49 protein-coding genes and 1 pseudogene (2 of these 50 only partly in view) are annotated in these 57,671 nt (G+C 63.8%); 28 read left to right on the top strand and 22 right to left on the bottom strand.

Annotated features, from left to right (window positions below):
• Both ACY9XZ_RS13010 and ACY9XZ_RS13005 read right to left on the bottom strand, forming a co-directional pair.
• Positions 1-463, bottom strand: the 5' portion of a protein-coding gene (locus ACY9XZ_RS13010) for a methyl-accepting chemotaxis protein (RefSeq protein ID WP_463457443.1). The gene continues 854 nt to the left of window position 1, outside the view; 463 of the gene's 1,317 nt are visible here — the first part of the coding sequence; it begins with the start codon at positions 461-463; its stop codon lies off the left edge, out of view.
• Positions 464-546: 83 nt separating this feature from the next.
• A complete protein-coding gene (locus ACY9XZ_RS13005) occupies positions 547-1,080 on the bottom strand; it encodes a hypothetical protein (RefSeq protein WP_463457442.1) in 534 nt (177 codons plus the stop codon).
• Between the two features lie 128 nt (positions 1,081-1,208).
• Here ACY9XZ_RS13005 and ACY9XZ_RS13000 point away from each other — a divergent pair, with 128 nt between their 5' ends.
• A complete protein-coding gene (locus ACY9XZ_RS13000) occupies positions 1,209-1,607 on the top strand; it encodes a YlbF/YmcA family competence regulator (RefSeq protein WP_463457441.1) in 399 nt (132 codons plus the stop codon).
• Between the two features lie 106 nt (positions 1,608-1,713).
• On the opposite strand, the gene ACY9XZ_RS12995 is transcribed toward ACY9XZ_RS13000, so the two are convergent.
• Complete coding sequence (locus tag ACY9XZ_RS12995; RefSeq protein WP_463457440.1) at positions 1,714-2,163, bottom strand: universal stress protein; 450 nt, start codon at positions 2,161-2,163, stop codon at positions 1,714-1,716.
• Positions 2,164-2,355: 192 nt separating this feature from the next.
• On the opposite strand from ACY9XZ_RS12995, the gene ACY9XZ_RS12990 reads away from it, so the two are divergent.
• The 3 genes from ACY9XZ_RS12990 (at position 2,356) to ACY9XZ_RS12980 (ending at position 5,396) form a co-directional block, all read left to right on the top strand.
• Positions 2,356-3,189 carry an MBL fold metallo-hydrolase gene (locus ACY9XZ_RS12990; RefSeq protein ID WP_463457439.1) on the top strand — a complete coding sequence of 278 codons (834 nt, stop codon included), beginning with the start codon at positions 2,356-2,358 and terminating at the stop codon, positions 3,187-3,189.
• Between the two features lie 173 nt (positions 3,190-3,362).
• Positions 3,363-4,460: a zinc ribbon domain-containing protein gene (locus ACY9XZ_RS12985; RefSeq protein WP_463457438.1), complete on the top strand. Its 1,098-nt coding sequence runs from the start codon at positions 3,363-3,365 to the stop codon at positions 4,458-4,460.
• Positions 4,461-4,499: 39 nt separating this feature from the next.
• Positions 4,500-5,396 (top strand): hypothetical protein, encoded by an 897-nt coding sequence (locus tag ACY9XZ_RS12980; protein WP_463457437.1) that lies wholly within the window; start codon positions 4,500-4,502, stop codon positions 5,394-5,396.
• Positions 5,397-5,404: 8 nt separating this feature from the next.
• On the opposite strand, the gene ACY9XZ_RS12975 is transcribed toward ACY9XZ_RS12980, so the two are convergent.
• The 8 genes and pseudogenes from ACY9XZ_RS12975 to ACY9XZ_RS12940 all read right to left on the bottom strand — a co-directional run bounded on the left by ACY9XZ_RS12975 (position 5,405) and on the right by ACY9XZ_RS12940 (position 13,786).
• Entirely contained in the window at positions 5,405-6,349 is a 945-nt protein-coding gene (locus tag ACY9XZ_RS12975) for an ABC transporter permease (RefSeq protein ID WP_463457436.1), read from the bottom strand.
• Positions 6,346-7,329, bottom strand: a complete 984-nt coding sequence (locus tag ACY9XZ_RS12970; RefSeq protein WP_463457435.1) for an ABC transporter ATP-binding protein — start codon at positions 7,327-7,329, stop codon at positions 6,346-6,348. Before ACY9XZ_RS12970 ends, ACY9XZ_RS12975 begins: the two co-directional genes overlap by 4 nt.
• Positions 7,316-8,707, bottom strand: coding sequence for a nitrous oxide reductase family maturation protein NosD (gene nosD / locus ACY9XZ_RS12965; RefSeq protein ID WP_463457434.1), 1,392 nt, complete (start codon positions 8,705-8,707; stop codon positions 7,316-7,318). Before nosD ends, ACY9XZ_RS12970 begins: the two co-directional genes overlap by 14 nt.
• Positions 8,704-9,504 (bottom strand): hypothetical protein, encoded by an 801-nt coding sequence (locus ACY9XZ_RS12960; protein WP_463457433.1) that lies wholly within the window; start codon positions 9,502-9,504, stop codon positions 8,704-8,706. The genes nosD and ACY9XZ_RS12960 overlap by 4 nt, the downstream gene beginning before the upstream one ends.
• A 30-nt stretch (positions 9,505-9,534) precedes the next feature.
• Positions 9,535-11,517, bottom strand: a complete 1,983-nt coding sequence (gene nosZ / locus ACY9XZ_RS12955) for a TAT-dependent nitrous-oxide reductase (protein ID WP_463457432.1) — start codon at positions 11,515-11,517, stop codon at positions 9,535-9,537.
• 1 nt (position 11,518) lies between these two features.
• Positions 11,519-12,030, bottom strand: a pseudogene (locus tag ACY9XZ_RS12950) (plastocyanin/azurin family copper-binding protein).
• Between the two features lie 194 nt (positions 12,031-12,224).
• Entirely contained in the window at positions 12,225-12,914 is a 690-nt protein-coding gene (locus tag ACY9XZ_RS12945; protein ID WP_463457431.1) for a YqjF family protein, read from the bottom strand.
• Positions 12,915-13,060: 146 nt separating this feature from the next.
• Positions 13,061-13,786 carry a DUF7260 family protein gene (locus tag ACY9XZ_RS12940; protein WP_463457430.1) on the bottom strand — a complete coding sequence of 242 codons (726 nt, stop codon included), beginning with the start codon at positions 13,784-13,786 and terminating at the stop codon, positions 13,061-13,063.
• 542 nt (positions 13,787-14,328) lie between these two features.
• Between ACY9XZ_RS12940 and ACY9XZ_RS12935 the strand changes: the two genes are divergently transcribed.
• The 9 genes from ACY9XZ_RS12935 to ACY9XZ_RS12895 all read left to right on the top strand — a co-directional run bounded on the left by ACY9XZ_RS12935 (position 14,329) and on the right by ACY9XZ_RS12895 (position 23,567).
• Positions 14,329-15,135 (top strand): IclR family transcriptional regulator, encoded by an 807-nt coding sequence (locus tag ACY9XZ_RS12935; protein ID WP_463457429.1) that lies wholly within the window; start codon positions 14,329-14,331, stop codon positions 15,133-15,135.
• Between the two features lie 752 nt (positions 15,136-15,887).
• The gene (gdhB, locus tag ACY9XZ_RS12930; RefSeq protein ID WP_463457488.1) at positions 15,888-17,171 is read left to right on the top strand and encodes a glutamate dehydrogenase GdhB; all 1,284 of its coding nucleotides are present in this window, start codon (positions 15,888-15,890) and stop codon (positions 17,169-17,171) included.
• Between the two features lie 6 nt (positions 17,172-17,177).
• Positions 17,178-18,125, top strand: coding sequence for an arginase (rocF, locus tag ACY9XZ_RS12925; protein ID WP_463457428.1), 948 nt, complete (start codon positions 17,178-17,180; stop codon positions 18,123-18,125).
• Positions 18,126-18,220: 95 nt separating this feature from the next.
• Positions 18,221-19,543, top strand: a complete 1,323-nt coding sequence (locus ACY9XZ_RS12920) for an aminotransferase class III-fold pyridoxal phosphate-dependent enzyme (protein ID WP_463457427.1) — start codon at positions 18,221-18,223, stop codon at positions 19,541-19,543.
• Positions 19,544-19,602: 59 nt separating this feature from the next.
• Entirely contained in the window at positions 19,603-20,391 is a 789-nt protein-coding gene (locus ACY9XZ_RS12915) for a basic amino acid ABC transporter substrate-binding protein (protein WP_463457426.1), read from the top strand.
• Between the two features lie 4 nt (positions 20,392-20,395).
• On the top strand, positions 20,396-21,076 hold the full coding sequence (locus ACY9XZ_RS12910; protein WP_463457425.1) for an amino acid ABC transporter permease: 681 nt from the start codon (positions 20,396-20,398) through the stop codon (positions 21,074-21,076).
• A complete protein-coding gene (locus tag ACY9XZ_RS12905; protein ID WP_463457424.1) occupies positions 21,073-21,825 on the top strand; it encodes an amino acid ABC transporter ATP-binding protein in 753 nt (250 codons plus the stop codon). The genes ACY9XZ_RS12910 and ACY9XZ_RS12905 overlap by 4 nt, the downstream gene beginning before the upstream one ends.
• Positions 21,822-22,808, top strand: coding sequence for an amino acid ABC transporter permease (locus ACY9XZ_RS12900; RefSeq protein WP_463457423.1), 987 nt, complete (start codon positions 21,822-21,824; stop codon positions 22,806-22,808). The genes ACY9XZ_RS12905 and ACY9XZ_RS12900 overlap by 4 nt, the downstream gene beginning before the upstream one ends.
• A gap of 42 nt (positions 22,809-22,850) precedes the next feature.
• Entirely contained in the window at positions 22,851-23,567 is a 717-nt protein-coding gene (locus ACY9XZ_RS12895; protein WP_463457422.1) for a helix-turn-helix domain-containing protein, read from the top strand.
• Positions 23,568-23,689: 122 nt separating this feature from the next.
• Here the strand turns inward: ACY9XZ_RS12895 and ACY9XZ_RS12890 are convergent, their stop codons facing one another.
• Positions 23,690-24,727 (bottom strand): tyrosine-type recombinase/integrase, encoded by a 1,038-nt coding sequence (locus ACY9XZ_RS12890; protein ID WP_463457421.1) that lies wholly within the window; start codon positions 24,725-24,727, stop codon positions 23,690-23,692.
• A complete protein-coding gene (locus tag ACY9XZ_RS12885) occupies positions 24,724-25,137 on the bottom strand; it encodes a DUF5805 domain-containing protein (protein ID WP_463457420.1) in 414 nt (137 codons plus the stop codon). The genes ACY9XZ_RS12890 and ACY9XZ_RS12885 overlap by 4 nt, the downstream gene beginning before the upstream one ends.
• A gap of 1,251 nt (positions 25,138-26,388) precedes the next feature.
• On the opposite strand from ACY9XZ_RS12885, the gene ACY9XZ_RS12880 reads away from it, so the two are divergent.
• Positions 26,389-26,628 carry a hypothetical protein gene (locus ACY9XZ_RS12880; RefSeq protein WP_463457419.1) on the top strand — a complete coding sequence of 80 codons (240 nt, stop codon included), beginning with the start codon at positions 26,389-26,391 and terminating at the stop codon, positions 26,626-26,628.
• A gap of 362 nt (positions 26,629-26,990) precedes the next feature.
• Here the strand turns inward: ACY9XZ_RS12880 and ACY9XZ_RS12875 are convergent, their stop codons facing one another.
• From ACY9XZ_RS12875 to ACY9XZ_RS12865, 3 genes are read right to left on the bottom strand one after another with little or no spacing between them, the layout of a single operon-like run.
• On the bottom strand, positions 26,991-27,419 hold the full coding sequence (locus tag ACY9XZ_RS12875) for a hypothetical protein (protein ID WP_463457418.1): 429 nt from the start codon (positions 27,417-27,419) through the stop codon (positions 26,991-26,993).
• Positions 27,420-27,473: 54 nt separating this feature from the next.
• Complete coding sequence (locus ACY9XZ_RS12870; RefSeq protein WP_463457417.1) at positions 27,474-29,396, bottom strand: HAMP domain-containing protein; 1,923 nt, start codon at positions 29,394-29,396, stop codon at positions 27,474-27,476.
• Between the two features lie 2 nt (positions 29,397-29,398).
• Positions 29,399-30,592, bottom strand: a complete 1,194-nt coding sequence (locus tag ACY9XZ_RS12865) for an ABC transporter substrate-binding protein (RefSeq protein WP_463457416.1) — start codon at positions 30,590-30,592, stop codon at positions 29,399-29,401.
• A 350-nt stretch (positions 30,593-30,942) separates the two neighbouring features.
• Between ACY9XZ_RS12865 and kdgK1 the strand changes: the two genes are divergently transcribed.
• The 3 genes from kdgK1 to ACY9XZ_RS12850 all read left to right on the top strand — a co-directional run bounded on the left by kdgK1 (position 30,943) and on the right by ACY9XZ_RS12850 (position 34,817).
• On the top strand, positions 30,943-31,902 hold the full coding sequence (gene kdgK1, locus ACY9XZ_RS12860; protein WP_463457415.1) for a bifunctional 2-dehydro-3-deoxygluconokinase/2-dehydro-3-deoxygalactonokinase: 960 nt from the start codon (positions 30,943-30,945) through the stop codon (positions 31,900-31,902).
• A 100-nt stretch (positions 31,903-32,002) separates the two neighbouring features.
• The gene (gene pyk / locus ACY9XZ_RS12855; RefSeq protein ID WP_463457414.1) at positions 32,003-33,793 is read left to right on the top strand and encodes a pyruvate kinase; all 1,791 of its coding nucleotides are present in this window, start codon (positions 32,003-32,005) and stop codon (positions 33,791-33,793) included.
• A gap of 52 nt (positions 33,794-33,845) precedes the next feature.
• On the top strand, positions 33,846-34,817 hold the full coding sequence (locus ACY9XZ_RS12850; protein ID WP_424329448.1) for an ROK family protein: 972 nt from the start codon (positions 33,846-33,848) through the stop codon (positions 34,815-34,817).
• 30 nt (positions 34,818-34,847) lie between these two features.
• Here the strand turns inward: ACY9XZ_RS12850 and ACY9XZ_RS12845 are convergent, their stop codons facing one another.
• From ACY9XZ_RS12845 to ACY9XZ_RS12830, 4 genes are all read right to left on the bottom strand, one after another.
• On the bottom strand, positions 34,848-36,023 hold the full coding sequence (locus ACY9XZ_RS12845; protein WP_463457413.1) for a Cdc6/Cdc18 family protein: 1,176 nt from the start codon (positions 36,021-36,023) through the stop codon (positions 34,848-34,850).
• A gap of 65 nt (positions 36,024-36,088) precedes the next feature.
• Positions 36,089-37,210, bottom strand: a complete 1,122-nt coding sequence (locus ACY9XZ_RS12840; protein ID WP_463457412.1) for a hypothetical protein — start codon at positions 37,208-37,210, stop codon at positions 36,089-36,091.
• Between the two features lie 3 nt (positions 37,211-37,213).
• Complete coding sequence (glpK, locus tag ACY9XZ_RS12835; RefSeq protein WP_463457411.1) at positions 37,214-38,746, bottom strand: glycerol kinase GlpK; 1,533 nt, start codon at positions 38,744-38,746, stop codon at positions 37,214-37,216.
• 127 nt (positions 38,747-38,873) lie between these two features.
• Entirely contained in the window at positions 38,874-41,423 is a 2,550-nt protein-coding gene (locus ACY9XZ_RS12830) for an extracellular solute-binding protein (protein ID WP_463457410.1), read from the bottom strand.
• A 349-nt stretch (positions 41,424-41,772) separates the two neighbouring features.
• On the opposite strand from ACY9XZ_RS12830, the gene glpA reads away from it, so the two are divergent.
• The 3 genes from glpA to ACY9XZ_RS12815 are packed head-to-tail and all read left to right on the top strand — an operon-like array spanning position 41,773 to position 46,140.
• Entirely contained in the window at positions 41,773-43,503 is a 1,731-nt protein-coding gene (gene glpA / locus ACY9XZ_RS12825; RefSeq protein WP_463457409.1) for an anaerobic glycerol-3-phosphate dehydrogenase subunit GlpA, read from the top strand.
• On the top strand, positions 43,493-44,767 hold the full coding sequence (glpB, locus tag ACY9XZ_RS12820; protein WP_463457408.1) for a glycerol-3-phosphate dehydrogenase subunit GlpB: 1,275 nt from the start codon (positions 43,493-43,495) through the stop codon (positions 44,765-44,767). Before glpA ends, glpB begins: the two co-directional genes overlap by 11 nt.
• Complete coding sequence (locus ACY9XZ_RS12815) at positions 44,764-46,140, top strand: anaerobic glycerol-3-phosphate dehydrogenase subunit C (RefSeq protein ID WP_463457407.1); 1,377 nt, start codon at positions 44,764-44,766, stop codon at positions 46,138-46,140. The genes glpB and ACY9XZ_RS12815 overlap by 4 nt, the downstream gene beginning before the upstream one ends.
• Positions 46,141-46,165: 25 nt before the next feature.
• Here ACY9XZ_RS12815 and ACY9XZ_RS12810 read toward each other — a convergent pair whose 3' ends face one another.
• Positions 46,166-46,618, bottom strand: coding sequence for a universal stress protein (locus tag ACY9XZ_RS12810; protein WP_463457406.1), 453 nt, complete (start codon positions 46,616-46,618; stop codon positions 46,166-46,168).
• A 73-nt stretch (positions 46,619-46,691) separates the two neighbouring features.
• The gene (ppc, locus tag ACY9XZ_RS12805) at positions 46,692-49,388 is read right to left on the bottom strand and encodes a phosphoenolpyruvate carboxylase (protein WP_463457405.1); all 2,697 of its coding nucleotides are present in this window, start codon (positions 49,386-49,388) and stop codon (positions 46,692-46,694) included.
• Positions 49,389-49,541: 153 nt separating this feature from the next.
• On the opposite strand from ppc, the gene ACY9XZ_RS12800 reads away from it, so the two are divergent.
• The 8 genes from ACY9XZ_RS12800 to ACY9XZ_RS12765 all read left to right on the top strand — a co-directional run.
• Positions 49,542-50,246 carry a helix-turn-helix domain-containing protein gene (locus tag ACY9XZ_RS12800; protein WP_463457404.1) on the top strand — a complete coding sequence of 235 codons (705 nt, stop codon included), beginning with the start codon at positions 49,542-49,544 and terminating at the stop codon, positions 50,244-50,246.
• A gap of 108 nt (positions 50,247-50,354) precedes the next feature.
• Positions 50,355-51,767 (top strand): ABC transporter substrate-binding protein, encoded by a 1,413-nt coding sequence (locus ACY9XZ_RS12795; RefSeq protein WP_463457403.1) that lies wholly within the window; start codon positions 50,355-50,357, stop codon positions 51,765-51,767.
• Positions 51,768-51,769: 2 nt separating this feature from the next.
• Entirely contained in the window at positions 51,770-52,582 is an 813-nt protein-coding gene (locus ACY9XZ_RS12790) for an ABC transporter ATP-binding protein (protein WP_463457402.1), read from the top strand.
• The gene (locus ACY9XZ_RS12785; RefSeq protein WP_463457401.1) at positions 52,579-53,277 is read left to right on the top strand and encodes an ABC transporter ATP-binding protein; all 699 of its coding nucleotides are present in this window, start codon (positions 52,579-52,581) and stop codon (positions 53,275-53,277) included. The genes ACY9XZ_RS12790 and ACY9XZ_RS12785 overlap by 4 nt, the downstream gene beginning before the upstream one ends.
• Positions 53,274-54,263, top strand: a complete 990-nt coding sequence (locus ACY9XZ_RS12780) for a branched-chain amino acid ABC transporter permease (protein WP_463457400.1) — start codon at positions 53,274-53,276, stop codon at positions 54,261-54,263. Before ACY9XZ_RS12785 ends, ACY9XZ_RS12780 begins: the two co-directional genes overlap by 4 nt.
• A gap of 139 nt (positions 54,264-54,402) precedes the next feature.
• Complete coding sequence (locus tag ACY9XZ_RS12775) at positions 54,403-55,566, top strand: branched-chain amino acid ABC transporter permease (protein ID WP_463457399.1); 1,164 nt, start codon at positions 54,403-54,405, stop codon at positions 55,564-55,566.
• Between the two features lie 148 nt (positions 55,567-55,714).
• Positions 55,715-56,569, top strand: a complete 855-nt coding sequence (locus tag ACY9XZ_RS12770) for an alpha/beta fold hydrolase (protein ID WP_463457398.1) — start codon at positions 55,715-55,717, stop codon at positions 56,567-56,569.
• Positions 56,559-57,671 carry the 5' portion of an AMP-binding protein gene (locus tag ACY9XZ_RS12765; RefSeq protein ID WP_463457397.1) on the top strand. 534 nt of this gene lie beyond the right edge of the window, so only the first 1,113 of its 1,647 coding nucleotides appear in the window; the start codon lies at positions 56,559-56,561; its stop codon lies off the right edge, out of view. The genes ACY9XZ_RS12770 and ACY9XZ_RS12765 overlap by 11 nt, the downstream gene beginning before the upstream one ends.

Here is a 57,671-nt window from a genome sequence, read left to right as displayed (position 1 = left end):
CCGTCGCCATCTGTGACTGGAGGGTCTGGAGTTCCGCCCGCTGCTCGACGATATTGCTGAAATCGAGCAGCAGTTCCACCGCACCGACGGCGTCACCGCTGGGACTCATGAGCGGGATGGCCACCGCCCGCGCGTGGGCCATCGTCCCGTCTGGGCGCTCAGCCGAGCGGAACTCGCTCTCGCGGACCGGCGTCCCCGTCCTGATGACCTCCTGGGCGAGCGTCTCGTCTTCGCCTTCCGTCCCGAACACGTCGTAGGCGTTCATCCCGATTGCCTCGCGCGCCGGGAGGCCGAGCATGTCTTCGACCGTCTCGTTCCAGTGCGTGATATCCCCGTTCGCGTCGACGATGAACGCCGCCTCCGGCAGGTCCTCGATCAGCGATTCGAACGCGTGGAGCCAGAACTCCCCGGTGTTCTCTACAGAATCCGGCAGCAGTTCGCTCGCTGTAGCTCGTTGTGCCATTGTCATAGACGAACCCAGATCCGGATATATCGTTTGCGTCCGATTACAATAGTTGATAACGAAACCAGAACGGAACACCCCGGTCAAAGTTGCGTCACGATCACTGGAACGGCAGTCCCGATTGTCACGGCGACAGCTATGAACACGGTCCACTGGACCAGCACCGAGCGGCTGTCGGTCGTGTCGGTCCAGGCACTCGTCGTCCGTTGGATTCCAAACGCCAGCATCACCGCCAGCGCGACGAACGACAGCGGGATGCCAAGCAACAGCGGCACGGGACCGACGCTGGCGTGGACCATCCCCAGTTCGCGGAACGGAATGAACAGGAGCAGGAAGATGACCCCGTAGCTGACGCCGAACAGCACCGACAGAAGGAGATATCGGAGTCGGAAGGCCACGCGCCAGGGCGGCGTCCGGTCGTTGGGCACGCCCCCGGACGCGAGGAGCAGGAACCGGCGTACGTCCGGCAGGACATACAGAAGCGGAACCGAGAGCATCGACCCGGCGACGCCCATTATCACCGCGATGCCGATCAGGATGCCAAGCGACAGCACCGCCAAGATGAGAATATAGAGAAATATCGCGAGGATACCAGCAATCCCCTCAACCAGTTGCATGGCCTGTCAACTCAGTGGGGGAACTTGAAGTTCCGTACTCCGTAGCGCGCCGGTCACACCGCGCTCGCCTGCCCGGAGAACACCCTGTTTCGGCAGGCCTATACCGCCCGAGTCCATACTTCGTGATGATGAGTATCGAGACCGATACCGCCGCTGATATCGACGGTGACCACGTCGAGGCGCTCGCTACAGAGTTCGGCGAGGCAATCGCCGAACTACCGGTGTACCAGCGATTCAAGGAGACGAAAGACGCCGTCGAGAACCACGACGAGGCCCAGGAGGCCATCAAGGAGTTCGAGCAGATCCGCGAGGAGTTCATGCTCGCCCGCCAGACCGGCAACGCCTCACAGGAGGACCTCCGGAAGGTCCAGCAAAAACAGGAGGCACTCCACGACATCCCGGTGATGAGCGACTATCTGGAGGCTCAGAACGAGCTCGAACTACGCCTGCAGGAACTCAACGAGATCGTCTCCGAGGAACTGGCCGTCGACTTCGGGCAGAAGGCCGGCGGTTGCTGCGAGGACTGAGCACCGGTATTTGTCACGGTCGCGTTTTTCACCCCTCCGAATCGGCAGGTCGGGAGCACCAGTGCCGCTGACAGTCGCCAGCGACACGGGCTCTCCGACTGGGCCGTTACTCCTCGACTTCGGTTTTCACCACGACCGCCGGCCGCTCGGTCAGTCTGAGTACCTTGTCCGTGACGCTCCCCAGGAGGCTCCGGTACTCCGCCGGCCGCCGCTTCGTCCCGAGTACGAGCACGTCGGCGTCCGCCTCGTCGGCGGTTTCGATGATGGATTCGGCCGGCCGTCCGTGTTTCAGGGTCGTCGTCACGTCGACGCCGGACGCCTCCGCGTCGGCCTGTATCCGGGCCAGCGTCTCTTCGCCTTCCTCTTCGAGGCCGTGTTCCGGCCCCTCCGATTCGTCGACGTACTCGTCGCCGCTGTAGGCCGTGTACACGTCTTCGTCGACGACGTACAGTACATCGAGGGCCGCGCCGTGTTCCGCTGCGAGAGCAATCGCGTGGGACTCCGCGTTTGTCGAGGCTTCCGTCCCATCTGATGCGAGGAGGATTCGGTCGTACATACAGGTAATGCTTCACGCAGTCGGAAAATAAACCGAGGGTTCCGTTCTCAGATACCGGGAGGCGATGGCGTCCACGGGAGCCGAGCGCCCGTGGCGTCAGTACCAGACGGCCACAGCAACGCCCTACAGCACCAGTGCTGACGATCCGGTGTCTTCGAAACACCTTAGCGACCGGACGTGGCATCTCCCGGCATGACAGTGGAATCCGATTGGGATGACTGGCTCCCGCGTGCGGTTGAGTCGGCGACGCCTGACGGACTGGCGATCTGGTATCTGGGCTGTAACGGCTTCATCGTGAAATCGAGCGGTGGGACGACCGTCTTCATCGACCCGTATCTCGGCACGGGCGACCCCCCGCGGACCGTGCGGATGGTCCCGGTGCCGTTCAACCCCGAGGACATCACCGAGTGCGATGCGGTTCTGGGCACCCACGAACACACTGACCACGTCCACGGACCGTCTCAGGCCCCGATTCTCGCTGGCACGGGCGCGGACTACTACACGACTGACAGCGGTCACGAAGTCATCCGCGAGGAGGCGTGGTTGGAGAACTACAGCGTCACCGACGACCAACTCCACGAAGTCACGGAGGGTGACACGCTCGAACTCGGTGACCTGACGGTCCACGTCGAACCGGCCAACGACCCCGACGCCGAGCACCCGGTGTCGTACGTGTTCGAACACGAATCGGGCACGTTCTTCCACGGCGGCGACGCCCGCCCCGGCGAGTTCGAATCCGTCGGCGAGCGCTACGATATCGACGTCGGCGTCCTCGCGTTCGGGACGGTCGGGATGATCGACGACAAGGAGACCGGCGAGCCCACACGAACGCAATGGTACAACGACGAGAACATGATAATCGAAGCCGCGAACGAACTCGAACTGGACACGCTCGTCCCGACCCACTGGGACATGTGGAAGGGGATGACGACTGAGCCGACCGTGCTGCACAACCACGCCAACAGCTTCGCGTATCCGTCGACGCTTTCAATCGTTGAAATCGGGGACCGGTACGATCTCGACTGAGAACCGCCAGGCCAGCGCTACGGGTACGAACTGTCCATCCTTCCCGCCTCACGCCCTGTTCGTGTTACTGAGTCTATTTTCCATATATTATATTAACCAGTATCGCATAGAAAAAAGGCGTAAATGTTGGTCAGGTACGTACCTTTAATACCATTGCTGAGACCATACAGACCATGAGCAATTCGCAAGCCTACGACGAAGTCACTGTCACCTCGGACGGCGTGACAGTGACCAAACGGTTCGAGGCGGACGAATTCCCTGTGCCCGCGATTGCGTTCAATCTCACTTCGCGTCGGTCCGTTCCGGTGACGGTCAGACTGGTCGACACCGTCCCGGAAGACGTGGCCGTCGAGGACCTCGGCTTCCACCCCGAGTACGGCAGCGAGTACTGGGACATCAACGAGGACCGGATCGCCTTCGAGAAGGAACTCGAACCCGAAGCCGACTACACGACCGTCTACGGTATCCGTGCGACGGGCACCGACGACGTCGAGAAGTTCCTGACGGAGCCGGAAATCGAGACCGTCCACCCGTCCCTGGACGAGGACGAGGAGGACCTCGTCGGTGGCGGCGACGACGCTGTTCGGGACGTCATCGCCGGCGACGCCGACAGCGTTCCCGGCCTCGAAGACGAGGACGACGAGGACATCGAGACGCTGGACCTCTCGGACCCGAACAACCCGGACGCAAGCGTCGAACCCCCTGCCGAGAGCAACGCCGCACCGGCGGACTCCGAGGTGCAGTCCGGCGCTGTCGTCGCGACGATGGCACAGGAGATCCGCGAGCAGAACGTCTCCCCGGAAGACGTGAAACTCCTCAAGCGCGCACTTGACGCCGTCTCCGAGGATGACAACGATACCAGCGGCGTCAACGACGCCCGGATCCAGCGCATCCAGAGCGACATCGCGGACCTCCGTGCGTACACCGACGCGCTCGAAGAGTTCCTCGAAGAGAACGGGACCGGCGAGGACATGATCGAAGAGTTCAGCGAGCGCCTCGGTTCCTTCGAAGAGACGCTGGACGGGTTCGAAGACGAGATCCGGTCGGCGACAGAGACGGCTACCGCCGCCTCCGACCAGGTCGACGAACTTTCCGAGGAAGTCGAGAACGTGGAAGGACAGCTCGACGACCTCGAAGACGACATCGAAGCAGTCCGCGAGGAGATTGGCGAGGGCGAACTCGCCGACCGGATCGACGAAACCGAATCGGAGATAGAAGAGCTCCAAGAGTGGCGCGAACAGCTGTCGTCGGTTATCGGCGGCGGCGACTAACCGAACTCGTTTTACCGGTCCCCCGTCTGTGCCTGCATAATGACGACGACGAGAGTGGCCGTGCCGCGCAAGGGTCGGCCCCTCGAAGCAGTGCTGGAGCGACTCGCCGGGCGCACGGGGACCACCGACCTGGCCGACGAGATCATCTCGACGCTTCGCTACGAGAAAGCCGTCACCAAAGGCAAGCAGGACGCGGTCGCCGACGTGTACCATCGCATCAGCGACTACTCCTCGCTCGACGACCCGTCTAAGCCGGAGTACACGCTGCTGCGGGACGACCGTGACGGGATGCCGCGACGGATCGTCTTCGACAGCGTCACCGTCCCGACAGAACACGGCGACGTTCAGCTGGTCGGTCGCGAGGAGCCGTTCCGGGCGCTCCGGACCCACGAGTTCGCGCTCGGGTTCGACAGTGCCGACCTCGTCCTCGAAGAGGTCGTCCAGCTTCGGGACGACCCGCTGACCGCCATCCACGAGATCAACGACCGCATCGATCCGCTGGACACGGACGTTCGCGTCGTGACCGGGCTGGGCGATACGGTGTATCACACGCTGCTAGCGACGCCGGCCGTCATGGACTCACAGGACGGCCCCCTCGACCGGGCATTCGTCGCCAACTACGAGGGCGACCTCTGCATCTCACCGCGCTACGAGCGGCTCGTCGAAGCCGTCCTCGGGACGAGCGCGCTCGATGGCGTCTCGTTTACGTATCCGACGGAGGGCGGCGAAGAGGAAGCGGACATCGCGGCGACCGGCCTTGGCGTCTACCTCACCGTCACGGGGTCGACCGCGCGCGACCACGGCCTCGAACTCGGCGAACGGCTGTTCCCCAGCGAGACCGTGCTGCTCGAGAACGCCCACGAGCGCACCGAGACGACGAAACAGGTCGCCAGTCTGTTCGAGGAACCCGAAGAAACGGCGCTACAGTCGATTTAAAACGGGTTTCAGAGACGCCGCCGCTCGATAAGCTTCGCAGCGATGCCGACGGGCACGACGACCCACGCGACGAGCGCCGCGGCGACCATAGGGGTGGTCAGCCCGGCCTGCGCGAGAACGCTCCCGAAGCCGCCGGCGACCACGTCCACCTGCGAGAGCGCGAGCACGCGGAAGCAGTCCACAGGGTTGAGCAGTATCGCGGCGGCGATAGCGCCGGACCCGAGGTCGAACCCCGCGATCGCCCCCAGTGCGACCAGGTCGTGCAACAGCGCGACCCACAGCCAGATAGCCAGTGCGGCCCCGAGCGCGTGAGTTTTCGTCCGTGCGACCGTCGAGACCAGCACCGCCACGCCCAGCATCGCACAGGCGGTCAGCACAGCAGCGAGGGCGACGGTCGCGTACTGGCCGACGCTGGCGATCCCGATGTACCGGACGGTCAACAGCGCGCCGGGAACGAAGCCCAGCAACATCGCGCCGGACAGCACCGCCGCCCGACCGATGGCGGTACCCACGACGACACGCCCTTTCGTCACCGGAAGCGCGAGCAGGAGTTCCAGCGAGCCGCGTTCGTCGGCCCCGACGATGGCGTCGTAGCCGACCGCAAGCGCCGTCAGCGGCACGAGGTAGACGCCCAGTTCCGCGATGGTCGCCACGACCGCGTCGAAGCGACCCGGACCGACCGAACTCGCGCCGAACTGAACGACCGCGGCGGTAAAGAGACCGAACAACAGCGCCACGCCGAGCGCCCATCGGCTTCGGACGGCCAGCCGGTACTCCCGGCGAGCGATAGTGAGTAGGCTGCTGTCGGCAAGCCGGGCGAGCGCGGAGTCGTCGGTCGCGGCTGCGGTCGCGTTCCGCTCGGTGCCGCCGTCGTGTAACCGAGTGGCTGGAGCGTCAGCCGCGACGACCCCGCCGTCGGGGGTCGGGTCGGCCGAGGATTCGCCGTCGCTCATACCGGCTCACCTCCCGAGTCCTCGGTCGCTATCGGGCGCGTGCCATCGCCGCTGTGATCACTCCCACTCACAGCCTCATGGAACGCGGCTTCGAGGCCGGGTTCGCGGACCTCGAAGCGGTCGAGGTCGTACCCCTCACCGACGGCGGTCAGCAGGTCGTAGGCGTCGGTCGGCGTGGTCCGTGCCGTCACGTCCGCGCCGGCGCGGGCGACGCTGGCCGCTGCTTCGGAATCCTGCAACTCGGCTGCCGCATCGCTTGCATCCCCTTCGGACGCAAGCGACAGCGACACTGTTACCTCGTCGGCGGCAGCGCGGCGAAGCTCCTCGACCGGTCCGGCAGTCGCCACCTGTCCGTCGGCGATGATGACTGCCTCCGAGCAGAGCCGCTGGATCTCCCCGAGCGCGTGCGAGGAGAAGACGATAGTCACGTCGGTTTCGGCCGCCAGGGACTCCACGACCTCGTGGAACGCCCGGATGCCGTCGGGGTCCAGCCCCGCGGTCGGTTCGTCGAGTATCAGTACGGCCGGCTCGCCGACGAGCGCCGTGCCGAGCCCGAGTCGGCGGTTCATCCCGTTGGAGTAGCCGCCGACGCGGCGGTCCGCGGCGTCGGCGAGGCCGACGGTGTGGAGGATACGCTCGACGTGGTGCGCTCGCTCCGCGCTCGGTACCGAGCGCATCCGCGCGTGGAAGCGGAGTATCTCGCGGCCGGTCAGGCTCGGCGGGAAGCCGGCGTGTTCGGGCAGGTAGCGAACACGTTCGCGGACGGTGGTCCCGGCGGTCGGGTCCGCGCCGGCGACGGAGACGCTGCCCTCGTCGGGTCGGTTCAATCCGGCGAGCAGTTTGAACAGGGTCGTCTTGCCGGCACCGTTCGTGCCGAACACGCCGAGGGTCGCCCCCTGTTCGACGGACAGACTCAGTCCGTCAAGCGCCTGCACATCGCCGTAAGCTTTCGATACGTCGTCGACATCAATCACGTTCATAGTAGCTCCTCCAGTTCTCGTGGGGTGGTTCGGTGAGCGGGCGGGCATCGACCACGCCGGGCGACTGGACGACCGGCACGGACGACTCGGCCAGCCGAACGGCGTCGAAGGCCGGGCTGCTGGCGAACACCCGCGCGGCGGGCTTCTCTGCAGTGACCTGCTGAACGGTCCCGGCCGGCTGATAGCGGGTGTCGCCGATGCCGTCGTCGTCAACGTCCGTCGGGTTCGCCCGGGACCAGTAGTTCCCGACGCTCTCGTTCCAGTGGACCTGATCGCTCATCACCGCCAGCACCGGTCGGTTGTTACGGATGAAACTGTTCTCCGTCACAGTGCCGTCGGTGCTGCCCGCGGCGATGTGGACGCCCACGTCGTTGCCGACGACGAGATTGCCGACGATGCGGTTGCTGACGGAGTTGTAGACGAACAGTCCGTTTTCGTTGTCGACGAGGTGGTTGCCCCGGATATCCGTGTCGTCGATGCTCTTGACGAGGATGCCGTGGCCGGACTGCCCGCTGTTGTTGACCGCGACGTTGTCCTCGATGACGAGGTGTTTCGACACCATCAGCGCGTACCCGACGTCGTTGTCGAAGGCGGTGTTGTCCCGCAGGTGGCAGTCGTCGGAGTACATGTAGTGGACCCCGTACCGGAGGTCCCACATGGTGTTGCCGGTCGCGTTCACGTCTTTCGCCCAGTTGTAGTAGAGCCCGTCCCGGACGGTGGTGATGTCGTTGTTCCGGATGACGCTGTCTTCGGTCTTCCAGATCTGGATGCCGTTGCCGCGCTCGGTCAACTGCCGTATCTCCTCGCGGCCGGCGATGGTGTTGTTGCGGATCTCGGTGTTGTCGACGCCGTCGAGCCAGATCCCGAAGGTCATGTCGGTCACGCGGCTGTCGCGGACGGTGACGTCGCTGGCGTTGACGAATATTGCGGCGTCGTTCGTCGCCGTGCTGTAGCCGCTGTTGCGGATCCAGAGGCCCGTGACGGTAACGCCTTGCGCTTCGACGGCAAGCACGTCGCCCTCACCGTCGCCGTGCAGCAGCGCCGACCCGGGGCCGCTCCCGGCCAGCGTGACGTTCGGCGTGGTGACGACGACAGTCTCGTCGAAGCGACCGTCAAGTGTGATAGTTTCACCGGGGTCAGCGGCGTCGACCGCCGCCTGCGCGCTGTCGTACGTCTCGCCGTCGACTGTCGCGGTGCCGTCGGCCGACGGGGCGCTGAACGAGTCGGTGTCGGGCACGTCAGGGTCGAAGGCGAGATCGTCGCGGGCGTCGTCGGATTCGCCGGCACTTGCCATGCCGACGGCGACGACCGACAGCACGAGCAGGACCGCAGTACCGATGGCGAACGCGCGCTCGAAATCGTGGGACAGTGGGCTCATGGGCGGGTTCCTGTTTGGTCGGATTCGGCCGCGGTGGTCGTCGGGCGGTGCGGGGCGTCCTCCTCGTCGTCGGTGTCGCCGTCACGCCCGAGGCGGTCCCGAACAGCGTCGGGAAGCCCGGTCAGCCCCCCGCGCAGTCGGGCCGGAAGTTCGCTGAACGTCGCCGCCTGGTCGCGGTAGTAGTACGAAACCGCGAGCAGTCCGACGGCCGTGGCGGCCATGTACGCGCCGAGGCCGAACCGGGAGACGCTGGTGATGTTGGCGACCTGGTACTGGCCCCACAGCGGCGGCGTGAAGCCGTCGACGCCCATCACCGGCGCACCAGGATCGAGCGTGTGGCCGGCCTGCCAGAGTCGGTACTGGATATCGGCCAGCATCACGGTGAACACCAGCACGGTTCCGCCGAATTGGTATTTCAGGCCGCGCTTGAGCTTCTCGGTGGTCGGTGCGATTGCGACGAACACCGACAGCAGCGAGACGCCGATGAACGCGACCGGTCCCAGTGACCACTCGGGCACCTTGATAGCGTTCTCGTGGACGGGGTAGTTTGGCTCGATCAGCACCGGGTCGGGGAAGTAGAACCCGACGTAGTGGTTCAGCCGCGCCATCTCGGTGAAGTCCCCGGTCAGGTGGGGGAAGGCGTACAGGGAGACGTGGAGCGTCGTACTGGGGTACTGGACCGCATCGACGCTAATTTGCCACATCGGGAACGCGAGCGCCGCGACGAACAGCAGCGCCGCTACCACGGGGAGGCCCCGTCGAATCTCGCGGAAATCGTCGAAAGTGGGTCGTTGCATGGCTGGACACCTCCGAAATGGGTTGTGGCGTTACCCCTCCGCCGGTTCGACGATCATCCGGCTGCGCATCTCCAGGTGCAGGGCGCTACAGAAGTACGTGCAGTAGATCCAGTACACGCCGGGGTCGTCAGCCGTGAACGTGACCTCGCGGGTGTCCTGCGGGGCCACGGCGTAGTTGATGTCGTGCTCGGGGATGGCAACGCCGTGGATGATGTCCTGCACGCCCTCGATGTTGGTCGTGGAGAGTTTCACCTCGTCGCCCTCCTGGACCGTGAAGTCCGGCAGGCCGAACTCCGAGCGCTTGGTCGTCATCTTCACGTGGACGCTGTTCTCGCCCGTGCGCTCGACGCCGGAGTCCTCCTCGGTGATGTACGTCTGGTCGTAGTCGTCCTTGTCGTAGACCTTCTTGGCGTCTATCTTGTCCTTGTGGGCGAACACGCAGTCGTGTGGCTCGGGATAGGCCGGATGGTCGGCGACCAGTTCCATCTCCTCCTCACCCTGCCCGATGTGGATGAGCTGGTCGTTGTCGGGCATAATCGGGCCGACCGGGAGGAACCGGTCTTTCGAGAGTTTGTTGAGGCTGACGAGCCACTCCCCGTCGGGATCGGTCGTCATCGCCTCGAGCGCCTGAATGTGCCCGGGGTTGTAGTGGACGTCTTGCTTCTCGATGATGGGGTCTTCGGATCCCTCTTCCGCTTCGACGGCCGCCTCTATGTCCCACTTGACCGCCTGGGAGTCGATGAACAGCGACGTGTAGGCGTGCCCGTTGCCGTCGAAGGTAGTGTGCAGCGGGCCGAGTCCGACGCGCGGTCGTCCGGCGACGACATCCTCCGGGTCCGAGGAATCGGCCAGCGCGTCGAGGTCGATCATCGTCACCGTCGGCGAGAGCTTCCCCGCGACGAAGGCGTAGTCGCCGTTCGGCCCGACCTCGACGCAGTGGGGACTCTTCGGCGTCGGGATGTACTTCACGATCGGACGGTCGCCCTGGTTGAGCGAACTCCCCTGCGTGCCGTCGACGACAGGGATGCCGTTTACCTCCTCGTAGTTGCCGTTCTCGACGGCCTGCTCGATGGCCGGGATGTCGAAGGCCTTGACGTTGTCCCGGTCATCCTTCGTCATACCCTGGATGTCGGTGGCCTCCTCGCTGTTGTACGCCGAGGAGATGGCCCACCGACCCTCTTTGCCGGTGTCGACGATGTCGAGGTTGCCGTCGACCTTGACCTGCCACTGGGTCTCCATCGACTCGGGATCGACGGCGACGAACAGCGACGTGTAGTTGTCCGGGTTCTTCGCGTCGGTCCCGTCGTTGGGGAGCGGCGCGCGGAACTCACCGTTGCCCAGCACGTACTTCGTGTCCGGTGAGAGGACACAACAGCCGTGGATGGCCTGCATGTTCGGGACATCCGTGATCGCGTCCGTCTCGAAGTACGTGAGGTTCACGCGGGCGATGCGGCCGTTGGCCTTGTCGTTGACGTACAGGTACTCGCCGTCGTAGTCGCCGTCCGTCTCCGAGAGGTTCGGGTGGTGGTTGTCACCCCAGCTGTAGCCGCCGCCCTCTTCGAGCAGTTCCTTGGTACCGTCGGTGAAGCCATAGCCCGACGCACAGTCGGTGTTGAACACCGGAATACGGGTGAGCTCCCGCATCGACGGGATGCCGATGACCCGTAGTTCGCCGGAGTGGCCACCGGACCAGAAGCCGTAGTACTCGTCGTGTTCGCCCGGCTCGACCGTGTGGCTTACGCTGCTTCCGGACTCCGTCGACTGGCTGCCAGCGCTGCCGTCGCCACCGCCGGTCAGCGCCGAACAGCCGGCGACGGAGCCCATCGCACCGGCGGCCACGCCGGCCTTCATGAAGTCCCGGCGGCCGAGCGAGAGGCCGGGCAGTCCCAGCGAAAGATCGTCTTCTTCAGCCGTTTCGTCCGGGGACTCGACCTCTGCCAGCACTGAGTCGAGCGTTTCTTCGTACTCTTCGAGCACCTCGTTCGGATCGCGTGGGGTTTCGTTCTTGCTCATATCAGATCACCTTGATTGTGCCGACCATCCCGTTCATCTCGTGTGGGATGCAGTAGTACTCGTACGTGCCCGTCGTCTCCAGCGTGACCTCGTAGCTCTCGCCCTCCGGGATGTTGCCCTCCTGTCCGTTGCTGTAGCCGTCTTTCGCGGCCTGCAGGGAGTCGAACCCGCCGGACGCGAAGTATCCGCGCCGTCGGGAATCTCGTCCTCGTAGGCTGTCACCGTGTGGCCGATGCTGCCGACGTTCTCGAAGGTGACCGTCGTGCCCGCCTCGACCTGGATTTTCTTCGGCTCGTATGCCAGTTCGTCCGTCATCTCGACGGTGCTCGTCTCGGTCCACTCCGAGCCGCTTCCGCCGTCGCTTGACTCGGTGTCGCCGCCGTCTGATCCGTCACTGCCGCTACCCGAGTCACCGACACCGCTACTGTCGGACTGGCCGCTCGATGAACAGCCAGCCAGGGCGATCCCAGCCGCGACGCCCAGACCACGTATGAATGTCCTACGCGTTTCCATGGTAGCTCACGGACGTAACTCGAACACCAACCTGTATATATAGGGAACCGGACTCTCATTTCGCAGGAAGCGGGGCGAATATGTTCGGCAGTGGATAGTGGCCCGCGTATTTCCACAGTCGGAATCCGGTGACTGTCGAACTGCCAGCCCGGGTCAGTCGGTACTAGCCGGCACAGGTCGCTACGAGGGGGCGTTCACAACTGTTTGCTCCGAGATGTCACAACGTCTATGCCGGGGCTGTAGTAGTACACGGGGTCATCCTCGGGCCGGGCGAACCCGTCGGCCCGCAGCAACGTATCGGTCTCGACAGTCGCCGCTGCCGGGTACAGCGTCCACGTATCGTGGCTGACATCAGTGTACCGGAGCGACCCGTCCGGAGCCTCGGCGTAAAACCGATAGCGTTCGACCAGGAACTCGGCCAGCGAATCCGCCGTTGACGGGAACGGGTCGCCCGTCGGCCAGTACGCCGCTTTGTACGCGCCGGGACGTGCCCCAGGGTGGTGCCGCCGGCTGTCGAACTGCACACGGCCGTTATGGAACTCCAGAGAAATGCGAGCGTAGTAGTACGGAAGATGATGGAATAGCCGCGCGCCGACGACACTCGCCAGTCCCTGTGCGTCGAGGCTGAAGAAGTAGACGCTGGGGACGCCATCGCGGGTGACGTACGTCCGGACGTTGATCTCCGGGAGCCGGATACCGAGCGACCGCGGGACCCCTTTCGGACGGACGGCGACGTTGGTAAACGGGACGACAGAGAGCCACGCTGCCCCGTCGTACCGGTCGGCTTCGAGCGACGGCGGGAGATGTGAATCCATCAGTTCGGGGTCGACCGGCCAGTTCTCGAACAGCAACTGCCGCCAGCCCATCTCCAGGGGGAGGACCATACGCCCGGATTCGAGCCGTAGCGAGAAGAGTCTCCTGTTGGAGGATGTCGCACATGTGTACGCGTGCGGGGTCTACGGTTCTGAGATGGTCCAACGCGGCGTGGATTGTTCCGAGATGATCCAACGCGGCGTGGGCTTCCAGTAGCTCAGCTGTCCACAGACTCCTGTAACCGCGCGAGACTGGTCAACACCGGGTACGTCCAGAGTTGCTCTTCGTACATGTACGTACAGAACTCGTGGGTCTCGAACCGGTGAACGCTGGAATGCAGTTGCTCCTGGCGCTCTTCCAGAAGCGCTGTAACGTCGTTCTGGAACGTCTCGCGGTACCACTCCGGCACGACTGTGCTGTCGAGCGTATCGATGATTTCTTCGAGGCGGCCCTGGTACTCCTGCATCGACTCCTGTTCGATTCTGACAGCGCGGTCTAGCGAGGCCCGCTCGTCGATTGCTTGCTCGACTGCGCCGGCCAGCGAGCGCTTGAGCGGCGGCGAAAACCCGACGTTCGTCCCAGAGTGAAACAGCGCCGCGTAGTCCGGCCCGAACTCGATGGCGACGTTCTCCACCAGCGATTCGTCGTACACCGACTCGTAGTGATCGACAGCGAGAACCGTATCAGCGTAGGCGTCACGAAGCGCGTCGACGGGATCGGAAGCGGACTGTCGGCTCGGCGTGCCGACGGGGGAGGAGGGCTGTTCGGCGGGGTCGACGGCACGCAGACGCTGGAGGAAGTCCTCGAGACCGTCTCGCTCGGCCACAAGCTCTGTATGCTCCGTATCAAGCACAGTGAGAGCCGTCTCTACCGGCTCGAGGATGTGGTCTCGCCATGTATGCAGGAACCACTGCGTGCCGTCCTGCGCAGGCGTCGTTGACATGCTAGTGTATCGTCCGGTAACAACAATAAGTGTTTTAGTTACCGGACAACACCGCTGTGTTCTGGACCGTTATTTATATACTCTCGGTGCGACAGCAGTGGCGCTTCCAGGGTGTGTCGTGCGGTTTCGATCTATTGAGAGGTCCGGTGCCTGCAGATCATCGGCTGGTTCCGGGAAACGACTCTCGCATACTCCGGCTATCTATCAATGTGTACTATTTGGAATTGTACATGGTGGCTAAACACGACTTCTGGCCAAAATAGACATCTATGGCTTTATATCTCCTAATTTTGATTCTATATTGGGTTTCTATATGTATATATGGTGTGAATGAGGCTAAATAATTCGGAGGGGCGCACTTCCTTCACTCGAAGTGCATACTTAGCGACGTTTCGATTTCCAGTAATTCTGTAAGCGATCAGTCGGGGGCCTGACTGTGCTTGTCTCTTTTATCGGTCAGTCCGTCGCGACCGAGCTGCTGTTCTGGTCGCTCATGTCCCACATCCCGGTTTTTAAATAATGACGGCGATTCTACTCGGATAATGACCAAGGACGCCCACACACAAAACGCCGGCCGGCGGATACAGTCCGTCGAGAACGCTTGCGAGATCATCGACGCCGTCCAGCAGTCACACAGTGCGACGCTGCAGGAACTGAGCCAGCGAATCGAGCTCTCACAGGGAACGCTGCACACGTATCTGGCAACGCTGACCGACTGTGGCTTTCTCACGAAGGACGACGACACGTACCAGCTCGGCTTTCGGTTCGTCACGATGGGTGAACACGTCCGCAACGAGACGGAGCTTTACACTGCCGGTCAGGAGGAAGTGGACAAACTGGCCGATAAATCCGGCGAGTACGTCCATCTGGTCGTCGAAAACGACGGCCGCGAGGTGGCTATCTACGAGCGCCGGGGCGAACACGCCGTCGGGATGGACTATCACCTCCAGTTGCGGGAGGCACCACAGCACCTCCACGACAGCGCCTCGGGGAAGGCAATCCTCTCCTGTCTCCCGGCCGACCGCGTCGACGAGATTATCGACCGCGAGGGTCTGTCGCGCCAGACGCAGCACACGATCACGGACCGAGAGGCGCTCCGCGAGGAACTGGAAACCATCCAGGACCGGGGCTATGCGACGAACGACGAGGAAGAGATCCGGGGCCTCCGGGCAGTCGGTGCGCCGATCCTGGACAACGACGGGAGCGTCGTCGGCGCAGTCAGCGTGACTGCACCGACCAGCCGTCTGAAGGGCGACCGCTTCGACACCGAAATCCCCGAGATGGTGATGGAGGCCGCGAACCTCATCGAAGTCAACCTCGAAATGACCTCCTTCGACCGGGGCACGTGAGAGCAGCGTGGCGGAGGCGTCACGACGAGGCCGGCATCTGCCATCGCAACCGCCGACTACACGACCGAACCATCTACGGTCACGTGATTCGGCTACCTCAAATCGCGGCTGCGCTCCAGCGGCGATGAGCCGGGACGCTCGACCGCTGCGCCAGCCGCGATAACAGTCGTACCATCGTTAGTATCTGTCCGTGAACGCGAGCCAGACCAGCTACCCCTCCGTATGGACAGTCTACTGCGGGATGTCGCGAGGCTGTCCCCGTAGTGGGGAAAGACACCTGTAGAGGAAGTCACCGCTGTGTCGCCGCCGTTCCTTTTGAGATAATCAAAGCATTGGCGGGAGAATTCACAGCACTTCGGCCGCCGTGTTCCGTTAAAAAGCCTCACAAGGACGTATCCGACACTGCTTCGCCGGTACATCGGGGCCGCTTCTACATTGACAATATCAAATCTCCCTCACCGCTATTTGCCTATTTCGTGGGGTAACCATTGGCTTTAGCGGCGCAGAACTTGTTTTACACGCTCTTCGTTGCTTTCGCTGATTTCAAAACAGATCCGCCGCGAACACTCCCAAATATTTATTAACAACACCGCTATTGGTGCGGATACACTGTCACACCCCAGCCGTCGGATGCTGACAGTCGCTGCGGAAACAGCGTGCCGACCACTGAGCGTACTGCTCCCGGCAGCATCGCGTCCCTGTCGGGAGCGGGCGTCCGTGACGGCACCCACAGCCGGATCCACCAGCAAATCATGAGCACACAAAAGGAGCCGACAGCGCAAGTGCCAGACGAGGACGAATCGCCAATCGAGACTGCCCGCCACCAGTTAGAGCGGGCGGCCCAGCACCTCGACCTATCCGAGGGCCTGCTTGAGCAGCTCCGCCATCCTTCGAAAACCGTCGAGGTGTCCGTCCCGATCCGCCGAACCGATGGAAGCGTCGAGGTGTTCGACGGCTATCGCGTCCAGCACTTCGAGGTCAGGGGGCCGTACAAGGGCGGCATGCGCTATCATCCCAGTGTCTCCGCCCAGGAGTGTACGGCCCTGGCGATGCTGATGACGTGGAAGTGCGCGGTGATGGACCTCCCCTTCGGCGGCGCGAAGGGCGGGATCGTCGTCGACCCGTCGGAACTCAACGCACAGGAGACCGAGCAACTGACCCGTCGGTTCGCCGAGGAGCTCCGCGAGGTCGTCGGGCCGACGAAGGACATCCCCGCGCCGGATATGGGCACCGACGAACAGACCGTCGCCTGGTTCATGGACGCCTACTCGATGCAGGAAGGCGAGACGGTCCCCGGCATCGTCACCGGGAAACCGACGGCCGTCGGCGGAACACGTGGGCGCGAGGCGGCACCCGGTCGGAGCGTCGCCATCGTCGCCCGCGAAGCGCTCGACTACTACGACGCCACCATCGAGGGAGCGACCGTCGCCGTCCAGGGCTTCGGTGCCGTCGGCGCGAACGCCGCCCGCCTCCTCGACTCCTGGGGCGGCTCCGTCGTCGCTGTAAGCGACGTCGACGGCGGTATCTACGACGAATCCGGCCTCGACGTCTCGTCGATTCCCGCCGACGGTGACGACCACGGCCGGATACAGGACGTTGACGCACCACGCCGGATCTCCAACGCCGAACTGCTGGAACTCGACGTCGACGTCCTCATCCCCGCGGCGGTCGGGAACGTCCTGACTGGGGACAACGCCGCGGACGTACAGGCGAACATCGTCGTCGAAGGGGCAAACGGCCCAACTACGACAGCCGCTGACGCCGTGTTCGAGGAGCGGGGGATCCCCGTGATTCCGGATATCCTCGCCAACGCCGGCGGTGTCACCGCCAGCTACTTCGAGTGGCTCCAGCACATCAACCGCCGGAGCTGGTCCCGCGAGGAGGTCAACGAGGAACTCGAAGCCGAGATGCTCGACGCCTGGGACGCCCTCCGGGGAGAGGTCGAAGACCGCGGTGTCACGTGGCGGACGGCCGCCTACATCGTCGCGCTCTCCCGGATCGGAGACGCTATGAACGCCCGCGGGCTATGGCCGTAGCAACGGATGTCGCTGCAATCCACACACTCGCGAGACCACAGTCGTCCCGTGCCACCCGTCTCGGTGCTCGGTGTCCCGTTCGACCTCGGTGCCGACCGGTTCGGCGTCGACATGGGACCCTCGGCGATTCGCTACGGCGGCCTCGGTGATGCGCTCGATACGGCCGGCATCGATTACACCGACGTCGGTGACCTGTCGCTGCCGTCGCTCCGGACACAGCCAGCGCCCCCCGACAGCGGTGCGAAGCATCTCGACGCCATCGCGGAGATGACCGACACGCTCGCGGACCGAGTGGCGACGGAAATCGCCGACGGGAGCGTCCCACTCGTGTTAGGGGGTGACCACTCCATCGCGATGGGGACCATGCGGGGCGCGGCCCAGGGAGCCGAAATCGGCGTCGTCTGGTTCGACGCCCACGGCGACTACAACACCCCGACCAGTTCGCCCAGCGGCAACGTCCACGGCATGCCGCTTGCGGCCGCCCACGGCTACGGTGACTTCGCCGAGAAACCGTGGGCTACCGCCCCGAACGTCGCCGAGGAGAACACTGTCATCGTGGGGGCGCGCAGCCTCGACGCCGACGAGCGCGCGGTTCTGCGGGAGAGCGAGATAACCGTCTTTACGATGGCCGACATCGACAGGCGGGGTATCGGCGCTGTCACGGACGACGCACTCAGCATCGCCACCGACGGCGTCGATGGGATCCACGTCAGCCTCGACCTCGACTGGCTCGACCCGGAGGACGCACCGGGTGTCGGGACGCCGGTCCCCGGTGGCGTCACGTACCGGGAAGCACACACCGCGATGGAACGGGTCGCCGACCGCGACGCCGCCGAATCGGTGCTGCGCTCGCTCGATGTCGTCGAGGTCAATCCCATCCTCGACCGGTGCAACAAGACCGGCGAACGGGCTGCCGAACTCGCCGCGAGCGCGTTCGGCAAGCGGATTCTGTAGGCCGGGTTCGAACCGCGGCAAACGACCCGGAGGGATGACCGCCGTGCGGTCTCGGAACACAGTGATTTATTACCAATGATTACTAATATGCTAGCATGGACCGTGATACCGTAGAGCCGCGTGTCGATACCTTGCCGGGCCCACGGAGCAGCGAGTGGGTCGAGTACCACCACGAGACCGCCGCGCCGAGCACGTACGTGTACGATTTCGTCTGGGACATCACTGAAGACGCCATCGGGCCGTTCTGTACCGACGCGGACGGCAACGTCCTGCTGGATTTCACCAGCCACGTCGCCGCGTCGCCGCTCGGGTACAACAACCCGAAAGTGCTCGACCGCGCCGACGAGTTCGACATGGTCGACCCGCTGAAGATCGCTGGCCAGGACTTCTACGTCAGCACCGGCGGCTCGCCCGACGAAACGTCGCTGCCCGGGCCTGCCCATCTGATGAATAAACTGACGGAGATATCCAGTCACTACGGCTTCGACACCGTCTTCCTCTCGAACTCCGGTGCCGAGGCCGTCGAGAACGCGATGAAGATCTGCTACGACAACTGCGAGACGCCCAAGTACGGCATTACCTTCGACGGCGCGTTCCACGGTCGGACCCTCGGCGCGCTCTCGCTGAACCGCTCGAAGTCGGTCTACCGACGGAAGTTCCCCGAACTCAGCGGGATTCACGACGTCGAGTACTCCGAGGCCGGGGTCGAACGCCTCCGGGCGAAACTCGACGCGGACACCGGCCACATCCCGCCGGAGGAGGTCGCGTTCCTGATCCTGGAGCCGATACAGGGCGAAGGCGGCTATCACGTCCCGAGCCCCGAGTTCCTCTCGGCCGTCGACGACCTCTGCCGGGAGCACGACATCCCGATCATCGCCGACGAGATCCAGTCCGGGGTCGGCCGAACGGGCGAGATGTGGGCCGTCGACCACTACGACATCGAACCGGACGTCATCACCAGCGCGAAAGCGCTCCGGGTCGGGGCGACCGTCTCTCGGTCGGACATCTTCCCGTCGGAAACGTCGCGGCTCTCCTCGACGTGGGGGGCTGGCGACATCCTGGGCTCGATGCGGGGCGCGCTGACACTCGCCGCTATCGAGGACCACGACCTGCTGGACAACGCCACCGAGAAGGGGACGTACTTCCTCGACCGTCTCCGCGATATCTCGGCGGACCGCCAACTGGTCGAGGACGTGCGCGGCCTCGGCCTGATGACCGCCCTGGAGTTCGATACGGCCGACCGCCGCGACGCCGTGATGGAAACCGCGCTCCAGCACGGCCTGCTGACGCTCGGCTGTGGGCAGAAATCCCTCCGACTGCTCCCGCCGCTTGACGTCACCGAGCGCGAACTTGAACTCTGTCTCGACATCCTCGAATCGGTGTTTACCGAGGTTGCAGACCCTGTTGCGTCGGCCTGACTGTCGCGACTTCTGCGGTAACCGAAATGTTAAAATATGATTGATTCGACTGTGGGACTATGCCACGAGAGGCACACGTAGACAGACGGAGGTACCTGCAGGTAATCGGTGGGACCGTCGCGACGCTTTCGGTCGCCGGCTGTCAATCGGGCAGCGGCGATACCCAGACGCTCACTGCGGGGACAGCACCGGGGTTTCCCCCGTTCGAGATGAAGCAGGACGGCGAACTCGTCGGCTTCGACATCGAACTGCTGGAAGCCGTTATCGCGGCGACGGAGTACGATCTGAGCGGCTGGGAGGAACTGGAGTTCAAATCACTTATTCCGGCGCTGAACAACGGGAACGTCGACGTCGTCGCTGCGGGCATGACGATCAACGACGACCGGAAGGAAGCGATCGACTTCTCCGATCCGTACTACAGTTCGGACCAGGCAATCGTCGTCCGCGAGAGCGGGTCGTTCTCGCCGTCGTCGCTCGACGACCTCTCTGGCGCGACAGTCGGCGCACAGAAGGGGACGACCGGCGAATCCGTGATCAAAGACCAGCTCATCGAAGCGGGCACGATTCCGGAGTCGAACTACAACGCGTACGGCAACTACGTGCTCGCCGTCGAAGATCTGCTGAACCAGAACGTCGATGTCATCATCATCGACGTCCCCGTCGCCAACTCCTTCGTGGCGGATCGTTCGATCGAGTCCGCGTTCGTCCACGAAACCGGCGAGCAGTTCGGCTTTGGCGTCCAGTCCGGCAACGACGAACTCACGGGTGCGCTCAACAGCGGGCTCACCGCGGTCGAGGACGACGGGACGTACCGGGACCTGACCGAGAAGTGGTTCGGACAGAAGTGAGGCCATGGCAGCAACCCTACTCCAGACCGCCGACTGGCTGTTCGTCGTCGATAACCTCGGGCTGTTGGTCGGCGGAGCCGCTGTCACCATCGCACTTACAGCCGCTAGCATCCTCCTCGGGTTCGTCGTCGGGTTCCCGGCCGGTGCCATCGAGGTGTACGGCTCGGACAGTGCCCGGCGGTTGGTCGAACAGGTCGGGGTCGTCCTCCGCGGAACGCCGCTTCTGGTCATCATCATGCTCCTGTACTTCGGCCTGTCAATCTCCAGTAGCGCGTTCGTCACGGCGGTTGTCGCGCTCGGCCTTCGCAGCGCCGCCTATCAGTCTCAGATCTTCCGCGGCGCGCTCCAGAGCGTCGACGACGGACAGCTGGAAGCGGCACGCGCCGTCGCGATGTCGCGGTTCGAAGCGATCCGCCACGTCGTCGTTCCCCAGGCGCTCCGCCGGAGCGTGCCGGGGTTCCAGAACGAGTTCACCATCGTCCTCAAGGACACGAGCATCGCCATCGTCATCGGCATCGGCGAACTGCTGACGACCGGTCAGAACCTCTACGAGGGCGGACAGTCGACCGCGGCACTCGAGATATTCCTCGTCGTCAGTCTCGTTTACTTCGTGCTGACGTTCGCGACGAACCGGTCGCTCGACAGACTCAGCGACTACTACGCGGTACCGGAGGGAACGACATGACACAGCCACTACTCTCAATCGACGACCTGCACAAGTCCTACGGGAGCGAAGACGTACTGGAAGGCGTGGGCCTGGAGATGGACCAGGGCGACGTGACAGTCCTCATCGGCCCTAGCGGTTCGGGCAAATCCACGCTACTCAGGTGTGTAAATCGACTGACCGAGATCAACAGCGGCCGGATCGCCCTGGATGGGCAGGACGTGACCGGGCCGGACACTGACGTCAACGAACTGCGAAAGCAGGTCGGCATGGTGTTCCAGGACTTCAACCTCTTTGCGCATCTGACCGCGCTTGAGAACGTCACACTCGGGCCGCGAAAAGTCCTGGGCATGGACGCTGCTGACGCCGAGGCGGCCGGGCGGACCCATCTCGAACAGGTCGGATTACTGGAGCAAGCGGATTCCTACCCCGCTGAGCTCTCCGGCGGGCAGAAACAGCGCGTCGGCATCGCGCGCGCACTCGCAATGGACCCGGAACTGTTGCTGTTCGACGAACCGACCAGCGCGCTCGACCCCGAACTCGTCGGCGAGGTCGTCGAGGTGATGCGCGACCTCGCAGCGGAGGGCATCACGATGCTCGTGGTCAGTCACGAGATGGATTTCGCCCGGTCGGCCGCGTCGGATATCGTGTTCCTCGACGACGGTGAGATCGTCGAACACGGCCCGCCGGAGCAACTGTTTCAGAACCCGACTGCGGACCGGACCGAACAGTTCCTGAGCAGGCTGCACGCCCACGAGGAGACGCCATGAGCACGGCCGAGTCGACGACGTCACCGAATCCGGGGCTCCGTGACCGCGTCGAAACGGTCGTGCGTGTTCGCCCGCTCACGGTGGGCCTGGCACTGTTCTGGGCGTGGGTTCTCGCTCGCTGGATCACTGATTTCGTTCTCGCAGGGGTCCTCGGGGTTGATCGCGGTACGCCGTTTGTTCCGGCGGCCCCGTTTCTGGCAGGCGCGGACAGCGTCGCGTCGCTTGCCGCGTCGGTCGGCGTCGCCGGCGCACCGTTAGTGTGGCTCGCTGGGACGCTCCGGTTCGCCGCCGACGCGACGACGTACCTGCCGTCTCTGGCACACGGTATCTGGACGACCGTCCTCCTCACAGTGTTCAGTGTCTGTCTGGGGTTCACGCTGGCGCTCCCGCTCAGCGTCGTCCGCGTGTACGGGGGACGGTGGGCCCGCTGGCTCGCGCTGTCGTACACAGAACTCATCCGCGGGACCCCGCTGCTCGCCCAGTTGTTCGTGCTTTACTTCGCGACCTCGCTGACGGAGGTTCTCAGAGGCGTCCCGGGGGTCGGTGTCGGTTTCGTCCCGGCACAGGCGTTCTGGGTCGCCGTCATCAGTTTCACGCTGAACAGCGCCGCCTACCAGTCCGAATACCTGCGTGCGTCACTCGAATCAGTCGACGGCGGGCAGTTGACCGCTGCACGCGCTATCGGGCTCTCGAAGCTCGAAGGGATCCGGTACGTCGTCGTTCCACAGGGCCTCCGGCTCGCGCTCCCCAGTTGGACGAACGAACTCGTGTACCTCATCAAGTACTCCTCGCTGGCGAGTTTCATCACTGTGCAAGAGCTGTACGGCCGGACGAGTACCCTCGCTAACGAGACGTACCAGTACACGGCGCTTTTCGTGTTGGTGGCGATACTGTACCTGGCCCTGGTCGTGTCGGCATCGGCACTGATGGACCGTGTCGAATCACACACGGCAACTGCCGGTGTCGGACACACCAGACAATGACCGCTCTCTCACCCCCTCCGACCAACCATTCCATCATATCCCATGAGTCAGACTGACAACGCCGGCTCACGGCTCACGCTAGATCTGTGGCACCCGAACTGCTGGGCAATCGAAGCAACCGATCGCACTGACGGCGGCATCCTTGCACACACGGTCCACCAGAGTACCCAGTCGTCGACGGAATCGGTCAACGGCGTGTTTACAGCGTACGGGGACACCAGGTCGGCTGTCGAGGACTGCCTCGACGCAGTGCGTGCGTCACCCCATGCCGGGGAGATACGGGAACTCCAGGCACGTGTCGGGCACGAGCGCGACGCGCCGGGGACCGTCGTCAGGCAGTTCCTGTTAGAGTACGACCCGGACGAGTTAGTCTGCCCGATACTCCTCGAACACGGGTTCGTCCACAGCGCGCCCGTTCGCATCGAAGACGGCCGCGAACGGTGGCAAGTGAGTTTCACCCGAGCGCGGCCCGAAATCCAGTCCGCACTCGATGCCGTCGAAACTGACGCCGACGCCGACGTGTCTGTCGAGTCCATCGTCACGCCGGACAGTGATTCTGAACGGCCTGTGACGGACCTGCGAACCGACTCGCTAACGCCGGCCCAGCGGCGTGCTTTCGAAGCGGCACGCGAGGCAGGCTACTACCAGTGGCCGCGCGGGATTTCGGTTCGCGAACTCGCCTCCCAGATGGATCTCTCGAAGACCACCCTCCTTGAACATCTCCGAACGGCTGAATCGAAGCTCCTGGACCCTGAGTAGCCCTAAAAGGACAGCAAAACTGATTGCGAAAATTCCCTCAATTCTGTATAGCACTATATGATTTATTAGTTCGACTGCCACCGTTCCGGATACTGATAGATAGCCGAGAAATAGTAGTAAAATTACAGGAGTGAGTAAATTTCGGCCTCGTACACATCCCTGACTCGGGACCCCCATTCGTGGGTGTACGTATCGATGACGTCCTGTGCCACGTCGCCTCTGAGGTATTTGACGACGCCGCGGTCACCGGTTCGGTCCCGGAGGTGTGTCGTGAAGAAGTGCCGGAAGTAGTGTGGCGTGACGTTCTCTTCGGCCCCGCCACCGTCCGCGTACCAACCGAACTCGCGGGCGTGGGACTCGACGATGTGGTGTACCATGTTCGGTGTGAGACGCTCGCCCCAACTGTCACTCGTCGAGACAAATAGGGGCTCCGCCGCGGACCGCGTATCCGGGCGAATCGCGAGCCAGCGTCGCAGCACGGACGCCAGCTCCGCGTCGACCGGGATCGTCGTCTCGCGCTTTCGCTTGTTAGAGGCTGTCCGTTCTTCCCCGTTGGTGGTCTGGCCCCGGGTCGGGTCCGTAGCGACGAACAACGAATCCGGACGCCCTTCGAGCCCCGCTCGGACCTGAACGTCCGGCCTGGGGCCAGGGGTTTCGAGGTTGAGATCGCGTATATCGAGGTTACACAGCTCCCCGGCTCGCATCCCCGTCTTCAGCAAGGCCACCACGACAGCCCGTTCTAGCGGATGCGAGACGCCGTCGACGAACGCACGCATCGACTGGAGGCCTATTTCCCGGCGGGTCGGGTCGGTGTTGATAGACTCGTCCATCTCTTCCATGACCAGCGTCATCGGGTTCGATTCGAAGACCCCCACTTGCGTCATGTACGCGAAAAACCGGTGGAGATAGGAGGCATACGTCGCGACAGTGCTTTCCTCGACGCTGCCACGGAGACTGTGGACGTATGCCATGCAGTCCCGATGTGACGCCTCCCGAACGGGAACTGGCTGCCGGCCGTCAGCCAGATAGGATTCGAAGTCCCGCAGGACGCGCTCGTACGACGCACGGGTCCGGTCGCTCTTTCCGTGATACGTGATGTCATCGAGGAAGTACCCGATGGGATCCGAGTCGGCGTCCGGGGTAGCTGTATCCGCGCTCATTCGTCCCGAACGTACCCCCCGTGGCGGCCACTGTACTGCACTTCGTTGTTGGACTGCAACTCCTGCAGCGTGTCTTCGAGGCGCTCCTCGATATCGTCGGTCAGCTCCGCGAGCAGATCGTCCCACTCGTAGTAGTCCCCATCAGCCAGGATCTCCCGGACCCGGTCTTTCAGCCCGTCACCCCCAGGGGTTGTATCCGGAGAACGGGGTTCCTCGCTATTGCTCTCAGCGGCGTCCGGTTCGGCTGTTCCGGACGCTGCTGGCTCGAAGCCGCTTCGACCCGCCTGCACCATCGTCCGGACGAACTCGCTCTGGCTCATATCCAGTTCCTCGGCGTGGGCCTGCCACTGTTCTTTCTGGTAGGCCGGAACGTACGTCCGAACCGTCGCTCGCTCGCTGTCACTGGACATACTTCACCCTGGAACGCCGGGAACTTCAATGTAGTCCCATACTCAGAGATAAACACACTTATTTGGGTGTGTAGTACCCTATTTCCGCCCATTTCCCCCGCTTTCTGACAGATGAATATTATTTTAGCATGGGATAAGTACATACTCACAAATACAAAATCTCTGCTGGAATCAGGCCCTGACGCCAGTTAGCCCTGCCATCCAATGAAACCGAGGTATGCTGTGACGTGGCTTGAAAACCGCGAGTCCCAATCGGAACTTCAGTGTGGGAAGCAGCTACTGTGATAGAATCCATACTGTCCTGGACTGATTCGTTTGATGAGCAGTGACGCCGACAGCTATTCCAACCGACCGGCTGTCACCGATTCAGTTTCCCCGACACCGGTTGCCTCAACAACCCCATCACCAGTGTCCGCGATATCCCCTAGGGGAAACGCGTCAGGCCGGCAGGACGCCTGTGCCGCCGTTGTCGATCAGGGCGTTCGTAGCCCGACTGTTGACCCTCACGATCCGTTGGGCCGATACAGTACACCACTGACGCCACAGGGTGAATGTCTGCCGGGCTGTAGGCTCGGCCAACATGCTCTTCATATACGTTATCGCAATGAACAGGTCGGTAACTGAACGCTGTGTCTCTACGGGCACAGATCTATCTCTAGCGCGCAGGCGAACGGACACGCTCGGACGGTTGTACCGCCGCTTGGATTCCCGGATACGAGGCCCCCGTGTGGCGTATGTCCTTCTATATCAATCTCGTTTCCGAAATGGACGTATTCGCCGCTGAAAGCCTGTTGGCGGACGATGGAAGCTTCCGACCCGTTCGATAGGAGTTCAATAACAATCGTCTACTCCGCGTTGCCCCGAACGCCGAGAACTGAGACGTGCTTTCGGTACCGTATTACTGGAGCAACCCTACAGCCTGCCGTCTGTGGTGGTTCCCTGCAGTCCCCTCGAAGCGGCGTGTGACGTTTTCACCGAAGGGGCCGACACAGGTTCTCGTCGCAGTTACTGTACCAGATCACCACCCTCGCCTCTGTTTTCCCCGAGCATCCTCGGGACTTCTACGTTTCCGGTGATTCGTACCCGCGGGCCTCGGAGAATATTGCGCTTGGCTGAGTGGCCCGTACAGCGTTCTATCGTCGTGCGTAAACACGTGGCGTAGTTCAGCGGGATATTGTGGCAACCGACTACGCCCTCTCGTCCGACCACTCACACAGCAGAAACCATGCTATGGACAGACCGGCACTGTCTATGGGCTCCGAACGCTACGCGATTCTCGCCGGAAACCCCCACTGCATTAGCGTCTGCGGGCTAAAGCTAACGCTATGCACTATCGGCGACACAGACCATCTCAGGCAGGTGGGTTCGATGGCTAACGACGCGCTCGTTCTGTTGTTCATGATCGGTATTGTACTCGCCGTCATGGCTGTCGGGCTTATTGGTGGGTTCTATCTGGTCAAATACCTCGTCGAGCGCACGTTCAATTCGTAATTTCGGCCACCTCTGCTCTCTGACTGACTGAGATTTCAGTCGGTACTCCGTGCGTTAATTACTAAAGGTAATATGCCGCTGTGCCAACAGTGGTGTGCTCCCGACGTATAAATCATATATCGCTATATCGAATGTGGGTCGACTGTCCATTCAGTACGGAAGTCAAATATCTCTGTGAGCAGGCCATAGACGACGCACCGGCACACCGGCGTCTGCATTTTATAAGATGAGCTACACGTGGTTCCGATGTCAAGAACAGCATCTCCGGAGAACCGGGTGTCAGTGTTTGGTCGCTGCGAGAACGATAGCCGCCGCCAGAAACCAGCCCTGTAGCCCTTCCTGGTCGATGACTCTGGAATCCGTCAATCGTTGTCTTCCCCGGTCGCCACTCCCAGAATGGTCGTCTCGGCGTCGAAATACGACGGTGCGTCGGTATCGATTTCGAACTCCAGAACCGTCTCAAGGCCACCGGACCCAGCAGCAAGCTGCTCGGCGAGATCCGTGTACCCCTCAGCCAGCGTTCGGTACGCGTCAATCTCCGCCTGTTTGGCCTGCGCTCGCTCCTGCTTGGCCTCGATATCGGCGACAGTCGTTTCCGGGTCGACGACGGGGGATTCACTGTTGCTCTCAGTCAATGTCGCGCGAGCGTCGGCGGTGTCCTGTTCGATCTCTTCGAGCAGATCGGAGAGGTCCGTACTGAGGCGCTCCAGATGGCCCGCGAGAATCCCGGCCTGGGTTCGGCAGTACTCGGCGAGTTCCGCCTGGGAAATCTCGCCCGTGTCGTCGGTCATTGAAGACGATACAGCTCCGGCGCGAAAATCGGTTTCGGTGAACGCAGCGAGCGGCTACTCTTCGTCCTCTTCACCGAGACTCTGTGACGGACCGCCCGAGAAGACGAACTCGTGTTCGGCTTCAGTCTCGAAGCGGTTCAGGATGTCACCGAGTGGCTTCGCATACCGTTTGAGCTGTTCGGCACGCGAAGACACTTCGTTGAGCTCTGCGGCCTGCTCTTCGGCTGCTCCGGCGACGGTCTGGGTTTCGGCCATCATCTGATCGCTCGTTTCGGCGGCCGACTGGAGCGTGGTCGCAACCGTCCGGAACCGTTCGAGCGAATCGCCCAGATCGACGTTCGGATTGTTCGCCTCCAGGTCTTCGAGAGTATCGACGAGGGTGTCGAGCTCCTCTGAGATGGAGGCGAGGCGATCCTTTTGGTCGTAGGCGTCGTCGGAGATCTTCTGTGTCGATTCGGCGACCTGTTCGGACGCGTCACGGACCGACTCCGCACTGGATAGGACAACGGAACCGGATTCCGCGACTTCGTCAGCGAAGCTGTTGAGCTGGCCGACGGTCTTTTCCAGTTCGTCGACCATGCCGTTGAACTCACTGGCGATGCGGTCCATCGACTCGTTCTCGCCGTCGGTCGCCATCCGTTCAGTGAGGTTCCCCGCGGCTGTCTCCTCCATCACGTCGGAGAATTCATCGGCCTTCTCTTGGAGGTACTTGTTGACTTCGAGGGCTTCGGCCCGGGAAACCTCCGCCTCCTTCTGGGCGCGTTCGGCCTCGTTGATCTGTTCTTTGAGCGCATCGCGCATGTCAGCGAACCCGCTGTACAGGCGGCCGATGTTGTCGATGCGGCTGGTGGTGATCTCGACGTCGAGGTTCCCCTGTCGCATCTGGTCCGTTTTCCGGGTCAGCCGGTCGATCGATGTCGCCGTGTTGTACCCGAGTATCGCACCGACGCCCGCGATGAGCAACACCATCAGCGCCGTGCCGATGAGTCCGTACTGCTGGACGTTCTGGACGAACCCGAACACCGCGGAGTTGGGCGCGTGTACGAGCACGACCCAATCAGTGCCCTGAATCGGCGCGTAGCCGACAGTGTAGCGCTCACTGAGCACGTCGGTCTCCGGCATGCTATCGTCGACACCGGACTGCTGATCCGACGACCGGAGGTCATTCGCCGCGTCGATTGGTTCGGTGGCACGGGTGTCCGCACTGTATGGCTGCAGCATGCTCTCGCCGACGCCGCGGCTCCCGTCTCTGGGCTCGTCGATCATGACGACCGCCGAACCGTTGACGACCTGTGTGAATCCGCCGTCGGCCCTGTTACTCCCCTGGAACGCGTTCGCGATCTCGTCGAGCGAGTACTCGATGAGGATATACCGGTTCTGGGAGGCGTCGACGGGACTGGCGAAGCCGACGACCGGGCCGGAGTTCGTCTGGTACACGTCGGAGACGACGACATCGCTTGCCGTTTCGAAGTTCGCTTCGGTGAGCCACGCCCTGCTCGTCGAATCGAGCGGAGAGTTGGTCAGCACCTCGGAGTTAGACGTGCTCGCGACCACTTCAGACTGGCCGACGCCGCGCTCGACGAGATGGATATCGGAGGCGTCTGCCGACAAGGAGGCTTTTCGATTGTTGAGTTCTATCGCGATGTCGTCGGTATCGCTACTGGCCCAGATATCGTCGGAGGAGACGAACTGCGTCGATAACCTGTTTCGGTCGACCCACTGTGACAGGATGTTTGCCTCCTGTGCCGCGGCGTTTTCGTAATCACTCAGCACCTGCTGTTCAGTGTAGTTCCTGACTTGCTCTGTCGCGGCAAGGCCGACAAGCCCCACCGAAAGCGCCATGATAAACAGGACGATCCCGAACTTCAGTGCGAAGTTCCGCCGGATGAAATCCGGGACCGCCGTCGCCAGAATCCCGCCGGACGCCTTCGAGTCGGTATCTGTACTGTCTGTTGGCTGTGTGTCGTCTGTACTCATCGTTAGCTCTCTCCAAGCGAGCAGTTAGCTGCTGGACCGCTGTCGCACGCGTACTGTACATCCGCTGGCTCACCGACGAGGCCGTAATATGTGCCGTAGGAGTGCTGTACCTCCGGCTTCCCCTTCACAACCGGTACTCGCCGCATCGCCTGGTGATCACAGGCCCGGAGCGTCTGTGGTCCGAGACCGGCGTCGTACTCGTGGCCCTCGAGTTCTCCGATCACCTCCCTCGGGTCGAACGTTCCCGCACGTTCGACGGCGCTGGCGTACTGGAGCGTCTGTGTATACGCGATATGTGCCGGACCCGACGGCGGAGCTGATTTCGAGGACCCCGTGGTACTGCTGTACTCCTCCCGGAACGCCTCACGGAAGGCGTCGGAGAGCGGCGAGTTGATCGCCGGACTCCAGGCGACGGTTCCGATAACGCCGTCGATCGCCTCGCCCGCTGTCTGAGCGATTTCTAGCGAAGCCAGGGGAAGGACGATATCTGCCTCGGGGAACTCCTCCCGGAACGCTCTGAGGGCGTTCACTGCATCGAGACCACGGAGTCCGAGCACGATTACGTCGAAGTCGACCGACTCGATATCCGCTGCGTACTGGGAGTAATCACTTGTGCCGGCCTGTGCGTTGTATTCCCAGACAGGCGACCAGCCCAGTTCTCCGAGGACTGTGTCCATATCCTCCCGAAGCGTTTCCCCCCAGTCGCTCTTTTCAAAGAACTTCGTGTAGTTGACGTCCTCACCGTATTCTTCACGGAGAACCGGGGCCAGCGCTTCGGCCGTCATCTGGCTGTTGAACATCTCTCGAAACGAGTACCGGTTACAGTCCGCACCCGTGAGCGAGTTCGCGTGGGACATCGTCGACATGTAGACGACCTGGTTCTGGGCGGCGACTTCCTGATTGACCGTTCCCGAACTACTGGACGTGCCGCCGGCGAGCATGATGACCTCTTCGCTGTCGACGAGCCGTTCTGCGTTACTTCGGGCGGTGTCTGAACTGCCACCTGTGTCCTCGACAGCGTATTCAACGTCCTTATCGAGGAGGCCGTCACCGGTCAGGGGAGACTCGTACCGCTCGCTCGTCACCCACCCGCCACCGGTATTGATATGTTTGACTGCGAGTTCGAACCCTCGTAGTTCCTGTTGACCGGCCGGGGAGTACGTCCCGGAGGAAGCGACGTTGAAACCGAACGTCACCGAGTCCCCGGATACCGGATAGTTTCCGATCGGAGCGGGAGTCGGTGTCCCACCGCTGTCAGTTACACCCTCGCTACCACCACAACCCGCAAGTCCGACCAACCCGGACGCGCCGATTGAACGTAGTAAGTTCCGCCTAAAGACGGAGTTTCCACCACCGGTTCTCCCTGGATCCATACTGGCAATTGTAATTACTATCGCACATAAACTTTTGGAGAAGACTAACGCTGCCAGTAATCAACGGCCAAAACTACGAAATTACTCTCTACGACCCAGTAGGATGTAATTAATGAGTCCGCCAGACGACTGGTTCTCCGGGATTTATACATACCCAGCGTGGAACGTCGGATATGACGCAGTTAGTTACGTTCGGTGAGACGATGTTGCGGCTCTCGCCGCCCGACGACGAGCGACTGGAAACGGCGGACCAGTACGCCGTCCGGGCGGCCGGCGCGGAGTCGAACGTCGCCGTCGCCGCACAGCGACTCGGACTCGACGCACTGTGGGCCTCGAAGCTCCCGGATTCACCGGTCGGTCGCCGGATCACCGGTGAACTCAGACACCACGGCGTGTCGGTCGACGTCATCTGGGACGACTCGGACAGCGCCCGACAGGGGACATACTACCTCGAACAGGGCAGTCCACCGCGGGGTAACGAGGTGATATACGACCGGCAGAACGCCAGTGTCACGACCGCCACGCCGGCGGAGCTTCCCACGGATACCATCGCGGACGCCGCGGGATTCCACACCTCAGGTATCACACCGGCGCTCTCTGAGACGCTCGAATCGACGACGGCTGATCTCCTCTCGCTCGCACAGGACGCGGGCACGACGACGAGTCTCGACCTGAACTACCGCTCGAAACTCTGGACGCCGTCGGAAGCCCGGTCGGTCCTGACCGAACTGTTCCCGGATGTCGACGTGCTCGTGGTCGCAGAGCGCGACGCGAGCGTCGTGTTGGACCGGACCGATGACGCGGAAACGGTCGCCCGGGACCTCGCCGCCGAGTACGGGTTCGAGGCGACAGTGATCACCCGCGGCAGCGACGGTGCGCTCGCGCTTTCTGACGACACTGTGTTCGAGCAACCGACGTTCGAATCGACCGACGCGCATCCGGTCGGAACCGGCGACTCCTTTGTCGGCGGGTTCCTCTCACAGTACCTCTCCGGTGGCTCTGTCCCGGACGCGCTCGCCTGGGGTGCCGCGACGGCCGCGCTCAAGCGAACGATCCCGGGCGATATTGCCGTCGTTTCGCCTGACGAGATCCGCTCGATTCTCAGCGGCGAGACGGAAGCTATCTCGCGGTAGTTACGGCGTCCAGCAAGCTTCTTATCCCCTCGCTGGGAACGGCAGAGTATGATTAACTATGAACGCTGTAAATTGCGGATCGCCGGACACGGAGGCTATGATGCGTAGCGCAAAGATCGTCTGCACCCTCGGTCCGGCATCGGACTCGGTCGACGATATCGCGTCACTTGCGAAGGCCGGGATGTCAGTTGCCAGACTGAACGCGAGCCACGGCTCGCCGGAACACCGCCGGGAGATGATCGACCGCATCCGGACGGTAGACGAGGCAGTCGAGGAGCCGGTCGCGGCGATGCTCGACATGCCGGGGCCGGAGGTCCGGACCGCTGAGATCGACGCGCCGATTCAACTCACGGAGGGGTCGACGATCCGGTACGTCGTCGGCGACGACGCCACGCCGGAGGAAGTCGGCCTCTCGCAGTCGATTACGTCAGTCGAACCGGGTGACCGGGTGTTGCTCGACGACGGTCGCATCGAGACGACCGTCGAGCGCGTCGAGGGCGAAACAGTGTACGCGACCGTCGAGAACGGCGGCGAACTGGCCGCTCGCAAGGGCGTCAACGTCCCCGGCGTCGAACTCGGCCTGCCGACGATTACGGAAAACGACGAGCAGGAACTCGACGTGGCCGCCGAGAAGGAACCCGATTTCGTTGCCGCGTCGTTCGTCCGCGACGGCGAGGACATCTACGAGATAAACCAGGCACTCGAAGAGCGCGGCGTCGACATTCCCATCATTGCGAAGATCGAGCGGGCCGGAGCCGTCGAAAACCTCGACTCGATCATCGACGAGGCCTACGGCGTGATGGTCGCCCGCGGCGACCTCGGCGTCGAGTGCCCGCTGGAGGACGTGCCGATCATCCAGAAACGCATCATTCGCCGCTGCCACGAGGCCGGCGTCCCGGTCATCACGGCGACCGAGATGCTGGACTCGATGGTCCACTCCCGGCGGCCGACCCGCGCGGAAGCCTCGGACGTGGCAAACGCGGTGCTCGATGGGACGGATGCGGTCATGCTCTCGGGCGAAACCGCCATCGGCGACCACCCGACCCGCGTCGTCGAGACGATGGACCGGATCATCCGCGACGTGGAGTCAAGCGAGGAGTACGCCGAGTCCCGCGAACAGCGGGTGCCAAACGCCGGTAACACCCGGACGGACGCGCTGGCCCGTTCCGGCCGGTTCCTCGCGCGGGATATCGGCGCGTCGGCCATCGTCGCCGCCTCCGAGTCTGGCTACACCGCGCTGAAATCGGCGAAGTACCGGCCGTCGATTCCCATTGTCGCGTCGACGCCCAGCGAGCGCGTCCGCCGGAAGCTCGCGCTGTCATGGGGTATCACACCGGTCACCACCGAGTACACCACCGAAGGGGCCGACGCGATAATCCAGACGGCGGTCCAATCGGCTCTCGACACCGAGGCCGCAGAAAGCGGCGACACGGTGGTCGTGCTCTCCGGGATGATGACCGAACTGGAGGGAATGAACACGGCAAACATGCTGAAAGTCCACGTCGCGGCCGAAACGGTCGCCAGCGGTCGGTCCATCGTCGACGGGCTGGTGACCGGTCCGGTCCATCGGGTTTCGACGGCCCCACCACGGGAGTCACCGGGCGATCTCTCGAACGTCCCCGACGGGGCGATACTGGCGGTTCCGGAAGGGTTCGACGGCGAGTTCGTCGGCGACACCAGCCGTATCGGCGGCATCATCGACGCTCACGAGGGCGTCACGAGCTACGCGGCCATCGTCGCCCGGGAACTGTCGATTCCGATGATCTCGAACGCGGACCTGCCCGATGCTATCGCCGACGGATCGACCGTCACGCTGGACTCCGAGCGCGGCGTCGTCTACGAGGAGGCCGTCGGGCGGGAAGACATCTCGGGCGCGGAGCGAGACTACTGATCGCAGTAGAATCTGTGTAGTTAAGTATCGGTGGGGCAACGCTTCGACCAGCATGGGCGCTTACGCAGGGGTCGACCTCGGAGCGACACATATTCGCGCTGTTATCGGTGACGAGACGGGTTCGATAGTCGCGTCACACAAAACTGAGACACCGCGTGGGCCGGCCGGTATCGCGGTCACAGAGGCGGTCCTCGACGCGATCCGGCAGGCGTGTGACGCCGCCGATATCGCCCCCACAGACGTGGTTGCCGCTGGCATCGGGTCCTTCGGGCCGATGGATCTGGCCGAAGGCGTCGTCGAGAACCCCGCGAACCTCCCCGACACTATCGACCGGATCCCCCTGACCGGCCCGGTCGAAAATCTCATCGGCAGCGAGCGGGTGTCGCTGCACAACGACGCCAACGCCGGCGTAATCGGCGAGCGGTTCTACTCGGACCGGAGCCCAGATGACATGGTGTATCTCACTATCTCCTCCGGGGTCGGAGCGGGGGTCGCCGTCGACGGGAACATCCTGTCGGGCTGGGACGGCAACGCCGGGGAGGTCGGGCACCTGACCATCGACCCACACGGGTTCATGACCTGTGGCTGTGGGCACGACGGCCACTGGGAAGCGTACTGCTCGGGCGAGAACATCCCGCGCTACGCCACACAACTGCATCGAGAGGACCCCGTCGAGACGGCACTCCCCATCGAGACGGAGGAGTTTTCGGCGGCGGATATTTTCGAGTATGCCGGTGAAGACGAGTTCGCGTCCCACGTCCTCGATCAGATCTGTCACTGGAACGCCATCGGCGTCGCAAACATCGTCCACGCCTACGCACCCCTCGTCGTCTACGTCGGCGGGGCCGTTGCGCTCAACAACCCCGAGCAGGTGTTAGACCCGATCCGGGATCGCCTCGATGACATGGTGATGTCGAACATCCCGGACATCCAGTTGACGCAGTTCGGCGACGATGTCGTGGTACGCGGCGCGCTGGCGTCGGCGCTGACCGGCGGCACGGGCGACCCGTCACAGCGCGTCTGAAAAGTGTCGAACCGCTCGCGAACGGTCTCCCTACTGTTGCAGGTCGTACAGCCGCCGGAAGGCCGTCGGCGGGAACCGCGGTTCGACGCGGCTCGGCGGTCGCCCCTGGCCGTTGGTGGTCGTCGCCTCGACTCGGTCGACGACGCCGGACTCGGCCATCTCGTAGAGGAAACGCTTGACGGTCCCGGCCGAGAGATCGACGGATCCTGCCGACGCAATCGCCTTCGTCGTCGCCGTTACCGAGGAGCGTTCGCTCTCCTCTAAGTCGATGAGCTCTCTGAGGACGGCCTGTCGGTTCGTCGGCAGGGAGAGGACAACGCCCAGCGAAACACAGGGAACGGGCACCTCCGCGATGGCCGCGTCGACGTTGGCCTGCGTGATTCGGTCCTGACCTCGTTCCTCGGCCAACTCTGCCGCGATAAACAACGCGGCGAGGGCATCGTGGGCGTTTCCGTCCGCCCAGTCGGCGATCCGTCTCGCCAGACTGTGGTCGAGTCCCTGCTGGGCTAGCCCGTTCGACGTTCTGGTCATCAACACGTCGACGAGCATCTGCCGCTGGTAACGGTCGATACTGATCGATTCGGCGGTGTACCGCGTCAGTTCGGTCGCAGACGGGTCGTCGCGACCGATAGCGATCCAGCTGACGTTGCTCGGCAGGCCGGCAAACAGGTCGACGAGGGCCGGGGCCTGGATGCTCTCCGGTTCACCGATGTGGTCGACGGCGATGACGATGCCCGTTCGCTGTTCTCGCACCAGCTCGTGAAGTCGAGATTTGAGCGTCTCCGTTCCGATCCCGTGTTCCGGCACCGATTCATCCACGAGCGAATCTAGGACCGCGTGGTAGAACGCGAACTCGCTCGCGGTCTCTCGGGCGTTCACGTAGACGAACGATGGAGAGGTCGGTGGCTGTGCACGGGTCGTCGTGTGGATGATCGCCTGTTGTTCCGTCGGGAGCTGTTCTAGATTGGCGAACAGCGCCGTGATAACTGCGGACTTCCCCGAGCCGTGGGGGCCGTACACGTACGCGTTCGGCGGCAGCTGACCGTCGAACACCGGATCGAGATGGTCCAGAAGCCGCTCCAGAACCGGACCGCGGTCAGCCGGCTCCTCGATGTGGACAACCGGTGAGATGGCCTCGTAGTCCTGAATGAGCCGTGGCTCACCGTTCCGGCGTTGCCGGCGCTTGATTCTCGCTTCAATGTCCATCGTTCAGGGAGATATGTATTAGCGTTTGGAATCGGAAATATAGAGTTACCGTTTTAGAGTGGCCCTCACACCGGTAGCGGGACCCAGGAAGCACTATCGAAGACGCCCGCTATTGCCAGAATCGCGACAGTCAGCGTCCCGACGACGATAGCAGCCGCGGGCGGGTCGAAGTGTGTGTCCGAGTGCGCGTAGAAGACACGCTGGATGACCTCACCGGCGAGAGCGCCGTAGGCGCCGAACACACCGGCGACGATGATGGCGATGACAGCGGCCATCGTGCCGGTTTCGGGCGTCCCGCCGAAGACGGCCAGTGCGGCCGTGCTCGCGGGCAGGGTCATGTGGTGAGTGACCGGAATCTTCTCGACGCCGAGGTTCAGGAACGTCAGGCTCGCGGCGGAGATACCGAAGCCGAGGAACGGGCTGCCGGTCTGGATGGCGATCCAGCCGCCAAGCAGGCCGGCGACGAGGCCGATCATCGCGACGTTCGCCCATTTGTACTGGTGGGGGAGCCACGGCTCGACAGCGAGACGGTACGATTCCGCCGTTCCGCCATCGGTCTGGGCCTCGCCGCCGTCCGTGGCCATGCGTTTCTCGCCGCTCTCGAACGGCGACATGTCGAGGATGTTCCGGCTGCCAGCGCCGATGAGCGGGTAGCCGAACACGATGCGGTGGGCGACGGCCGACAGGACGACACCCATCGCAATCGGGTCCCACGGGAGCGCGAGCCCGCCGGAAATCTGACGCACGACCATCCCGAAGATACCGAACAGGCCACCGACGGCCAGGATGTCCGGGCGGGTGCCCAGCGCGTAGGCGATGTCCTTCGCGGGGTGGTAGTCGCCGTCGTCCGGCTCGTACATGCCGTCACTCTTGGCGGCGTAGGCGGCTGCTGCCGCACCACCGGCGAAGGAGATGTGCGGGCCGAAGACGGGACCGAACGCAACCGCACCGGTCACGCCGGTTGAGAGTGCCCCGGCGCCGAGTTCACCGAGTTCACCGGCGATTTCGCCGCGGAGAATCGACACGGCCTGCCCGGCGATAACCATGAAGCCGGTGAAACAGAACGCCGGGAGCGCGCCGACTGCCGCGCCGAACGCACCACCGGCGAACGCGGCGATTATCAACAGCAGGAGGTCCGGAACCCCCATACCGAAAACCGGAATCTGCATTGGCAGGGTCTCTATCATGGGTTATTCCTCCTGTGCCCAGTCGCGGGCACGGTCGACGGCGTCGTCCCAGCGGGAGTACATCTTGTCTGCCTTCTCGGCGTCCATCTCCGGCGAGAACTCCTCGTCGACCTGCCAGTTGTCGCGGAGCTCGTCGACGGTGTCCCAGTACCCGACGGCGAGGCCGGCCGCGTAGGCGCTCCCCAGCGCGGTCGTCTCGTCGACCTGCGGGCGGGCGATGTCCGTCTGGATGATGTCGGACTGGAGCTGACAGAGGAAGTTGTTCTTGACAGCACCGCCGTCGACTCGTAGCGTCGTCATCTCGACACCAGAGTCTTCTTCCATCGCTTCCGCGAGGTCGCGGGTCTGGTACGCGATGGACTCGAGGGTCGCACGCACGATGTGCTCTTTCCGGGTCCCACGCGTCATCCCGACGATAGTCCCGCGTGCGCGGCCGTCCCAGTGCGGGGCGCCGAGGCCCGTGAAGGCCGGCACCATGTAGACGCCGTCCGTGGAGTCCACAGAGCGGGCCAGTTCTGCCGTCTGTGCGGCGTTGTTGATGAGGTCGACGTCCTCGAGCCATTCGATGGCTGCGCCGGCGATGAAGATGGAGCCTTCCAGCGCGTACTGGACGGGTTCGCCGGACATCTGGAAGCCGACGGTCGTCAACAGGCCGTTGTCCGAGGCGACTGCCTCGGAACCGGTGTTCATCAGGTAGAACGCGCCGGTCCCGTAGGTGTTTTTCGCGTCGCCCTTATCGAAGCAGGTCTGACCGAACAGTGCGGCCTGCTGGTCGCCCAGCGCGCCCGCGACGGGGACTTCCTCCTCGAGGAAGCCGTCGGCGTCGGTGTGGCCGTACAGGCTCTCGTCGGAGGACGGGCGGACTTCCGGAACCATGGACTCCGGGACACCGAACTCTTCGAGGAGTTCCTCGTCCCACTCCATGTCGTGGATGTTGTACAGCATCGTCCGCGATGCGTTCGAGACATCCGTGATGTGGTTGCCGGTGAGCTTGTAGATGAGCCACGCGTCGATGGTACCCATCAGGAGTTCGCCGTCATTGGCCCGGTCGCGGAGGTCAGCGCCGCGCGAGCTCTGCATCTTGAGCGGTTCGGCGTTGTCGAGAATCCACTCGGTCTTGGTCGCCGAGAAGTAGGCGTCACACTCCAGTCCGGTCTTGCCGCGGATCCACTCGACTTTGTCCTCGTCCTGGATCTCCTCGACGCGGTCGGTGGTTCGGCGATCCTGCCAGACCAGCGCGTTGTGGACCGGTTTGCCGGTCTCCTTGTCCCAGACGATCGTCGTCTCACGCTGGTTCGTGATGCCCAGCGCCTCCAACTGTTCGGCACCGACGCCGGCGTCGGCCAGCCCCTGCGTGACGACTTCCTGCGTGTTTTCCCAGATTTCGACGGGGTCGTGTTCGACCCAGCCGGGCTCCGGATAGATCTGTTCGTGTTTCTCGTAGGCGTTCGCAACGACCTGGCCGCTGTGGTCGAATACCATGAAGCGGGTACCGGTCGTTCCCTGGTCGATCGCGCCAACGTATGTGTCTGCCATTGTTGTGTTCTCCGTGGTGGGGTAGCTTGTTTATGAAAGCTACCACCTTGCCAGTAAACAACATAGTGAACCATTATAAAGATTACTAATGGTGATGTTTAGCTAGTAAAGAAGGGGAGAGACGGTGCTACCGGCCGGAATCGTACCGTTCGAGCTGTTTCCCGACCTGTGCGTCGAGTCGTTCGAGCGCGGACGGGACCGAGTCGGGACCGTCCATACTGTCGACGGCGTCTTCGATGATCGTTCGCACCGTATCGAACGGGCCGATCTGCGCGCCCCGCGTCGCTGCGGTGTCGCGTGTCTCCATGAGTTGGTCGAACGCCGTTCTGTAGTGTGGGTTCTGTTCGAACCAGTCCGCCGACCGGAGCTGTGGAATCGCATCCGCGTGCACTGGGAAGTACCCGGTTTCTTGATGCCACCGGCGCTGCTGGGCCGGTTCGGTGAGCCAGGTGAGGAATTCGGCGACAGCGTCGTGGACGGCCGCTGAAACCCCATCGCCGACCCAGAGCGACGCGCCGCCGACGAGCACGCCGGTCCGGTCGTCGAGCACCGGGAACCGGCCGGTTCCGACATCGAAGTCGGCACCGCTTTCGATGCTGTTGAGCGACGACGTCGAGCCGATCAGCATCGCGGACTTCCCCTCCGAGAAGTGGGTCCGCGCCGCTCCTCTGGCTTCGATGCCGGGGTCGTGATACAGCCCGTCCGCCCCGAGCCCTTGCCACCACTTGAACAGGTCGTGGGCGAACGCCCCGTCGAGATAGCTTTCCGTCGGCGATCCGGCCCGACCGTTGTTCTGGTCCACGAGGAGCTGATCGGCCTCGGCAAACCACTGTTCGACGAACCACGAGTAGTTCGCGAACGTGATACCGGCATCCACACCACTCCCGTCGACAAGCTGTTCAGCCGCGCTCCGAACGGCAGCGAGCGTTTCCGGGGGCGAATCGGGGTCGAGTCCCGCCTGCCTGAACGCGTCGCGGTTGTAGGCCATCACCGGGTTCGACGCGTTGAACGGCAGCGAATGGAGCGTCCCGTCGAAGCGGTAGTAGTTCGTCACCGGATCGAGCAGCGAGTCGATGTGGGCTGTGGGGAGGAGTTCCTCGACGGGCTTGAAGTGTCCACTATCGCGCGCACGCGTAGTCCCGATCTCGAATATCTGTGCGATCCCGGGCGGGTCCCCGTTTTCGGCCGCATTCAGCGTTGCATCGAGGGTTCCACGGTAGCTCCCTTTCGACCGCAGTGCGAGACTGATACCGTCGGTCTGTGATTCGAATTCCCGGACGAGTTCTTCGAGCAGGAGCGCCTTCTCGCCGCCCATCGCGTGCCAGAACTCGACGACGGTTCCGTCCGTGTCGGCCGCCGCGCCGGTCGCGAGTTCGAAGGAATCGAGCGACGCTTCGAGCGACTCGGCCCGCTCGGTGAGCGTCGAGACCCGCGTCGAGACCTCCGCGAGTTCCGTCGTTTGGTCCGCGGCGGCGTCTGCAGCGACAGCCGCTTCCTCGGCGGTTCGGGCGCTTATATCCTCGACATCGTCGACCATCGACACGACTTCCTGTGTGGAATCGGCCTGCGTATCCGTCGCCGCGTCGATTTCCTGGACGCTGGTATCGACTTCCTCGACCATCGAGACGACGGAATCCAGTTCATCGAGCGCGCTAGCGACTGACGAGCGGGTGTCCTCGACGCTCGCTCGGGTATCGTACATCTCCGAAACCGTCGCGTCGGCCTGTTCGTGGACATCCTGAATGGAGGCCGCAATCTCGTCTGTCGCCTCCTTCGTCTCGGTTGCGAGCGATTTGACCTCCTCGGCGACAACGGCGAACCCGTCACCGGACTCCCCGGCCCGGGCAGCCTCGATGTTGGCGTTTAACGCCAGCATGTTGGTCTGATCCGCGACATCCGTGATGAAATCCACGATCTCTTCGATGTCCGAAAGGAGGTCGTTCAGTCGTTCGACCTTGTCGACGGTCGCTTCGGCGTTGTCGGTCAGTCGGTCGAGCGTCGTCATCGCTGCGGACGCCGATTCCAGCGCGGATTCGCCCCGCACGCTGGCTTCGCCCGAGGTGTCTGCGACCTCGTTCGCGGCGCTCGCTATCTCCTCGATCGTCGCCGAGAGGTTCCGCATCTCGTCGGAGATCGACTGTATTTCGTCGCGCTGCTCGTCCGACCCGGTCGAGATCTCACCGACAGCGCCGCTCACGTCCCGGCTTGCGGACTTGACCGAACCGAGACGGGTGTCGACCTGTTCCGTCGCGGCGGTCACCTGCTCGCTGAACGACGCCATCCGGTCGACGGTGTCGGTCCACTCTCGAAGCAGTTCGTCGTATGCGTCGTACAGCGGCGCAGCCGTCTCAATCGGCGGCTGCTCCGGTTTCGCCGTGAGGTCGCCGTCGGCGTTTGCCCTTGCGACAGTGGTGAGGTGGTCGACGGCGGTTTCGAGCGCGCGACGGTCCGCCCGCTCCTGTTCGAGTTCCGCCGTCAGTTGCTCACACCGCGCTTTCAGTTCCGCCCGTTCGGGGTCGTCTTTCGTCTGCCCGGTCTCTGACTCCTCTTGGGGGGCTTCTGCCGACGGCGGTTCACGCTTCGACTCGTCTCTGTCCCGTTCTTCTGTGACACCACCGTCGGTGTGTCCCCTGTCGGATCGGTCGCCTTCCGAATCAAGTGGGTTCCATTTACTCATTGTCGCTCACGTTGGCCGAACGGCCAACTCGTTCTCGGGAGAAATCAACTATCAAAATATATAATAGTTACTGTTGGACCGGTAGCAGTGATAATTATAATTTGTAGACGGTATCAATACTATAACGGAGTCCAGGAAGCCGTATCCATGGAAAATGGGAACTTATACCCCTGATCTGAGCAAGTGTGTACAACTCGTGGCAGACCAGTTAGTAGAGAATAATGTGTTCCATGTTCACAATTATTAGCGGGTATTACCGGTATTCCTCATGATTACATAGAAAATTTACTACCCAAGCACTATCAACGGTAAAGTGAAGTGTATGCGCTCCAAACCCACGGAAAGATAGATGGGACCGACACCACACATCGCCGTCATCGGTGGCGGCTCGACTGGGGCGGGCATCGCGCGGGACCTCGCGATGCGCGGACTCGACGTGACCCTCGTAGAACAGGGGAACCTGACCCACGGGACCACGGGTCGGATGCACGGGCTGCTCCACAGCGGCGGGCGATACGCCGTTTCGGACCAGGCCAGTGCGACCGAGTGTATCGAAGAGAACCGCGTTCTCAGGGACATCGCCAGTCACTGCGTCGAAATGACCGGCGGCCTGTTCGTCAAACGCCCCGAGGACTCCGAGGAGTACTTCCAGCAGAAACTCAGCGGCTGTGAGGAGTGCGGGATTCCCGCGGAAGTCGTCTCAGGTGAGGAGGCCCGCGCGATGGAACCCCACCTGGCGAAAGACATCGACAAGGCGATCAGCGTCCCCGACGGGGCCATCGACCCGTTCCGGCTGGTGGTCGCCAACGCCGCGAGCGCACAGGAACACGGCGCGCGCATCGAGACACACTCCAAAGTGACTGACCTCCTCGTCGAGAGCGGCGAGGTCGTCGGTATCGAAGTCGAGCACGACTCCGGCCCCGGAAAACGCGTCCACGGTACGGAGGGCGGCACCGAGCAGATCCGGGCGGATTACGTCGTGAACGCGACGGGGGCCTGGGCCGGCCGCATCGGCGACATGGCCGGACTCGACATCGAGGTCCGCCCCTCCAAGGGTGTCATGACCATCATGAACATCCGTCAGGTCGACACCGTCATCAACCGCTGTCGGCCGAAAGGCGACGCGGACATCGTCGTGCCCCACGAGACGACCGCGATTCTGGGCACGACCGACGAGGAGGTCGAGGACCCCGAGGACTACCCCGAGGAGCAGTGGGAGGTCGACATGATGATCGACACCCTCTCGGAACTGATTCCGATGCTCGAAGACGCCCGCACTATCCGTTCGTTCTGGGGCGTCCGCCCGCTGTACGAACCGCCGGACGTGGGCAGCGACGACCCGACGGACATCACGCGGGACTTCTTTCTGCTCGACCACGACGAGCGCGACGACCTGCCCGGCATGACCAGCATCGTCGGCGGGAAGTTCACAACCTACCGGATGATGGGCGAGCAGATCGCCGACCACGTCTGCGGGAAGTTCGGTATCGACGCCGACTGCCGGACCGCCGACGTGCCGCTCCCGGGCAGCGAGGACTTCTCGGTGCTGCGGGACTACATGGACGAGTTCGGGCTTCGCTCGCCCATCGGCCGCCGGAGCGTCGAGCGGCTCGGCTCCCGGGCCGACGAAGTGCTGAAAACCGACGGGCCAAACCCGACGGTCTGTGAGTGCGAGGGCGTCACCCGCGCCGAGATTCACGACGCAATCGAAGGCTCGGGCTCGGACCTCAACGCCGTCCGCATCCGGACCCGCGCGTCGATGGGCAACTGCCAGGGCGGCTTTTGCTGTCATCGGATGGCAAGCGAACTCCACTCAGAGTACGACGAGGCCGTCGTCCGCGAGGCCTGGGACGAACTGCTGCAGGAGCGCTGGAAGGGGCAGCGACACGCCCTCTGGGGCGAACAGCTCTCCCAGGCGGCACTGAACTACGCGCTGCACGCAACAACGCAGAACCGCGACCAGGACCCGGCGGACGGCGATCCGGTCGACTTCTCGGCCTTTGATTCGGGTCGCGGGCAGACGGGCGGCAGCGTCGACAGCGCGGACGTGGCCGCCGACGGAGGGACGGATGGCTATTGAGTCGGAGGTGCTCGTCATCGGCGGCGGCCTCGGTGGGCTGACCAGCGCGCTGGCGGCCGCCCGCGAGGGGGCCGACGTGCGACTGGTCTCGTACAAACAGAGCACGCTCCGCCAGGCGTCGGGCCTGGTCGACGTGCTCGGCTACACGCCCGACGGCGACGGCCCGCTGACCGACCCGTACGAGGCGATTCCGTCGCTGCCAGCGGAGCACCCGTACCGGAAAGTCGGCGTCGAAACCGTCCGGGAGGCGATGGCGCTGTTCGACGACGCGGTCCCGACCTACGAGGGCGAGCACACGGACACGAACGCGCTCCTGCCGACCCACGGCGGGACTATCAAACCGACCGCCCGCTACCCGGCTGGAGCCAGTGCCGGCCTCGCCAGCGATACCCGAGACACGCTGCTCGTCGGCATCGAGGAGATGGTCGACTTCGACGCGCCCCACGTCGCCGCCCACCTCGAAGCCACGGGCGTCCCGTTCGACGTGCGCGGCGAGACGATCCGGTTCCCCGGCGATCTGCGTGCGGACGCGAAGGTCACGCGATACGCCAAGCTGCTCGATACAAACAGCGAGGTGGCGGTTCGCGGACGGATGGTCCCAGCCCGCGAGGCGCTCGCCCAGCGCGTGAATCCGCTGCTGGAGGGAGAAACGCGGGTCGGCTTCCCGGCGATTCTGGGCGATGACAACCCCGGCGCTATCCGTGATTCGCTGGGCGACCGTCTCGGCGTCGACGTGTTCGAGGTACCGATGGGGCCGCCGTCGCTGCCCGGCCTCCGGCTGGAGGACGCCCTGTTCTCGGCGCTGGACGAGGCCGGCGCGAGCATCGAGACCGGCAACCCCGTCGTCGACTTCGAGGGCGAGGACCACATCGAGCGGGTGTTCATCGAGAAGAACGGCACGAAGATACCCAACAGCGCCGACCAGTACGTCCTCGCGACCGGCGGCTTCGTCGGCAAGGGCGTCGAGTCAGACCGCGAGGGCGTGTACGAACCGGTCTTCGACTGCCACGTTCCCCACGCCGCGGACCGCTACGACTGGTTCGAGGGCGAACTGTTCGGCGACCACGAGTTCGCCCGCTACGGCGTGGCGACCGACGACGACCTGCGGCCCCTCGACGCGAGCGAGCACAGCGAGTTCGAGAACCTACGCGCCGCCGGCTCAGTGCTTGGCGGCTACGACTTCGCCGCCGAGAAATCCGGCAGCGGCGTCTCGATTGCCACAGGCTACGCGGCGGGCCAGCGCGCCGCACAGGAGGCACGATGAGCGACGCTGAAACCCCACCAGAGACAGACTTTGACCCGGTTGCACCGAACACAGGCGAGGAGTTCGAACCCGTCGACGTCTTCCCCGACAGCGACGACTTCGACCTCCGGCCCGGCGCTGACTCCTGTTACAAATGCTCGATCTGCGACACGAACTGTCCCGTCGCGGAGGTCGACGACGACTTCCCCGGCCCGAAGTTCCAGGGCCCCGAACAGTGGCGGCTCAAGCAGTCCGACGACGACCACGACATCGACGACTCGGTGATGGACTGCTCGAACTGCATGCGCTGTGACAACGCCTGTCCGTCGGGCGTTCCGCTCAGCCAGATGCACAACACCGCCCGCGGGGAGTACGTCAGCGAGCAGATGGACAAGCTCTCCGTCGAGTACATCCGCAACCGCATCCTCGCGAACTACCGCACCTCCGCGTTCTTGGCGAGCAAGGTCCCCCGCCTCGCGAACTTCGCCATGAACTTCGGGCCGGCCCGCTGGGTCATGGAGAAGACGCTTGGCGTCACCAGCGAACGCGACTTCCCCGCCTTCGCAAAACAGACTTTCCGCGATTGGTGGGCCGACCGCGGCGGACAGGTCCAGTCACGGGAGAATGCCCGCGAAGCCCGCGAGCGCCGCGGCCTCCCTGAGGACGCCGACAAGAAGGTCGCGTACTTCCACGGCTGTTACTCCAACTACAACACGCCGGAAGTCGCCAAGGCGATGGTCCGGGTGTACGAACACTTCGGCTACGAAGTCGTCGCGCCCGAACAGAAGTGTTCGGGGACGCCGATGTTCGCCAACGGCATGCTCGACGACGCCCGCCGTCACGCCGAGACGAACGTCTCGTCGATGTCCGAACTCGTCGAGGAGGGGTACCACGCTATCGCCTCCTGTACCTCGTGTTCGATGGCGCTCCGCCAGGAGTACCCCGAGCTGTTCGACATCGAGGGTATCGACGAGGTGGCGGAGAACACCTTCGAGGCCATCGAGTACCTCCGCATCCACGAGGACCTCAAGGGCGAAGTGCAGGCGGCCGACGTTGACGGCGACCTCGCCGAGGAGTTCGCCTACCACGCCCCGTGTCACTCACGGAATCAGGGCCTTGACCGCCAGGCCGTCGAACTGTTCCGCGACCTCGACGGCGTCGAAGTCGAGGACGTGGGTGACTCCTGTTCCGGCATCTCGGGGACCTACGGCTGGAAGGAAGAGAAGTACGAGAAGTCCATGGAGATCGGCGAGGAGATGTTCGAGCACATGGACCACGCCGAGGGCGAAACCGGCATGACCGAGTGTCCGACCTGCGCGATGCAGATGGAACACGGCAGCGGCTACGAGATCCGGCATCCGCTCGAACTGCTGGAAGCCGCGCTGGTGGAGTAACTGAAAAAACCCGTTTTCTGCGGTCTCAGTCCTCGCCGCGGACGAACGTGACCGGACACGGCGCGTTCAGCATGACTTCCTGTGCGGTGGAGCCGAAGACGGCCTTCCCGGTCGGCGAGCGCTTGCGGCCGCCGACGACGACGAGGTCCGACTGCGTGGCCTCCGCGAGATCGACGATCTGCTCGCCGTGGTTGCCCACGGCACCGCGGACCTGTGTCGTCAGCCCGGCGTCGTTGAACCGCGAGACGAGTTCCCGGACGGTGGTGTGTCGGTCCGCGACCTCGTTCGGGTCGGCCTCGCCGGTCGATTCGAATTCGAGCCGGTCGACGACGCCGTCGTACTGGTCGTCAGTGAATACGTGTGCAACGACGACCGTCGCGCCGGCCGGGCTCGCGATATCGAGCACGGCGTCCGCGAGTTCGTCGATTCGGTCGGCGTCGTTCGGCCCAACTGCGAGAAGAACAGTTTCGAGTGCCATATCGGCTACTCCGAGGGAAGAGGCCTAAATCCTTCGATGGGTACTACCTTTGTTGTAACTCCCTCACAAACCCTTATCCGGTGTTTTTCATCCCGGCCGCGATACCCTGGACGGTCAGCCGCAGGGTCCGGCGCTCGGTCTCGGTCCGGTGGGACTGCTTGAGCAGGCGGACCTGTAACAGGTTCAGCGGGTCGACGTAGGGGTTCCGACGCTCCAGGTTCTCTTCGAGCCAGTCACGCGACAGCAGGCCGTCCTGCCCGGTGATTTCGAGCACCTTCTCGACGGTCTCCTCGTACTCCTCGACGATGCGCGGGAAGATGCGCTCGCGGAGGTCGGGGTCGGCGAGGTCGGCGTACTCCTCGGCGATTTCGAGGTCAGTGCGGGCCAGCGCCAGCGACGCGTTGTCGAGTTTCGTCCGGAAGAACGGCCAGTTCTCGTACATCTCCTGGAGGGTCTCCATGTCGCCGCCGTTCTCGAGATAGGCGTCCAGCCCGGTCGAGATGGAGTACCAGCCGGGGATGATACAGCGGGCCTGCGTCCAGGAGAACACCCACGGGATGGCCCGGAGGTCATCGACGCTACGGTCCTCACTGCGGGAGGCCGGCCGCGACCCCATGTTGAGGTTCTCGATAACGGTGATCGGCGTCGCCTGATCGAAGAACTCGACGAAGCCGTCGGTCTCGAGCAGGTCCTGGTACTCGGTGCGGGCGGCGTCGGCCGCCGTCTCCATCGCCTCCTCCCACTCGTCGGGAATCTCCTCGACGGGCTCCTCGATAGCGTTTTTCCGCGCCCGGATCTGGGCGTTGAGCATCTGTTCGAGGTTGCGCTGGGCGATGTCGTGGTTGGCGTACTTCTCGGCGATGGCCTCGCCCTGCTCGGTGAACTTGATCTGGCCGGTCACCGTCTCGTTTGGCAGGGCCAGCATGGCGTCGTTCATCGGGCCGCCACCGCGGGAGATGGAGCCGCCGCGGCCGTGGAACAGGCGCATCTCCACGTCGTAGTCGCTGGTGATGTCCGCCAGTCGCTTCTGGTTGTTGTACAGCGACCAGTTGGCGGCGAGGAAGCCGTTCTCCTTGTTCGAGTCGGAGTAGCCCAGCATGATCTCTTGGACGTTGTCCCGGGCTTCAAGCGCCTGGGAGTAGGCCTCGTTCTCGAACAGCGTGCCCATGATGCGGCGGGCACCGGAGAGGGCGTATTCGGATTCCAGCAGCGGGACCACGTCGAATCCGCAGTACCCGGGGAGATCGACAATGTCGACCTGGTCAGCCAGGAACAGGACTTCCAGCGCGTGGCTCGGCTCCTCACACCAGGAGATGGCGTAGGTGTCGATGGCGTCGATACCGAACTCGTTTTGCCAGTCGGCGGCCGCACGGAAGCGTTCGAGGACGCGGGTGGCGTCCTCCGAGAGCCCCTCGGTGTCTTCCATGTCGATGACGGGGTTGTCCTGGAGGATCGCTTCGGTTAGGAACTCGACGCGCTCGTCCTCGTCCATGCCGGCGTAGTCGATGCCCTCGCGCTCGACCGACTCGGCGATGGCGTCGGTGTGCATCTTCCGGTGGTCGCGCAGGTCGAGGCTGGCGAGGTTGAAGCCGAAGGTTTCGACTTTTCGGATCAGCGGGTCGACGTGGGCCTCGGCGATCACCTCGGCGTCGTTCTTCCGGAGGCTATCGGCGATGACGCGGAGGTCGGTCAGCAGTTCCTCCTCGCTATCGTAGCCGCCCTGGCGGACATCGCTGACCCTGATGACGGATTCGCGCATCAGGCGGAGCTTCTGGCGGTACGGTTCGTCTGGGTATCGCTCCTCGGCCTCCCGGGCGATGCCGGGGAGCCTGGACTTGTGACGGTCCAGCCGCTCGTTGAACACCGCGTCGGTCGCGATGTTCGAGGCGTCCTGGCTCAGCACGCCTGAGAGCTCCTTGAGCTTGTTGCGGTACAGCGGGAGCACCGTCTCGCGCTGGCGCTCCAGCGTCTCCTCGGTCACCTCGGTGGTGACAAACGGGTTGCCGTCGCGGTCGGACCCGGCCCACGAGCGGAACTCGTAGAGAGTGTCGATGTCGATCTCCTCGTCGTACACGTCTTCGATGGTGTGTTCGAGTTCGTCGTACACCTCGTCGATAACGTCAAACAGAACGTTCTCTAAGTACCACTGGACGTTTAGCGCCTCGTCGGTGACCTCCGGGCGGCGGTCCCGGACCTGCGGGGTTTGCCAGAGACTCGTCACTTCGGCGTCGAGGTTGCGTTCGATACGCTGTTGCTCGCGGTCGGTGAGCCGCCGCTCGTCGAGTCGTTCGATGTCGCGGGCGACTGACCGGAGCTTTGCTTTCACCGTCTTCCGGCGGGCCTCGGTCGGGTGGGCCGTAAACGTCGGCTGGATGAGCACGTCTTCGAGTACCTGCTCGAACTCCGCCGGGTCTGCACCACGTTCGGCCAGGTCCCGGACGGCTTCCTCGACGCTGTCAGCCAGCACACCATCCTGGCTGCCCTCCCGGATTTCGCGGACCCGTTCGCGCTCCTCGGCGAGATTGATAAGTTCGAAGTAAGTGGTAAACGCGCGGGCAACGATATCCTGTGTCTCCGGGTTCAGTCGGTTCAGCGCCCGGTGGACCTCGTCCCGCGTCTCGGCGTCACCGCGCCGGTAGTCGATACACGAGTTCCGGATCGTTTCCACCGTTTCGAACGCTTCGGTCGACGTTTGTGCCTCCAGGACCTCGCCCAGGAGCGCGCCCAACTCCCGTACGTCCTGGTTAATCTCTCTGGCGTGCAAAGTCATACCACTTCCTCCAAAACCGAGCCCTAAAACACTATTGAAACGGTGTATCAGGGATAGACGTTCGTGAAGAATCCGGTTGCGAGAAATAGCTATCATTAATCGTGGGATTCTTTACCGTATCACACGAACCACGCAGGATACAGTGGACTGCCAATGATAGATATCGCCCTGGACATGGAGCAGTACGACTGCCCCTTCATCGACACGACGGCAGACCACGACGTCGCCTTCGCGGCCCTGCACTGGGACTTCGATCAGCGTGCGCGGGAGCTTGAGACGCGGATGGTCGTGGAAGCCGAGGACGCGAGGGTACTCGATACGGGGCTGCGCAGTTTGCAGGCCCACGGGAACATGAACGACTGTGCGCTGTTGCGCCGCGAGGGCAACGCCGCCCACATCCGGACGACCATCGAGGAAACGGCGGCGATGCAGACCATCAGGGACAACGGCGGTTACATCACCGGCCCGTTCCACATCGAGGCGGGTAGCGAGACCTGGCACGTCGGCTTCGACCGCGGCCGGGACGCCGACACGACGCTCTCGGAGCTTGACCGCGATAACGAGTACGACGTGGTCGAACGCACGTCGACGACGCTCCCCCAGCTTCAGGACCTCGTGCAGAACGCCGGCGCGGCGATGACGCTCGTGGACGGCTGTCGGGACCTCTCGGACACCGAACGCGAGACGCTGGAAACCGCCGTTTCGGAGGGCTACTTCGAGTCGCCCCGGGACGCGACGCTGGGGTCGCTGGCCGAGGACTTCGGCGTGTCCAAACCCGCCGTCTCGAAGAATCTCCGGCGCGGCGAGCGAAAGATGATCGAGCGCGTCGTCGAGGCGCTGGACGACATCGAGGACTGATTCTGGCCGTGGCCGTCAGTCCAGTTATCTTATCGCACGAGAGAGCCGTCTCGCGTTAACATGTTAACTCAGAACACTATATGACCGGCGAGTCTACCATAATCTGTTATGCAGAATACGGCTACACGGAGGCGCGTTCTCGGCGCGCTCGGTGCCGGTGTTGTCGGGCTCAGCGGCTGTGTCAGTGACGACTCATCCATGACTGAACAGGACGATTCGGACGGCGGCACGACGGACAGTGGCACGAACGGCGAATCGGGCGGCGGTGACTCGATGCAGACTGTCAGCATCGGCGTCCTTCAGCCCCGCGCTGGTGATCTGAAGTACTACGGCGACCAGTCGCTGTGGGGGTTCCTCTCCGGGTTGGCGTACAAAGGTGATACCGACCCGCCGACCGATCCCGGCAGCGGTGAAGTGACAATCACCGCCCGCGGCACGGAGTACCGCCTGCTAATACGGGACACGGAGTTCTCGGCGGACACGGCCCAGACGGCGGCGACGAACCTCGTCGAGAACGAGGACGTGGACATGCTCGCCGGCTGTGCGTCCTCGGCCGTCGCCAGCCGGGTCGTCACGACCGTCGTCAATCAGGCGCAGGTCCCCATCATGCTCGGGCCGGCGGCGTCGGCCGATATCACGTCCAACTCGGAGACCTGTAGCGACCTCGTCTACCGGGCGAGCGAGAACACCGCGATGGACGCCCGTTCGGGCGGGAAGTACGTCGCCAGGGAGACGGACGTTTCGAGCGTCTACCTCTTCGGCGCGGACTACAGCTTCGGCCGCGCCGTCGTCAACAACTACCGGGACGTACTGGAGGCCGAGGGCGTCGATATCGTCGGCGAACGCTTCGTCGAACAGGGATACGCCGAGTGGGATGGGCTGCTGGACAACGCCGAGGAGGCCGGGGCCGAAGGCGTCGTCGGGGGGTTCACCGTCGCGACACTCCCGGCGATGTTCAACGCCTTCCTCTCGGGCGACTACTCCTACCGCGTGTTCGGCGGGTTCGCAACCAGAATCACCAACAGCGTCGTCGGCGGGACAATGCAGAGCGTGCTCGGCGAACCGCTGACCGAGGAGAAGATCAGGGACTCACAGCTCGGGCCGTTCACGACCCGGTACCACTGGAACCAGTACGACAACCCGATCAACGACGCCTTCGTCGAGAGCTACACCAGCGCCTACGGCGTCGTTCCGGACCTCTTCACCGCGGGGACGTTCACCGGCGCGTCGGCGATTCACCAGGCGGTTCAGGAGAGCGGGTCGACCGAGGGGGCAGACATCGCCGACGCCCTCAAGGGGATGACCGTCACCGACACGCCGAAAGGCGAGAACGGCTACACCTTCCAGGAGTACAACAACCAGGCGCGGTCGGCGATGACCGTCGCGAACCCGATTCCGACGACCGACGAGTGGGCCGACAACTGGGGAGCTGCCATCATGCCCGGCGAACCGCTCGCCCGCATCAGCGCCGACGAGACGACCATCCCGCAGGACAGCGACCAGATGGGCTGTTCACTGTAGGTATGCTCAGAACACAGGGACTGACCAAGGAGTTCGGGGGCCTCACCGCCGTCGACAGCGTCGACTTCGAACTTGACGCGGAACTGTGCTCGCTCATCGGCCCGAACGGGGCCGGCAAGACGACGTTCTTCAATCTGCTGACCGGGAGCCTCTCCCCCACCGAGGGCGCGGTCGAACTCAGACGCGACGGAACCTGGCAGGATATCACCGACGCCTCCCCCCACGAGACGGCCAGCAAGGGCATCCACCGCTCCTACCAGGTGACGAACGTCTTCCCGAACAGCACAGTACTGGAGAACGTCCGGGTCGCCGAACAGGCTCACAGCGACGAGGCGACGACGTTCTGGCGCAACGTCGACCACTACGAGGAGTTCACCGAACGCGCCCACGAGATTCTGGAGCGGGTCGGCCTCTCCCACCGGACCGACGACCTCGCGAGCACGCTGAGCCACGGCGCGAAACGGAAGCTCGAAGTCGCTATCGCGCTGGCGGGCGACCCCGCTGTGTTGCTGCTTGACGAGCCAAACGCCGGCGTCTCCTCGGAGAGCGTTGATGAGATCCGGGACCTCATCGAATCGGTCGCTGAGGACTACCCGGTCCTGCTGGTCGAGCACAACATGGACATCGTGATGGGCGTCTCCGACCGCGTCGTCGTCCTCCACCAGGGTGCTGTCATCGCCGACGGGTCACCGGCAGAAGTGCGGGCGGACCCCGACGTGCAGTCGGCGTACCTTGGGGGCTACGAACCGGGCAGCCTGAACGACGGCACGACAGCAGCCGGGTCCGAACCGGACTCTGAGGGGGGAACCGCATGAGCCTGCTCGAACTCGCCGGCGTCCACACCTACTACGGCGACAGCCACATCCTCGAAGGGGTCGATCTCGCCGTCGAAGAGGGGGAGGTGGTCGCGCTCGCCGGCCGCAACGGCGTCGGTAAGACGACCACGCTCCGGACGATTCTCCAGTTGACGCCGCCCCGCGAGGGGTCGATTACCTTTCGGGACGAGTCGCTGGTCGGGCTGGAGACACACGAGGTTGCGTCCCGGGGCCTTGGCTGGATTCCCGAGGACCGACGGATATTCGGCCAGCTCACCGTCGAAGAGAACCTCCGGGCGGCGATACCGGACCCTGACGAGGTGAGCGACGGCCTCCGGCTGGCCTTCGACTCCTTTCCCATCCTCGAAGAGCGGCGGGGCCAGGACGCCGGCACGCTGTCGGGCGGGCAACAGCAGATGCTCGCCATCGCCCGCGGGCTGGTCGGCGACAACGACCTCCTGCTGGTCGACGAGCCGAGTGAGGGGCTGGCTCCCCAAATCGTCGCCGACGTGGCCGAGGCGCTGTCGAAAGCGAGCGAGGACGTGACGATGCTGCTGGTCGAACAGAATCTCCCGCTGGCCCTTGACCTCGCCGACCGGTTCTACATCCTCGACAAGGGCCGGGTCGTCGACGATGGCGAGACAGCGGCAGTGACGGCCGACGACGAACGGTTCCGGAGGTATCTCTCGGCATGATCCTGGAAGCGCTCGCGGAGTTCCTGACGCTGAGCGAACTCGGCGAGGTGGTCGTCAACGGTCTCGCCAAGTCGGCGCTGTACGTGATGATAGCCAGCGGACTCACCCTCATCTTCGGTCTCATGGGCGTGTTGAACTTCGCCCACGGGTCGCTGACGATGGTCGGGGCGTATCTGGGTGGCCTCCTGATGGTCGTCACGGTGACGAGCGGGACAGCCCCGCTGACGCGGCTGGGGCTGTTCTTCGTCGCCATCGTCGTCGTGTTCGCGCTGCTGTCCCTGCTTGGCGGCACAATCGAGACGACCATCATCCGGCCGCTGTACGACCGGCCGCCGATATACCAGATTCTGCTGACGTTCGGCTTGACGCTCGTAATCGAGGAGGTCGTTCGCATCGTGCTGGGCGTCTACGACCTCCAGCCGCTGTCGGACTGGCAGGCCGCGCTGGCGACGAAGCCACAGTTCCTCCGGGAACCGGTCACGCTGGGCCCCGTCAGCGCCGGGTGGATGTCGCTATTCCAGATACTGCTGGGGGCTATTACCGTCGTCGGCATCTGGGCGTTTCTCACGAAGACCCGCTATGGCCTGTACATCCGGGCCGGCAGCGAGGACACCGAGATGGCGTCGGCGCTCGGCATCGACGTACGCCAGGTGTTCACGGTCGTGTTCGCGCTCGGTATCGGCCTGGCCGGCGCGGCCGGAACCCTGCTCATGTGGGATCCGACGTGGGGCGCAAGCGTCCCGCTGGCGGCCGAGACGCTGCTGCCGGCCTTTATCGTCGTCATCGTCGGCGGCCTCGGGACGTTCCGTGGCACTGTCGTCGCTGCGCTGGTCGTCGGCATGGCCGACGCGGTGACGACCTGGTGGTTCCAGAACGTCATCGAGTTCACGGGCCTGCCGGAACTGGTGCTGTTTCTGGTTCTCGTGGTGACGCTCATCGTCCGCCCGCAGGGGCTGTTCGGCGTCGAGGAGGTGGGGGGCCATTAGCGCCGAAACCGAGGCCGACGCCGAAGCGGCGTCCGAGCCACAGGCCGCCACGACCGTCGAGACGGGGTGGCCCCGGGAGTATCTGCGGGATCACACCGCCCACCTCGTTATCATCGCCCTGCTGGCGCTGTACCCGCCAGTGTACCACACGCTGCTGAACTCCCCGGTCAGCGCAGAGACGCAGATGCTCCTGCCGACGGTGGAGACGATGGTCGGCGTCCTCTATTTCGGCCTCTTTGCCATCTCGTTTGACTTCATCAGCGGCTACACCGGCTACCTCTCCTTCGGTCACGCGGTGTTCTACGGAACCGGTGCGTACACGGTCATCCTCATCGCCAACGGGAAGATGCCGCTGCTGGGCCCCGGCACGCCGTTTATGCTGTCGTTGCTGGTCGGTGGCCTCATCGCCATTGTCCTGGCAATGCTGGTCGGACTCGTCTCGTTCCGGCTGTCGGGGGTCTACTTCGCGATGATCACGCTCGGTTTCGCGCAGGTCTTCTACGTGTTCGTCCGCGGCTGGGACTACGTGGCAACGAACCCCCGCGACGGCCCTGCGGTCGGGCCGAGCCACGCCGAAGGGTTCCAGATCGGCGTCCCCGGCATCGACCAGCTATCGCTGTCTATCGGCGTGCTGACCGGCGACGAGGTGGCACTGTTCGGATCGACGCTGTCGGGGACGGAAGTGTCCTACTACATGATCGGGCTGGTCGTCCTCGCGTGCTACTTTGCGATGCAGCGTGTCATCCACTCGCCCTTTGGCCGCGTGATGATCGCTATCCGGGAGAACGAGGAGCGCGCTATCGCCATCGGGTACAACACGTACCTGTATAAGCTCGGCGCGTTCGCAATCAGTGGCTTCTTCGCGGCCGTCGCCGGTGGACTGTTCGCTGGATTCAAGCGCTCGGCCAGCCCGGAGAACTCCTTTTATTTCCTGGTGACCGGCGACGCCCTGCTGGCGAGCATCATCGGCGGCTTCGGCACGCTCGCGGGCTCGCTGTACGGCCACCTGTTCGACGAAACAGTCCGGGAGTTCCTCTCGAAGGCCGGGCAGGGCGGGGGGCTGTTGCCCTATCTCCGGGCGCTGCTGGGCCAGGAAACGCTCGACATGACGCTCGTCGGCGACACGACCATCGGCGGCCTCATCGACCTGCTGTTGAACGGCCACGCGAGCCTCTATGTCGGCCTCGTCTTCGTACTGTTCGTCCTCTACGTCCCCGACGGACTGCTCGGGACGCTCCGGGCGCGCATCGGCGGGACGTTCGCCGAGGCGTTGCCGGAGAAGCTCTGGAGTGAGTCAGAATGACGAAGTCAGTGAAAACGACCATCGAACCGCCCAAACGAACGACGACCTGGGCGTGGGGCGAGCGTCCACCGCCCGGCCAACCCACGGAGAGGCACCGCCGGCGAGACGACACGCCGTGCGAGCGGCCGAAAACGGAGCCAGTAGAGCAATGAGCGCAGAACCGGATCACTTGAAGGATATCCAACCGGAAACAACGAGTATGCAATACGCGACCAACGACGGCGTCGACATCGCCTACGAACGTGACGGGCCGCCGGACGGCGAGACAGTCGTCTTCGTCGAAGGCATCGGCTACGGCCGTTGGATGTGGCTGTGGCAACAGGAGGCGCTCGTCGAGGAGTACCAGACCATCGTGTGGGACAACCGCGGCACCGGCGACTCCGACGAACCCGAGGGCCCGTACACGATGAGCCAGATGGCGGGTGACCTGGAAGCGGTGCTTGACGACGCCGGCGTCGAGCAGGCTCACGTCGTCGGGGCCAGCATGGGCGGAATGATCGCCCAGAAGTACGCCCTAAAGTACGACCGGGCGCGGTCGCTGACGCTCATGTGTACCTCGCCCGGCGGGCCGGACGCCGAGCCGGTCCCCGAGGAGACACAGCAGCGAATGTTCGATGTGCCCGACGACCTCGACGAACGGGAACTCCGGCGGTACAAGATGCAGCCGGCGCTCTCGGAGTCGTTCATCGAGGCACACGAGGACCTCATCGAGCGGATCATCGACTGGCGCATCGACAGCGACGCCAGCGACCAGGCGCTCGAATGGCAGGGCGCGGCTGTGCAGGCCCACAACGTCTCGGACCGCCTGGACGAAATCGCGGAACCGTGCCTGGTCATCCACGGGACTGCCGACAAGGTAGTCCCCTACGAGAACGGGAAGCTGCTGGCTCGTGACCTCCCGAACGCCGACTTCATCACCGTCCACGGCGGCCCGCACCTGCTGTTCATCGAGGAGTACGAGCGCGTCAACACCCAGATACGGGAGTTCATCGATGACGTCTGAGGCCGGTTCTGCGGCGTCACAGGAGTGGGTCGGTGCCTGGAGCGAGCGTCGGGCCGCGCTCACGCCGAACCGCGAGGGTCTGGTGGACGCGACGACCGGCGAGCGGTTCACCTACGCCGAACTGGACCGGCGAGCGAACCGGACTGCTCGCCTGCTCCGGCAGTACGGTGTCGGCGCGGACGACGAGACCGCCGGCTCTGACACTGCCGGCACCGTCGCCGTTATCTCACGGAACCGCCCCGCCGTCGTGGACCTGTTCTTCGCCACCGGCAAGACCGGGAGCCGGCTGGCCCCGTTGTCCCACCGGCTTGCGCCCCCGGAACTCGCCGAGCTGCTGGATCGCGTCGACCCCGAAATCCTCGTCATCGAGGCCCGCTTCGCTGGAACTGTCTCGGCCGCCCTGGAGACAGTCGACGAGGCTGCCCCCCAACTCGTCCATCTCGAAACCGAAACGACGGAGTCGTCCGCTTTCGCCACGCTCGACAGCACACCCTACGCTTCGGCCCTCCCCGAGGACGACGCACCGGTCGAGACGGCGACCCCGGCCCCCGGCGACACGCACCTCTTGCTCCACACCGGCGGCTCCACGGGGACGCCAAAGGAGACGGAGATCACCCACCGAGGCGTCGTCTGGAACTCCCTGAACACGATCACGGCCTGGGGCCTGCGCGAGGACGACGTGACGCCGATGGTGTTCCCGATGTTCCACACCGGGGGCTGGAACGTCCTCACCGTCCCGCTGTGGCACATGGGCGGGACGGTCGTCATCGCCCGCGAGTTCGACCCCGGCGACGTACTGGAAACCATCGACGCGGAGGGTGGGACCGTCCTCGTCGCCGTCCCCGCGGTGCTGCGGATGATGACGGACCACGACCGCTGGGACGCGACGGACCTCTCGACGCTCCGCTTTGCCAAGTCCGGCGGCGGCCCCTGCCGCAAGAGCGTGATGGAGACGTGGTGGGACCGCGGCGTCGACCTCTCGCAGGGCTACGGCCTCACCGAGTGCGGTCCGAACAACTTCGCGATGCCCGAGGGCTGGACCCGCGAGAAAGCCGATTCCGTCGGCACGCCGGTGATGCACGTCGACGCCAGAGTCGTCGAG

Source organism: Haloarcula sp. HT12 (assembly GCF_055271655.1).
Note: the sequence above shows the minus strand (reverse complement) of the source record. Positions and strands in the feature narration are given on the sequence as shown.

Excerpts from the sequence above, each read along its gene's own strand:
- ACY9XZ_RS12790 (WP_463457402.1), top strand. The coding sequence starts at position 51,770 with ATGCTCAGAACACAGGGACTGACCAAGGAGTTCGGGGGCCTCACCGCC.
- ACY9XZ_RS12890 (WP_463457421.1), bottom strand. The coding sequence starts at position 24,727 with ATGAGCGCGGATACAGCTACCCCGGACGCCGACTCGGATCCCATCGGG.
- ACY9XZ_RS12870 (WP_463457417.1), bottom strand. The coding sequence starts at position 29,396 with ATGAGTACAGACGACACACAGCCAACAGACAGTACAGATACCGACTCG.
- ACY9XZ_RS12975 (WP_463457436.1), bottom strand. The coding sequence starts at position 6,349 with ATGAGCGACGGCGAATCCTCGGCCGACCCGACCCCCGACGGCGGGGTC.
- ACY9XZ_RS12910 (WP_463457425.1), top strand. The coding sequence starts at position 20,396 with ATGGCAGCAACCCTACTCCAGACCGCCGACTGGCTGTTCGTCGTCGAT.
- glpK (WP_463457411.1), bottom strand. The coding sequence starts at position 38,746 with ATGGCAGACACATACGTTGGCGCGATCGACCAGGGAACGACCGGTACC.
- pyk (WP_463457414.1), top strand. The coding sequence starts at position 32,003 with ATGCGTAGCGCAAAGATCGTCTGCACCCTCGGTCCGGCATCGGACTCG.
- ACY9XZ_RS12810 (WP_463457406.1), bottom strand. The coding sequence starts at position 46,618 with ATGGCACTCGAAACTGTTCTTCTCGCAGTTGGGCCGAACGACGCCGAC.
- ACY9XZ_RS12800 (WP_463457404.1), top strand. The coding sequence starts at position 49,542 with ATGATAGATATCGCCCTGGACATGGAGCAGTACGACTGCCCCTTCATC.
- ACY9XZ_RS12880 (WP_463457419.1), top strand. The coding sequence starts at position 26,389 with ATGGGCTCCGAACGCTACGCGATTCTCGCCGGAAACCCCCACTGCATT.
- rocF (WP_463457428.1), top strand. The coding sequence starts at position 17,178 with ATGTCGCTGCAATCCACACACTCGCGAGACCACAGTCGTCCCGTGCCA.
- ACY9XZ_RS12900 (WP_463457423.1), top strand. The coding sequence starts at position 21,822 with ATGAGCACGGCCGAGTCGACGACGTCACCGAATCCGGGGCTCCGTGAC.
- ACY9XZ_RS12840 (WP_463457412.1), bottom strand. The coding sequence starts at position 37,210 with ATGATAGAGACCCTGCCAATGCAGATTCCGGTTTTCGGTATGGGGGTT.
- kdgK1 (WP_463457415.1), top strand. The coding sequence starts at position 30,943 with ATGACGCAGTTAGTTACGTTCGGTGAGACGATGTTGCGGCTCTCGCCG.
- glpB (WP_463457408.1), top strand. The coding sequence starts at position 43,493 with ATGGCTATTGAGTCGGAGGTGCTCGTCATCGGCGGCGGCCTCGGTGGG.
- ACY9XZ_RS12995 (WP_463457440.1), bottom strand. The coding sequence starts at position 2,163 with ATGTACGACCGAATCCTCCTCGCATCAGATGGGACGGAAGCCTCGACA.
- ppc (WP_463457405.1), bottom strand. The coding sequence starts at position 49,388 with ATGACTTTGCACGCCAGAGAGATTAACCAGGACGTACGGGAGTTGGGC.
- ACY9XZ_RS12850 (WP_424329448.1), top strand. The coding sequence starts at position 33,846 with ATGGGCGCTTACGCAGGGGTCGACCTCGGAGCGACACATATTCGCGCT.
- ACY9XZ_RS12785 (WP_463457401.1), top strand. The coding sequence starts at position 52,579 with ATGAGCCTGCTCGAACTCGCCGGCGTCCACACCTACTACGGCGACAGC.
- ACY9XZ_RS12985 (WP_463457438.1), top strand. The coding sequence starts at position 3,363 with ATGAGCAATTCGCAAGCCTACGACGAAGTCACTGTCACCTCGGACGGC.
- ACY9XZ_RS12935 (WP_463457429.1), top strand. The coding sequence starts at position 14,329 with ATGACCAAGGACGCCCACACACAAAACGCCGGCCGGCGGATACAGTCC.
- ACY9XZ_RS12815 (WP_463457407.1), top strand. The coding sequence starts at position 44,764 with ATGAGCGACGCTGAAACCCCACCAGAGACAGACTTTGACCCGGTTGCA.
- ACY9XZ_RS12830 (WP_463457410.1), bottom strand. The coding sequence starts at position 41,423 with ATGAGTAAATGGAACCCACTTGATTCGGAAGGCGACCGATCCGACAGG.
- ACY9XZ_RS12915 (WP_463457426.1), top strand. The coding sequence starts at position 19,603 with ATGCCACGAGAGGCACACGTAGACAGACGGAGGTACCTGCAGGTAATC.
- nosZ (WP_463457432.1), bottom strand. The coding sequence starts at position 11,517 with ATGAGCAAGAACGAAACCCCACGCGATCCGAACGAGGTGCTCGAAGAG.
- ACY9XZ_RS12980 (WP_463457437.1), top strand. The coding sequence starts at position 4,500 with ATGACGACGACGAGAGTGGCCGTGCCGCGCAAGGGTCGGCCCCTCGAA.
- ACY9XZ_RS12845 (WP_463457413.1), bottom strand. The coding sequence starts at position 36,023 with ATGGACATTGAAGCGAGAATCAAGCGCCGGCAACGCCGGAACGGTGAG.
- ACY9XZ_RS13000 (WP_463457441.1), top strand. The coding sequence starts at position 1,209 with ATGAGTATCGAGACCGATACCGCCGCTGATATCGACGGTGACCACGTC.
- ACY9XZ_RS12770 (WP_463457398.1), top strand. The coding sequence starts at position 55,715 with ATGAGCGCAGAACCGGATCACTTGAAGGATATCCAACCGGAAACAACG.
- ACY9XZ_RS12940 (WP_463457430.1), bottom strand. The coding sequence starts at position 13,786 with ATGTCAACGACGCCTGCGCAGGACGGCACGCAGTGGTTCCTGCATACA.
- ACY9XZ_RS12945 (WP_463457431.1), bottom strand. The coding sequence starts at position 12,914 with ATGGTCCTCCCCCTGGAGATGGGCTGGCGGCAGTTGCTGTTCGAGAAC.
- gdhB (WP_463457488.1), top strand. The coding sequence starts at position 15,888 with ATGAGCACACAAAAGGAGCCGACAGCGCAAGTGCCAGACGAGGACGAA.
- ACY9XZ_RS12920 (WP_463457427.1), top strand. The coding sequence starts at position 18,221 with ATGGACCGTGATACCGTAGAGCCGCGTGTCGATACCTTGCCGGGCCCA.
- ACY9XZ_RS12990 (WP_463457439.1), top strand. The coding sequence starts at position 2,356 with ATGACAGTGGAATCCGATTGGGATGACTGGCTCCCGCGTGCGGTTGAG.
- ACY9XZ_RS12905 (WP_463457424.1), top strand. The coding sequence starts at position 21,073 with ATGACACAGCCACTACTCTCAATCGACGACCTGCACAAGTCCTACGGG.
- glpA (WP_463457409.1), top strand. The coding sequence starts at position 41,773 with ATGGGACCGACACCACACATCGCCGTCATCGGTGGCGGCTCGACTGGG.
- ACY9XZ_RS12970 (WP_463457435.1), bottom strand. The coding sequence starts at position 7,329 with ATGAACGTGATTGATGTCGACGACGTATCGAAAGCTTACGGCGATGTG.
- ACY9XZ_RS12780 (WP_463457400.1), top strand. The coding sequence starts at position 53,274 with ATGATCCTGGAAGCGCTCGCGGAGTTCCTGACGCTGAGCGAACTCGGC.
- ACY9XZ_RS12795 (WP_463457403.1), top strand. The coding sequence starts at position 50,355 with ATGCAGAATACGGCTACACGGAGGCGCGTTCTCGGCGCGCTCGGTGCC.
- ACY9XZ_RS12885 (WP_463457420.1), bottom strand. The coding sequence starts at position 25,137 with ATGTCCAGTGACAGCGAGCGAGCGACGGTTCGGACGTACGTTCCGGCC.
- ACY9XZ_RS13005 (WP_463457442.1), bottom strand. The coding sequence starts at position 1,080 with ATGCAACTGGTTGAGGGGATTGCTGGTATCCTCGCGATATTTCTCTAT.
- ACY9XZ_RS12895 (WP_463457422.1), top strand. The coding sequence starts at position 22,851 with ATGAGTCAGACTGACAACGCCGGCTCACGGCTCACGCTAGATCTGTGG.
- nosD (WP_463457434.1), bottom strand. The coding sequence starts at position 8,707 with ATGAGCCCACTGTCCCACGATTTCGAGCGCGCGTTCGCCATCGGTACT.
- ACY9XZ_RS12960 (WP_463457433.1), bottom strand. The coding sequence starts at position 9,504 with ATGCAACGACCCACTTTCGACGATTTCCGCGAGATTCGACGGGGCCTC.
- ACY9XZ_RS12875 (WP_463457418.1), bottom strand. The coding sequence starts at position 27,419 with ATGACCGACGACACGGGCGAGATTTCCCAGGCGGAACTCGCCGAGTAC.